The sequence below is a fragment of the Dokdonella sp. genome (assembly GCF_041395345.1).
GTDB lineage: Bacteria > Pseudomonadota > Gammaproteobacteria > Xanthomonadales > Rhodanobacteraceae > Dokdonella.
In genome coordinates this window covers 1-57,671 of sequence record NZ_JAWLAR010000014.1, presented here as the reverse complement: position 1 = coordinate 57,671, position 57,671 = coordinate 1, and the positions used below count along the sequence as shown (strand labels likewise).

General features: G+C 61.1%; 48 protein-coding genes and 4 tRNA genes (1 of these 52 running past the window's edge). 36 read left to right on the top strand and 16 right to left on the bottom strand.

Translation table 11 applies throughout. The features are described 5' to 3' along the window. From rapA to R3F00_RS13375, 3 genes are all read right to left on the bottom strand, one after another. Nucleotides 1–2,648: the 5' portion of an RNA polymerase-associated protein RapA gene (gene rapA, locus R3F00_RS13385; protein WP_371282298.1), read on the bottom strand. It extends 196 nt beyond the left edge of the window; 2,648 of the gene's 2,844 nt are visible here — the first part of the coding sequence; the start codon lies at nucleotides 2,646–2,648; the stop codon falls past the left edge of the window. A gap of 113 nt (nucleotides 2,649–2,761) precedes the next feature. Beyond that, complete coding sequence (locus R3F00_RS13380) at nucleotides 2,762–3,739, bottom strand: stealth family protein (RefSeq protein WP_371282297.1); 978 nt, start codon at nucleotides 3,737–3,739, stop codon at nucleotides 2,762–2,764. A gap of 165 nt (nucleotides 3,740–3,904) precedes the next feature. Then, complete coding sequence (locus R3F00_RS13375; protein ID WP_371282296.1) at nucleotides 3,905–6,004, bottom strand: M13 family metallopeptidase; 2,100 nt, start codon at nucleotides 6,002–6,004, stop codon at nucleotides 3,905–3,907. 317 nt (nucleotides 6,005–6,321) lie between these two features. On the opposite strand from R3F00_RS13375, the gene R3F00_RS13370 reads away from it, so the two are divergent. Next, a complete protein-coding gene (locus R3F00_RS13370) occupies nucleotides 6,322–6,903 on the top strand; it encodes a hypothetical protein (protein ID WP_371282295.1) in 582 nt (193 codons plus the stop codon). A gap of 26 nt (nucleotides 6,904–6,929) precedes the next feature. On the opposite strand, the gene R3F00_RS13365 is transcribed toward R3F00_RS13370, so the two are convergent. Continuing rightward, on the bottom strand, nucleotides 6,930–7,631 hold the full coding sequence (locus R3F00_RS13365) for a DUF502 domain-containing protein (RefSeq protein WP_371282294.1): 702 nt from the start codon (nucleotides 7,629–7,631) through the stop codon (nucleotides 6,930–6,932). A 154-nt stretch (nucleotides 7,632–7,785) separates the two neighbouring features. Between R3F00_RS13365 and R3F00_RS13360 the strand changes: the two genes are divergently transcribed. The 3 genes from R3F00_RS13360 to R3F00_RS13350 all read left to right on the top strand — a co-directional run bounded on the left by R3F00_RS13360 (nucleotide 7,786) and on the right by R3F00_RS13350 (nucleotide 10,435). Beyond that, on the top strand, nucleotides 7,786–8,415 hold the full coding sequence (locus tag R3F00_RS13360; protein ID WP_371282293.1) for an AAA family ATPase: 630 nt from the start codon (nucleotides 7,786–7,788) through the stop codon (nucleotides 8,413–8,415). Between the two features lie 50 nt (nucleotides 8,416–8,465). After that, entirely contained in the window at nucleotides 8,466–9,995 is a 1,530-nt protein-coding gene (locus R3F00_RS13355; protein WP_371282292.1) for a DUF4080 domain-containing protein, read from the top strand. 89 nt (nucleotides 9,996–10,084) lie between these two features. Beyond that, complete coding sequence (locus R3F00_RS13350; protein WP_371282291.1) at nucleotides 10,085–10,435, top strand: glutaredoxin family protein; 351 nt, start codon at nucleotides 10,085–10,087, stop codon at nucleotides 10,433–10,435. An 18-nt stretch (nucleotides 10,436–10,453) separates the two neighbouring features. Here R3F00_RS13350 and R3F00_RS13345 read toward each other — a convergent pair whose 3' ends face one another. Together R3F00_RS13345 and R3F00_RS13340 are read right to left on the bottom strand one after the other, a co-directional pair. Next, the gene (locus R3F00_RS13345) at nucleotides 10,454–12,004 is read right to left on the bottom strand and encodes a hypothetical protein (protein ID WP_371282290.1); all 1,551 of its coding nucleotides are present in this window, start codon (nucleotides 12,002–12,004) and stop codon (nucleotides 10,454–10,456) included. Then, entirely contained in the window at nucleotides 12,001–13,065 is a 1,065-nt protein-coding gene (locus tag R3F00_RS13340) for a hypothetical protein (protein ID WP_371282289.1), read from the bottom strand. The genes R3F00_RS13345 and R3F00_RS13340 overlap by 4 nt, the downstream gene beginning before the upstream one ends. Between R3F00_RS13340 and R3F00_RS13335 the strand changes: the two genes are divergently transcribed. The 6 genes from R3F00_RS13335 (at nucleotide 13,064) to R3F00_RS13310 (ending at nucleotide 21,967) form a co-directional block, all read left to right on the top strand. Continuing rightward, a complete protein-coding gene (locus tag R3F00_RS13335) occupies nucleotides 13,064–15,652 on the top strand; it encodes a winged helix-turn-helix domain-containing protein (protein ID WP_371282288.1) in 2,589 nt (862 codons plus the stop codon). The genes R3F00_RS13340 and R3F00_RS13335 overlap by 2 nt on opposite strands. 125 nt (nucleotides 15,653–15,777) lie before the next feature. Further along, the gene (locus tag R3F00_RS13330; RefSeq protein WP_371282286.1) at nucleotides 15,778–16,953 is read left to right on the top strand and encodes a phosphoglycerate kinase; all 1,176 of its coding nucleotides are present in this window, start codon (nucleotides 15,778–15,780) and stop codon (nucleotides 16,951–16,953) included. Nucleotides 16,954–17,119: 166 nt separating this feature from the next. Beyond that, entirely contained in the window at nucleotides 17,120–17,782 is a 663-nt protein-coding gene (locus R3F00_RS13325) for an HAD hydrolase-like protein (RefSeq protein ID WP_371282285.1), read from the top strand. Nucleotides 17,783–17,895: 113 nt separating this feature from the next. Then, the gene (pyk, locus tag R3F00_RS13320; RefSeq protein WP_371282284.1) at nucleotides 17,896–19,362 is read left to right on the top strand and encodes a pyruvate kinase; all 1,467 of its coding nucleotides are present in this window, start codon (nucleotides 17,896–17,898) and stop codon (nucleotides 19,360–19,362) included. Between the two features lie 967 nt (nucleotides 19,363–20,329). Further along, nucleotides 20,330–20,785 carry an energy transducer TonB gene (locus tag R3F00_RS13315; protein ID WP_371282283.1) on the top strand — a complete coding sequence of 152 codons (456 nt, stop codon included), beginning with the start codon at nucleotides 20,330–20,332 and terminating at the stop codon, nucleotides 20,783–20,785. Between the two features lie 171 nt (nucleotides 20,786–20,956). Next, nucleotides 20,957–21,967 carry a class I fructose-bisphosphate aldolase gene (locus R3F00_RS13310; protein ID WP_371282282.1) on the top strand — a complete coding sequence of 337 codons (1,011 nt, stop codon included), beginning with the start codon at nucleotides 20,957–20,959 and terminating at the stop codon, nucleotides 21,965–21,967. 99 nt (nucleotides 21,968–22,066) lie between these two features. On the opposite strand, the gene cysK is transcribed toward R3F00_RS13310, so the two are convergent. Further along, entirely contained in the window at nucleotides 22,067–23,023 is a 957-nt protein-coding gene (gene cysK / locus R3F00_RS13305; RefSeq protein ID WP_371282281.1) for a cysteine synthase A, read from the bottom strand. A 22-nt stretch (nucleotides 23,024–23,045) separates the two neighbouring features. Further along, the gene (cysG, locus tag R3F00_RS13300; RefSeq protein ID WP_371282280.1) at nucleotides 23,046–24,500 is read right to left on the bottom strand and encodes a siroheme synthase CysG; all 1,455 of its coding nucleotides are present in this window, start codon (nucleotides 24,498–24,500) and stop codon (nucleotides 23,046–23,048) included. A gap of 194 nt (nucleotides 24,501–24,694) precedes the next feature. On the opposite strand from cysG, the gene R3F00_RS13295 reads away from it, so the two are divergent. Then, nucleotides 24,695–25,693: a LysR substrate-binding domain-containing protein gene (locus tag R3F00_RS13295; protein WP_371282279.1), complete on the top strand. Its 999-nt coding sequence runs from the start codon at nucleotides 24,695–24,697 to the stop codon at nucleotides 25,691–25,693. A 40-nt stretch (nucleotides 25,694–25,733) separates the two neighbouring features. Here R3F00_RS13295 and pgi read toward each other — a convergent pair whose 3' ends face one another. The 6 genes from pgi to R3F00_RS13265 form a co-directional block, all read right to left on the bottom strand. After that, on the bottom strand, nucleotides 25,734–27,332 hold the full coding sequence (pgi, locus tag R3F00_RS13290; protein ID WP_371282278.1) for a glucose-6-phosphate isomerase: 1,599 nt from the start codon (nucleotides 27,330–27,332) through the stop codon (nucleotides 25,734–25,736). A gap of 183 nt (nucleotides 27,333–27,515) precedes the next feature. Next, complete coding sequence (locus R3F00_RS13285; RefSeq protein ID WP_371282277.1) at nucleotides 27,516–30,233, bottom strand: S8 family serine peptidase; 2,718 nt, start codon at nucleotides 30,231–30,233, stop codon at nucleotides 27,516–27,518. Between the two features lie 209 nt (nucleotides 30,234–30,442). Next, a complete protein-coding gene (locus R3F00_RS13280) occupies nucleotides 30,443–31,000 on the bottom strand; it encodes a hypothetical protein (RefSeq protein WP_371282276.1) in 558 nt (185 codons plus the stop codon). Nucleotides 31,001–31,125: 125 nt separating this feature from the next. After that, nucleotides 31,126–32,778, bottom strand: a complete 1,653-nt coding sequence (locus R3F00_RS13275; RefSeq protein WP_371282275.1) for a M28 family metallopeptidase — start codon at nucleotides 32,776–32,778, stop codon at nucleotides 31,126–31,128. A 119-nt stretch (nucleotides 32,779–32,897) separates the two neighbouring features. Next, nucleotides 32,898–33,836 (bottom strand): hypothetical protein, encoded by a 939-nt coding sequence (locus R3F00_RS13270; RefSeq protein ID WP_371282274.1) that lies wholly within the window; start codon nucleotides 33,834–33,836, stop codon nucleotides 32,898–32,900. Between the two features lie 133 nt (nucleotides 33,837–33,969). Continuing rightward, the gene (locus R3F00_RS13265) at nucleotides 33,970–34,743 is read right to left on the bottom strand and encodes a hypothetical protein (protein ID WP_371282273.1); all 774 of its coding nucleotides are present in this window, start codon (nucleotides 34,741–34,743) and stop codon (nucleotides 33,970–33,972) included. A 419-nt stretch (nucleotides 34,744–35,162) separates the two neighbouring features. Between R3F00_RS13265 and R3F00_RS13260 the strand changes: the two genes are divergently transcribed. The 6 genes from R3F00_RS13260 (at nucleotide 35,163) to R3F00_RS13235 (ending at nucleotide 41,982) form a co-directional block, all read left to right on the top strand. Further along, nucleotides 35,163–37,226, top strand: a complete 2,064-nt coding sequence (locus tag R3F00_RS13260) for a prolyl oligopeptidase family serine peptidase (protein ID WP_371282272.1) — start codon at nucleotides 35,163–35,165, stop codon at nucleotides 37,224–37,226. A 178-nt stretch (nucleotides 37,227–37,404) separates the two neighbouring features. Next, the gene (locus R3F00_RS13255; RefSeq protein WP_371282271.1) at nucleotides 37,405–37,965 is read left to right on the top strand and encodes an RNA polymerase sigma factor; all 561 of its coding nucleotides are present in this window, start codon (nucleotides 37,405–37,407) and stop codon (nucleotides 37,963–37,965) included. Between the two features lie 5 nt (nucleotides 37,966–37,970). Next, a complete protein-coding gene (locus R3F00_RS13250) occupies nucleotides 37,971–38,759 on the top strand; it encodes a hypothetical protein (RefSeq protein WP_371282270.1) in 789 nt (262 codons plus the stop codon). 22 nt (nucleotides 38,760–38,781) lie between these two features. Then, nucleotides 38,782–40,017, top strand: coding sequence for a HEAT repeat domain-containing protein (locus tag R3F00_RS13245; RefSeq protein ID WP_371282269.1), 1,236 nt, complete (start codon nucleotides 38,782–38,784; stop codon nucleotides 40,015–40,017). After that, nucleotides 40,014–41,009 (top strand): HEAT repeat domain-containing protein, encoded by a 996-nt coding sequence (locus R3F00_RS13240; protein ID WP_371282268.1) that lies wholly within the window; start codon nucleotides 40,014–40,016, stop codon nucleotides 41,007–41,009. The genes R3F00_RS13245 and R3F00_RS13240 overlap by 4 nt, the downstream gene beginning before the upstream one ends. Nucleotides 41,010–41,229: 220 nt before the next feature. Then, nucleotides 41,230–41,982 carry a hypothetical protein gene (locus R3F00_RS13235; RefSeq protein WP_371282267.1) on the top strand — a complete coding sequence of 251 codons (753 nt, stop codon included), beginning with the start codon at nucleotides 41,230–41,232 and terminating at the stop codon, nucleotides 41,980–41,982. A 320-nt stretch (nucleotides 41,983–42,302) separates the two neighbouring features. On the opposite strand, the gene prfA is transcribed toward R3F00_RS13235, so the two are convergent. Beyond that, nucleotides 42,303–43,385: a peptide chain release factor 1 gene (gene prfA / locus R3F00_RS13230; RefSeq protein ID WP_371282266.1), complete on the bottom strand. Its 1,083-nt coding sequence runs from the start codon at nucleotides 43,383–43,385 to the stop codon at nucleotides 42,303–42,305. An 83-nt stretch (nucleotides 43,386–43,468) separates the two neighbouring features. After that, on the bottom strand, nucleotides 43,469–44,758 hold the full coding sequence (hemA, locus tag R3F00_RS13225; protein ID WP_371282265.1) for a glutamyl-tRNA reductase: 1,290 nt from the start codon (nucleotides 44,756–44,758) through the stop codon (nucleotides 43,469–43,471). Nucleotides 44,759–45,051: 293 nt separating this feature from the next. Here hemA and R3F00_RS13220 point away from each other — a divergent pair, with 293 nt between their 5' ends. From R3F00_RS13220 to rpsS, 19 genes are all read left to right on the top strand, one after another. Continuing rightward, entirely contained in the window at nucleotides 45,052–46,752 is a 1,701-nt protein-coding gene (locus R3F00_RS13220; protein WP_371282264.1) for a tetratricopeptide repeat protein, read from the top strand. Then, complete coding sequence (gene lolB / locus R3F00_RS13215; RefSeq protein WP_371282263.1) at nucleotides 46,749–47,366, top strand: lipoprotein insertase outer membrane protein LolB; 618 nt, start codon at nucleotides 46,749–46,751, stop codon at nucleotides 47,364–47,366. Before R3F00_RS13220 ends, lolB begins: the two co-directional genes overlap by 4 nt. Continuing rightward, on the top strand, nucleotides 47,363–48,235 hold the full coding sequence (gene ispE, locus R3F00_RS13210) for a 4-(cytidine 5'-diphospho)-2-C-methyl-D-erythritol kinase (protein WP_371282262.1): 873 nt from the start codon (nucleotides 47,363–47,365) through the stop codon (nucleotides 48,233–48,235). Before lolB ends, ispE begins: the two co-directional genes overlap by 4 nt. A 56-nt stretch (nucleotides 48,236–48,291) precedes the next feature. Continuing rightward, a tRNA-Gln gene (locus tag R3F00_RS13205) sits at nucleotides 48,292–48,366 on the top strand. 69 nt (nucleotides 48,367–48,435) lie between these two features. Beyond that, complete coding sequence (locus R3F00_RS13200) at nucleotides 48,436–49,404, top strand: ribose-phosphate diphosphokinase (RefSeq protein WP_371282261.1); 969 nt, start codon at nucleotides 48,436–48,438, stop codon at nucleotides 49,402–49,404. A 166-nt stretch (nucleotides 49,405–49,570) separates the two neighbouring features. After that, complete coding sequence (locus R3F00_RS13195) at nucleotides 49,571–50,242, top strand: 50S ribosomal protein L25/general stress protein Ctc (protein WP_371282260.1); 672 nt, start codon at nucleotides 49,571–49,573, stop codon at nucleotides 50,240–50,242. A gap of 47 nt (nucleotides 50,243–50,289) precedes the next feature. Further along, on the top strand, nucleotides 50,290–50,892 hold the full coding sequence (gene pth / locus R3F00_RS13190; RefSeq protein WP_371282259.1) for an aminoacyl-tRNA hydrolase: 603 nt from the start codon (nucleotides 50,290–50,292) through the stop codon (nucleotides 50,890–50,892). Between the two features lie 71 nt (nucleotides 50,893–50,963). After that, on the top strand, nucleotides 50,964–52,055 hold the full coding sequence (gene ychF, locus R3F00_RS13185) for a redox-regulated ATPase YchF (protein ID WP_371282258.1): 1,092 nt from the start codon (nucleotides 50,964–50,966) through the stop codon (nucleotides 52,053–52,055). 18 nt (nucleotides 52,056–52,073) lie between these two features. Continuing rightward, nucleotides 52,074–52,574: an acyl-CoA thioesterase gene (locus tag R3F00_RS13180; protein ID WP_371282257.1), complete on the top strand. Its 501-nt coding sequence runs from the start codon at nucleotides 52,074–52,076 to the stop codon at nucleotides 52,572–52,574. Nucleotides 52,575–52,865: 291 nt separating this feature from the next. Further along, a tRNA-Tyr gene (locus R3F00_RS13175) sits at nucleotides 52,866–52,951 on the top strand. Between the two features lie 62 nt (nucleotides 52,952–53,013). Beyond that, a tRNA-Gly gene (locus R3F00_RS13170) sits at nucleotides 53,014–53,087 on the top strand. A gap of 109 nt (nucleotides 53,088–53,196) precedes the next feature. Further along, nucleotides 53,197–53,272, top strand: a tRNA-Thr gene (locus R3F00_RS13165). 95 nt (nucleotides 53,273–53,367) lie between these two features. Continuing rightward, nucleotides 53,368–54,558 carry an elongation factor Tu gene (gene tuf, locus R3F00_RS13160; RefSeq protein WP_371282256.1) on the top strand — a complete coding sequence of 397 codons (1,191 nt, stop codon included), beginning with the start codon at nucleotides 53,368–53,370 and terminating at the stop codon, nucleotides 54,556–54,558. 62 nt (nucleotides 54,559–54,620) lie between these two features. Further along, nucleotides 54,621–54,932 carry a 30S ribosomal protein S10 gene (gene rpsJ, locus R3F00_RS13155; RefSeq protein WP_092406388.1) on the top strand — a complete coding sequence of 104 codons (312 nt, stop codon included), beginning with the start codon at nucleotides 54,621–54,623 and terminating at the stop codon, nucleotides 54,930–54,932. Nucleotides 54,933–54,954: 22 nt separating this feature from the next. Beyond that, the gene (rplC, locus tag R3F00_RS13150) at nucleotides 54,955–55,596 is read left to right on the top strand and encodes a 50S ribosomal protein L3 (protein WP_371282255.1); all 642 of its coding nucleotides are present in this window, start codon (nucleotides 54,955–54,957) and stop codon (nucleotides 55,594–55,596) included. Between the two features lie 11 nt (nucleotides 55,597–55,607). After that, entirely contained in the window at nucleotides 55,608–56,210 is a 603-nt protein-coding gene (gene rplD / locus R3F00_RS13145) for a 50S ribosomal protein L4 (RefSeq protein ID WP_371282254.1), read from the top strand. Further along, nucleotides 56,207–56,497, top strand: coding sequence for a 50S ribosomal protein L23 (gene rplW / locus R3F00_RS13140; protein ID WP_371282253.1), 291 nt, complete (start codon nucleotides 56,207–56,209; stop codon nucleotides 56,495–56,497). The genes rplD and rplW overlap by 4 nt, the downstream gene beginning before the upstream one ends. A gap of 12 nt (nucleotides 56,498–56,509) precedes the next feature. Further along, nucleotides 56,510–57,337 carry a 50S ribosomal protein L2 gene (gene rplB / locus R3F00_RS13135; RefSeq protein ID WP_371282252.1) on the top strand — a complete coding sequence of 276 codons (828 nt, stop codon included), beginning with the start codon at nucleotides 56,510–56,512 and terminating at the stop codon, nucleotides 57,335–57,337. An 8-nt stretch (nucleotides 57,338–57,345) separates the two neighbouring features. Further along, complete coding sequence (gene rpsS / locus R3F00_RS13130) at nucleotides 57,346–57,630, top strand: 30S ribosomal protein S19 (protein ID WP_371282251.1); 285 nt, start codon at nucleotides 57,346–57,348, stop codon at nucleotides 57,628–57,630. The last annotated feature ends 41 nt before the right edge of the window (nucleotides 57,631–57,671 follow it).

The following is a 57,671-nucleotide window of genomic DNA, read 5'->3' as shown; positions in this document are numbered from 1 at the left end:
GTCAATGCGGCGCCGATCTCGATCTGGGCACGCTCGCGGGCCAGGGTCTCGGCATGAGCCAGCATCGGCTTGACCAGCTTGGTCAACAGCTTGCGGTAGCGCGAATATTCGATGGCGCGATCGGCCGATCGTCGCACGCATTCCGCGCTCGGTTTGTAGTCGTTGCGCGGAAGCAGTCGCGTATCGACGACGATGCGAATCGGCAACGGCGGCAAGTAGCGGTCGATGGCCAACTCCCGATCCGCAACACAGGTCAGCACAAAGACGCACTCGAGCAAGGCCGAGCGCCCGGGCAAGGCTTCATCGACCAGGAACGAGGCATTGCCGTGCTCGCCTTCCAGCAACAGATCGATGGATCCGCTGACCATGGGATGGTCCATGCGCAGCAGGGGCAGATCCTCGCGGGCCAGCGCAACCGCACGGTCGAACGTGATTTGCTGCGGGCCGTCCTTGAGGCCCGGGAAGCCATCGGTACTGAGGTATTCCGGATCCAGCACGACAACGCGCGGGGCGTGCTCTTCACTTTCGATGCCGAATTGCTCGAACAGGCGCAGGATGAATTCGTCATTGGCCAGATTCGCATCGGCGTCGGCAAGCGCCTTTCGCAGGCGATCCGCATCCGCCTGCCGAGCGCTTGCCAGTTCCAGCAGTCGATCTCGACCGCTATTGACCAGAGCGGACAGCTCCTCATGCGTCGCGCGTGTCTCGCCGATCAGGGCATCCAGCTCGGAATCGGCGTCCTCGCCACCATGCGCGTGCTGCTCGGCCAGTTGCACGAGGCGTTCCCCGTAGCGCTTGAGCAGCTCTCGGCCGTCGGACGGGCTGCTGCGGAATGCATCCAGACCCAGGTCATACCAGCGCATCAGGGCATGTTGCGCGGTTCCCGAAAACGCACACGCATGGAGGATGATGTCGTGCTTCTGACCGATACGGTCGAGACGTCCGATGCGCTGTTCGAGCAGGTCCGGATCAAGCGGCAGATCCCAGAGCACCAGATGATGGGCAAACTGGAAGTTGCGACCCTCGGAACCGATTTCGGAGCACAGCAGCAATCGGGCCCCTTCCTTGTCGGCGAAATAGGCGGCATTGCGATCGCGCTGAAGCAGGCTCATGCCTTCGTGGAATCGCGCGACTTTCACGCCACTGCGCATGCGCAGTACTTCCTCGAGCGCAAGTACCTTGGCCTGACTTCTGCAGATGAGCAGGAATTTCTCGTCACCCAGCCTGTCGATCATGTCGAGCAGCCAGGTCAGGCGCGGATCGTTGGCGTAAGGCAGCTCGATCTCCGGCGCGCTGACCTGCAGGTCGGCATGGAATTCAGCGAGAAGATGTTGGCGCTGCCCGTCGTCGAGTTCGCTGCCTTCCAGCGCGACAAGCTGGGGAACACGGCGTGGAAAGCCGCCCACTTGCGCACGCCGGTTGCGAAACATGACACGGCCGGTGCCATGCCGATCGATCAAGGCGTCGAGCAGGGTGTTGGCAGCCGCGGCATCCATGGGAGTCGCCAGCAGACCAGCCATTTGCTCGTCCTCGCCAAGGCGGCGCGACAGCTCATTGCAGTCGCCGACAGACAACGCCTCGCCGTCATTGAGCTTGTCGGCGATCCCGGAAAGCTCGGCGTAACCCTCGGCTTCCGCAATGTAGGCACCGAGATCGTGGTAGCGGGCGGGATCGAGCAGGCGCAGGCGCGCGAAATGCCCGCTGCGACCCAGTTGCTCGGGAGTCGCTGTCAGCAGGATCAGACCGGGTGCACGCAAGGCCAGCGATTCGACCAGCCGATATTCGGGGCTGGCCGATTCCGGCGCCCAGGCCAGATGGTGCGCCTCATCGACGATGATGAGGTCCCAGCCAGCCTCGGTGACCTGTTTGCTGCGTTTGGCCGAGCCACTGAGGAAGCCGATGCTGGCGATGACGAGTTGTTCATCCTGAAAGGGATTGCGCCCCGGATCACTGGTCTCGATCGATTCGCAGCGTTCCTCGTCGAACAGAGAGAATTGCAGGTTGAAACGCCGCAGCAGTTCGACGAACCACTGGTAGACCAGGCTTTCGGGCAGCAACACGAGCACGCGGCCGACACGCCCGCTGGCGAGCAGGCGGGCCAGGATCATGCCGGCTTCGATGGTCTTGCCGAGACCGACCTCGTCTGCGAGCAGGATACGCAGAGGCTGACGCGAGGCCGCAATCTCGGCAACGCGCAACTGATGTGCGATGAGGTCGATGCGCGCCGATTCGAGACCCCAGGCGGGTGAACGCAGCGCATCCGCGCGACGCAACAGCGCTTCCTGACGGAAATCGAATCGATCGGCCCGATCGACACGACCCGAAATGAGGCGCTCATCGGCCCTCGAGATCGACTGGCTATCATCAAGCTCCGCTTCGTTCAGGCTCTTGCCACCGCCGTGATAGACGAGCAGGCCTTCTTCGTCGGTGACTTTCTCGATGACCAGGCTGATGCCCTTGCCCGCAACCTTCTGGCCTGTGCGGAACTCGGCCCGGGCGATAGGTGCGCTGTGAACGGCATACTGGCGCAGGACGCCGGCCGTTGCGTACAGCAACTGCACGCTGCGGCCCTCGATACGAATCAGGGTACCCAGGCCAAGCTCGGGTTCGGCATTCGAGATGTAGCGTTGACCAGGAACCAGAGCCATCGGCATTCAGGGAATTTCAGGTGGGCCGAGGATTATCCCCTCTCTGGCTGCAGGCATAAACATGTATCGACGGTTTCGCGGCAATTTGCCGGATGGGTGGAGCGCATCAACTGTCAGCTTTCGGTCGAACCAATCCTGCGATCCAGCCATTCGACGATCTCGCGTTGCAACGGCTCTGCTGCCAGTTCCAGACTTTGCACGCATACGAATGCAGCGCTTTCGTCAAAGTCCGCCTTGCTCATCTTGCTGCGGACTCTGGCTGGCAGTTGTTCGCTGGGTTTGAGTTGGACGACATGCAGGCTGTTGTCGACGATGGCGTTGTCGTGCAGGAACTCGAGATGGGTCGCGACGGCTTCGGTCTTGAATTGCTCGTTCGAGCGCAGCCGATAGCTGCAGTTCTTCTCGAGCAAGTCGGGGTGTTCGCCGAAGAAGGTCTGCAGTGTCGATCGGCGCATCGGGAACGGGTTGTGGTACAGGCGATAGTAGCGATCGGGGAAACCGGCGATACGCGCACTCATCTGCTGGGAGTCGAGGTTGCCTACTCGATCCTTTCGTTTTCCGCGCAGGCGTTTCAATGCGTTCATCAGGCGGCCGGGTATGGTCGCGTCGGACTGCATCCGCCACGATCCGCGCTGGACCACCCTGCCTTCGCGGAAAAAGTCATCCGGAGTGACATCGCGCAGCAGGAACATGTCGTCGTTGAAGTAGACGAACTGCTCGGCCAGATCCTCGATCCGCCAAAGCATGCTGATGATCGAGCGGCTGTTGAAAGTGGGAAGGTGCTGTTCGAAATTCCTGAATATCTGACGGTGGTCGACTACACGAAAACGATCGGCGAATGGCGTGCCGGCCAATCGATCAAGGATCGCGGGCGTCTGCGCATCGGAGACGATATGTATCTTGCGGAACCAGGGGGCGAATCGGAGTATCGAGCGAATGCAGTATTCGATTTCGCCTGCATCGTTGAAGCGCGTGCTGTGCGCTTCGGGCGGTCGGGAAATGCCTGCAGCAGCCAGGTGGTTCGCAAGCCTCTCCTGATGCGCCGGATCGGATCCATCCACCCAGGTGATGACGGCGTCGACAGGCATCATCAGCGGATTTCGTAGCCTGGCTGCTCGGGGAATCGACGGGAAGTGTCTTGCTTCACGGAATCGGCTCCGAACGGTTCCCCTCTTCAGGGCTGCGATGACGAGGCCGATTGGTCACTCGTTGAAAGCCGCCACGCTCGATCGAACGTGGCGGCCTGCAGCGACTAGTTACCAGATTTTCACTTGCTTGTCGCCATCTCGGACCATGGCATCGCCCGTCTTGCATTCAAACGCTGCCGCAAACGCCGGCATGTTCGATGGGGCGCCGATGGCACGGAAATTGGCCGGTGAATGCGGGTCTGTATTGAGTAGCACTTCCAGTCGCTTCTCGCGCGCGTGTCCACGCCAGATACGTGCCCAGTTGAGGAAGAATCGCTGGTCCTGAGTGAAACCGTCGATTTTCTCCGAAGCTTCCGCAGGGTCCTTCTTCAGCGCCACTTGCAGCGCATCGTAGGCAATCGACAGGCCGCCCAGGTCGGCAATGTTCTCGCCAAGGGTCAGCTGTCCGTTGATGAACTTGCCAGGCAGCGGCTCGTAGCCGTTGAACTGTTCAACCAGCTTGCCGGTGCGTTGCTCGAAGGCGGCGCGATCTTCATCGGTCCACCAGTTGGTATTGTTGCCTTCGGCATCGAACTGGCTGCCCTGGTCATCGAAGCCGTGGCTGGCCTCGTGTCCGATCACGCCACCGATCCCGCCATAGTTGATCGCATCGTCGGCCTTGGCGTCGAAGAACGGGGGCTGCAGGATAGCGGCCGGGAAATTGATCGTGTTGTCGGTCGGGTTGTAGTAGGCGTTGACGGTCTGCGGCGTCATGCCCCAGTCCAGCCGATCAGTCGGTTTGCCGATCTTGGCAATATCGTAGTCGTAGTTGAACTTGACCGCGGCGGCCACGTCGGAAAAGTAGTTGTCGCCGCTGATGTCGAGGCCCGACCAGTCACGCCATTTTTCCGGGTAGCCGATCTTGGGCAGGAACGTCGCCCACTTTTCCAGCGCCTTTTCGCGGGTGGTGTCGCTCATCCAGTCCAGATTCTCGATGCGCGTCTTCAGGGCGGCCTGCAGATTGTCGACCAGCTCCTGCGCACGCGCCTTGGCTTCGGGCGGGAATGCCTGCGCGACATACAGCTCACCGAGGGCCATGCCGAGCTGGTCGTTGACCGTGCTCAGTGCACGCTTCCAGCGTGGCTCGTTTTCCTTCTGCCCGTTCAGCTTTTCCTTGTGGAAGGCGAAGTGTTCCTGCTGGAACGGAGTGGAAAGGTAGGGCGAGGCGCTGTCCGCGTACTGGTAGCGCAAATACGCTTGCCAGTCGGCAACCGGGACATTGGCCAGCATGCTGTCGATCTCTGCGAAGAACTTCGGCTGCGACAGCGAGAATCCGTCGGTGACATTGGCACCTTGCGCGGCGAAAAACGCCTTCCAGTCGAAGTGCGGCGTGATCTTGTTGGCTTCCTCGATGCTGACGAAGTTGTACTGATTTTCGGGAACGCGCAATTCGACCGGTGCCAGCGATGCCTTGGCCAGGCGCGTTTCGAAGGCAAGCACGGATTTTGCCTGCTTCCTGGCGGACTCGGCATCGACGCCGGTCAGCTCGAGCACGCGAGCCACATGGTCGACGTAGGCGTCGCGCAGCTCGGCATGCTCGGCGTCCTCATAGTAGTCGCGTGTCGGCAGGCCCAGGCCGCCCTGGAATGCGTAGGCGATCTTGCGCGTGGAGTTCTTGAAATCGGTTTCCGCGCCAAAAAAGAACAGAGTGCCCTGTCCGCGCGAGAAACTGTCGGCCAGATACTCGACGACATCTTCTCGTGAGGCCAGCGCATCTATCCTGGCCAGCTCCGGCTTGATCGGTTCGACGCCGGCGGCGTCAATGGCGGCTTCGTCCATGGCAGCACTGTAGAGCGCACCGATTTTCTGCTCGATGGTGCCGATCGGCGCATCGGACTTGGCCGTGGCTTCGACAATCTCGCGCTGTGTCTTGAGGCTTGCCTCGCGCAACTGATCGAACGCGCCCCAACGCGTACGGTCGTCCGGGATCGGGTTGGCGGCAACCCATTTGGAGTTGACGAAGCCGTCAAAGTCGTTGCAGGCATTGATCGCGGTATCGAGTTCGCTGATGTCGAAAGCGACATGATCAGGCGCTTCTACCGCGGCTGCCGGTGCGGGCGCCGCAGTATCCGCTTCCTGCTGGGGGGGCGGCGATTTCTGCCCGCAGCCGGCCAGGGCAACGGCAATCGCCATTGCGGTGGTCAGTGGTTTCAGTCGCTTGCTAGTCATGGGGACTCCTGTTGAACGAATGGGGTGCCTGGCCTGAAGGACCATCCAGGCACCAGGCAGAGGGTTGTTGGCTCGCGGGAAATGCCGAGCGGGACGCTGAAACGTCTCCCGAACCCCGTAATTGTAGGCCTGGACGGCCAGGAACTGCAGTGTCGAAGGTCACTGGCGGGGGCGGCCAGCGTGCATTCCGACCTAAGTATTGCCTGCAGCTGCCGTGAGGACGATACTCTTCGTGCACTGGAAACTCGGTGCTCAGCCCGGCTGTCCGGCCGATGCGCGCTGGCCAATACCTGAACCCCAGATAGAAGGAAATTGCCATGTCATCGAAAAGCTCCCTGATTTTTCTGCTCGCAATGGCCGCCTCCTCAACCGCCATCGCTCAGAACACGACTGATCTGAAAGTATTCGAGCCCGTGTTTCCTTCAGCCTATGAGGACATGCGTCGCGATGCCGCCGTTTCCTACAGCAACAAGGACTACGACAAGGCATTTGCGCAATTCCAGCGTCTGTCCTGCGCCGGCGACGTGCAAAGCCAATCGGCTCTGGGCCGCATGTATATCGACGGCAACGGCGTGCAGCAGGATGACCTGAAGGGATACGCCTGGCTCAAGATGGCAGCCCAGGTCATCTTCCCGAAGTACCAGTACGTGGTGAAGGAACTGGAAAAGGCCATGACGCCCAACCAGCGGGAGGTTTCCGATGCCATGGTTGCCGACTACATGAAGTACTACAGTTTTGCCGCCACCGGCATGAGCTGCCAGCCAGCGGCGATGAACGATGATCCGATCCCGAACGAGATCGACTGCTTGCCGATTCGCCAGGCCGAGCGCTACATGCTGCGTCGCTGCGAGGCGCCCGAGCAGGCTCTGATCAAGATGGATTCAGCCAAGTCCGAGTAGAGCCCAGCCCTGCATGAAGCGAGGATTCAGACAGTATCCCTGTCTGGATCCGCCTCCCCGGGCAGTCCCGCAGCATCATTCCAGCGAATCGTGAACGGCAGGGTATCCGCGCCGACCGCACCCGCTGAAAGCAGGAAGGCCATCGCCTGATCCACGCTCCAGTCGGTTGCAGTCAAGCGTTCGACCGGAACGATTTCGAGGTATCCCCCGGTGGGATTCGGCGTCGTCGGCACGTAGACCGCGGCCAGCTCGCGTCCGCCGGTGTCGCGGAACACCCGGGTAACGAAGCCGATCGATTTCAGGTCCGGCGACGGGAAATCTATGAGAACAACGCGCTGGGTTCCACTCGGCTTGTTCTGCAGCACCGACATGAGCTTCTTGGTGCCGCCGTAAATGGAGTGCACGATCGGAATGCGCTGGATAAGGCTCTCCATGCCTTCGATGAGTCGTCGCCCGAGCACAAAGTTGGCGGCAAAACCCACCAGGTATAGCGAAACAACGGTAATAACGAACGCGCACAGGGATATCAGCCAGGGTTGGCCCAGGAATTCCCCCGTGGCCGGCCAGCTGCTGCCTAGCACACTGATCATCCAGGCGACCAGAGGTGCGCTGACTTCTGACAGGAGTTCGAAAACGAACTTGAAGACCAGCCAGGTCAGCCACAGCGGCACGAAAGTAAGCAGGCCGGTGATCAGGTATCGCTTGATATGGAGCTGTCGCTTGGCCATGTTCAACCTGAATCCTCGAAACCCGATTATCGCGGCATTGGTGTATTCAGGCCAGCAGGCCGAGCCGGCACGCATCCGGAAATGGTCAATGGCGCACGCTCGTGGCAGTCTCTGGCACGGATGGTTGATTCGGAAGACGCAAGGGTAGGGACCCATGTCGACGCAACACAGCCCAGCTGCGGCATCGAATTCGGAACCGACGGGTGAGGCATTTCCACTGCGGGCTGAACGTGGCGTGCGGCCCATCGTGATCGCCGTGATGGGATTGCCGGGCGCAGGCAAGAGCGTGGTCGCGCGTGCAATCGAAGATCAGCTCGGCTTGCGCCGGGTCTGCCGTGATCGGATCAGGGCGGCGATGTTTCCGCGCTGCAACTACAGCTTCATCGAAAAGCGGGCAGCCTACAGGAGCCTGCTGCTCGCACTCGAGATCAATTGCATGCTCGGCGCCGGCAGCGTCATAGACGGCATGACCTTTTCACGCCGCAGCGAATTGGACCGGGTGGCGGAAGTGGCTGCCAAGCACGGCATCGTGACCATTCCGCTGCTGGTCGAGTGCCCGCCCGATCTGGCCAGGGAGCGCGTCGCCAGGGACTTGGCCAGCAACAGCCATATCGCGCAGGACCGCACGCCGGAAACCGTCAACGACGTGTTGACCCGGCGTGATCCCCCTCCCGAGGGCACGCTGGTCGTCGATGCAACCTTGCCTGCAGCGGACATGTGCCGAGCGGCGATCGCGACTATTCGGGACGGCATTGCGGCTGCCGTTTCCGGCGACAGGGCTTGAAATCCCGATCTCACCCACCTGTCTGCATGCGGAATGGCGATAATGCCTGCGTGACCAAGATAGTACTGTCCACGCTCAACGCCCGCTATGCGCACGCCTCACTGGGCTTGCGCTACCTGCGCGCGAACCTGGGCAAGTGGCGCGAGTCCTCGCTCATTCGCGAGTTCGTGACTGGCCAGAAAACCGAAGAGATCGTCGAAAGGATCCTCGAATCACAACCCCGCATCCTCGGGATCGGGGTGTACATCTGGAACGTCGAGGAAACGACCCGGCTTGTAGCGCAGCTCAAGGTTGTCGCGCCGGAGCTGATCATCGTCCTCGGTGGCCCGGAAGTCAGCTTCGAGATCGAGGAGCAGCGCATCTGCGCCCTGGCTGACTATGTCATTACCGGTTGGGGCGACGTCAGCTTCGCCAGTCTGGTGCGCCAGCTGATGTCGGGTGAGGCGCCGCCAACAAGGGTCATCGCCGGCGTGCAGGCGCCGCTACCCGCCATCGCGTCGCCGTATTCCGAATACACCGAAGAAGATGTTGACAAGCGGCACCTCTATGTCGAGGCATCGCGCGGCTGTCCGTTCAAGTGCGAGTTCTGCCTGTCAGCACTGGACAAGACCGCATGGCCGTTTCCGCTGGAGACTTTTCTGGCCGACCTTGAGTCGCTTCACGCACGTGGCGCGCGCCAGTTCAAGTTCGTCGATCGCACCTTCAATCTCAAGGTCGACACTTCCCTGGCCATTCTCGAATTCTTTCTCGCCAAGATTGCCGCAGCACCGGAAGATCCCCCATTCGTCCACTTCGAGCTGATCCCGGATCATTTGCCCGAGCGTCTGAAAGAGGCCGTTTCGCGATTTCCGGCGGGCACGATCCAGTTCGAGATCGGAATCCAGAGTTTTGATCCGGTCGTACAGGCGCGCGTGTCACGACGACAGAAGAACGAGGTGGCAGCCGCAAACATCGCCTGGCTGCGAGAACACTCCAAGGCCCACCTCCATGTGGACCTGATCGCCGGCTTGCCAGGCGAAGACATGAGCGGATTTGCCGATGGATTCAACCGGCTGGTCCAGTTGGCTCCGCACGAAATCCAGTTCGGCATACTCAAGCGCCTGCGTGGCGCACCTATCGCGCGGCATACACGGGAGTTCGGACTGCGCTTCAATCCGGATCCTCCGTACAACATCCTTTCTACCGCAGCCATCGACTTTGCCACGATGCAGCGGCTGTCGCGCTTTTCGCGCTACTGGGACATCGTGGCCAATTCGGGGCGCTATCCCAGGACCCTGCCATTGCTGCTCGAGGGCAATCCGTTTCAGCACTTTCTCGGATTCAGCGACTGGCTTTACGCGAGAACCGGGCAAACCCATGCCCTGGCCCAGGAACGTCTTGTGCATCTGCTGCACGAGTATCTCTGCAAGGTGCGCGAACTCGATGCCACCGGGATTGGCGATGCCCTGATCTCCGACTATCGCGGCACCGGAGGACGCAGCCGCTTGCGCTTTGAAGTCGGTGCAACTGCACGCGTGACACCACGCAAGAGGGATGCCGGCTCGACCCCTGTCCGCCAGGCCCGCCATTTGCGCACCTGATCCGTTTGAAACGCCGGCCATGGGAAGCCAGCAGGAACTAAATGTGCGCAAGGCACTCTTACCCTCATCGCCGAGAACGGCACAACGTGATGAGGTGGAAAATGCTGCAACGTGCGCTGCTGTCCCTGATTGTCATCTGCGCTGGAGCATTTTCCGCGTTGACCTGTTCTTCCGAGGCCCTGGCCAGCGAAGCGGCAAAGCCTGACCTCGATATCGTGATGTACTCGACCAGGACCTGCGGCTACTGCGCTCAGGCCCGAGACTGGTTTGAAAATCAGAACCTGACCTGGGAAGAACGGGACATCGAAACCTCCGAGGTAGCGCGAGCGGAATGGCAGGCCCAGGGCGGCAGGGGTACGCCGCTGATCCTGATCAATGGCAGGCGCTTTTCGGGCTTCTCGCCAGAGCAACTCTCGGAGGAACTCGCAAAGTATCGATAGTCCCCTGGCCGGGCAGGCTCAGTCGAATCCATTTGCAAAAAGGCTGGGTTCGACGGCGTCCATGTTCTGCAGGCGCGCGATGCCAAATGCGGGAATCGAGAACTGGTCGGTGCTGCGCGATTCGCCTGCAACGTACAGGAATCCTGTCGGATCGAGCACCTGCGCGACGCCCGTATCTCCGAATCCTGCTGAGGGCGCGCCTGCGTAGGTTCCGACCCCGGCTCCGCCAACACCATAGCCGGGATCGTTGTTCCCATTGGCAAGCAGGCGCATGCTGAAGAAGTAGCTGCCACCCCCGCCATCAATGCGTAGCGCCGTTGCCACCAGCAGGATCTTGCCATTTGTCTGGATCACTACATCTCCCGGCGCCTCATTGGGGCCGAGGCTAAGCTCGACTTCAGCTTCGATCACCCTGTACCCGCCACCGAAACCCGGGATGGGATAGAAGCTGATGTCCGGATTGCCATCGGGCAGGAATCGGGCGACATAGAGGTCAGTATCGCCCTGGAATGGATCTTCCGTAGTGCCCAGAACGATCGGGCGATCGCTGGCGTCGATGGCCAGCCCGCCCGCCTGTGCGTCGATCGTGGAGCCGATCGTGGTCTCTCCGCCTGAGCCGAACGTCGTATCGATAGCACCGGTTGAGGTGAAGCGATACAGCGTATTGAACGTGGCGAAAAAATCTGTTTCCCACTGGTTGCAAAGGACGAGGATTCGACCCTGACTGTCGATTTCGATGTCTGCTGCATTGCTGTTGCGGTCGACGTAGTCGACGCGCACGGAACCGTTGTTGCCAAACGTTGGATCCGGATTCAAATCTGAGTTGAATCGCATGACGAGTAGTGAATAGCGACCGTTGGTGCGACGCACCGACCCTGCCACTACGGCTCGGTTTTCGCTGTCGACGATGATGGCCTGGAATCGGCCGTTGTCCAGCTCGTTGGTGCCGGGTGCCCTTACGAACACGCCTGCAAGCACATCGCCCCGCGGACCCAGTAAAGCCAGACTTGCCCTTGAAGAGCCATTGAATATGGTTTCTGCGGCTATCAGCAGGCGACCATTGCCGTCTATAGCAGAGTCGTTCGCGTAGAAGGACTCCCCAGGCTGCTGCGGTTGCAGCTCGGTCATCGCTACTGCGCCGCCGACGGTATCCGCTGGAGGTGGACCATAGTCGGTCAATGCGCCTTCGGTGGAGAGTTCCGCGGCGCACAGTGTGGTAACAATGGAGCCATTCGTAGCGAAACCGCTGCAGGATCCGGCGAGCAGGGCGCGACGGTCCGGGCGCAAGTGCACCCCCACCAGGGAGTGATAGCCCGCAGCAGAAACCGTGCGCCTTCCGCCCAGGGCATAACCCGGGTCGTAGGCGCCATCAATCGCGGGTGCCGCATTCGAGCAAACCAGCGTGACAAGGGCAAGGGCAGGAATCAGCACCTTGTGCCATCGCCCGCCGTGACTGGGAATGTGGATTCCAGCAACGTTTACCGGGCCAGCCAGTTGCGCTCCTGCTGCCGCGCTGCACGCAGCTGGCACGCCCTCCTTTCGATGCTGATCACGATGAAGCCGGTTCATGGCTCACCCTCTTCGAATGCGCTGTGAAAGATGCGGTCTCCAGCGAAGATGGCTTGTCCGCTCAGAAATGTCAGGTCGGCAATCGGGACGGAGACGATCACGGTCTGCGGATCTGCCAGGTTCCCCGTGCTGGAGTAGTCGAGCAGGACCAATCGAGGGCTGGCGATGCAGCAGCGGGTGCCGATGGCATGACCCAAGCCATCCGGACTGAGCGAGAGATAGTTTTCGCTTGCGCTGTCATCGCGCTGGCTATGGATGACCGCTGGCGCTGCGGGATCGACCAATCTCGACCGGCCAAGGCCGGCAATCAGTATTTTCTGTGTGTAGGCGTCCCATGCCAGACCGGTAGCAAAGGCGCCGGCCTGCTGGCGCATGGTTTGTCCAGTATCCAGATCGAGGCTGCCAAAGTCACCATTGAAGGCCTCGGTGCCGGTCGAATAGAAGCTATCGCCAGTGGGAGTGAATGCCACGCCAGTAATCTCTACATCGTCGCCAGCCAGCTGCACCGCAGTGCCATTGCCGAACGGGCTGGTAGGCACGCGACTCAATGCTGAACGCCAGCCGCAATAGAGATTCTCCCCGGTTGGGTCGATGCTGCAGGTGTTGGCATTGTTGAAACTTTGCACGGTCGCGACCTGGCCGTTGCGCAAATCAATACGACTGACCTGACCTGCTCCGGTCACATATATGAGGGTCTCTGATGCAACAAGTCCGCCACCTGCAGCAGCCGTACCGACAAATTGGGGTTCGGAAACCGTCAGCGTGCCTGCGCCATCCCAATCGAGGCTGATTCTGTAGATCTGCTCGGATTGCAATTCCGCGAGATAGACGACGGCTTGTAGCGGCGTTCCAGCCCGGGCAGGCATGGCCAGGACGGACATCAATGCGATGGCCGACAGGTTCCATGGTTGAATCATCTTCAGCCTCCAATATTGGCAGTCCGAGCCTAGCCCGCGGTGGCCGACCCGGCCCGGACGGGAACTTCCTTTTTTCTTCGTTGCATCCACCGGGTGAAATGGCGAATCATCTGCCGAGGGTGTCAGCAGGCGTGGAGTGTCCATGCGCTATCGGTTTTCCGGTTTTGTTCTCGATCAGGACGAGCGTCGTCTGCTCGATCCCGAGGGTCGCGAGGTGCCTTGTGCACCAAAAACCCTTGATGCCCTGCTCCTGATGGTTGAATTGAACGGTCAACTGGTCAGCCGTGAAACTTTTCACGAGCGCTTGTGGGCGCGCTCGGTCGTGGCGGATGACACGCTCGGAAAGCTTGTCTGGCATGTTCGCAAGGCATTGGCGCCTTTTGGAGAGGATCTGATCGAGACCGTACCCAAGCACGGCTACCGCTTTCACGGTGACGTCGTGGGGGAGCGCTCGAAGCCTCTCGAACCGGCAATCTCGTGCGAAGTTGATGTCGCCGCATCTCGCGGCCGTCTTGGCTGGATCCTGGCACTCTGCATTGCTGCTTGCCTGGTGGCAGCAGTCATCCACTTTCATTCCTCGAGTACCGATGGGCAGACCGCGGCACTCAGCGGAGCAAGCGAATCTGAAGGTTACGTGGCCGTGGCAGTGGCCGAGTCCAGTCCGGAGTTGCCCCAGTGGGTGGGTGAAATGCTGGGTACCGCTATCGCCCTTGATCTTGGTATCGAGTTGGCGGGGTCTTCGTCATTCCCGGTATCAGATATCGCGATTGGCCGTAGTGGACGCCTCTTGCGGCACAAGGTCAGTTCGGACGGGTCGGGTAGATGGATCTGGTCGATAGATCCGGGGCAGGAGAGACAAATCCTGACGCTGGTCATAGACAAGGATAGCGACCTGCGAAAGCAGGTGCACAATGCTGTTGATCGTCTGCGTGCTGCCGCGTCCTTGCCGTTGATTGGGCGGTCCCAAGGGGCCGCGCGTGACCTCGTCTTGCCTCGAACCTGGACATCGCTTCGCGCCTACGTATCGGCGAGTCAGGCCCTGATGCGTCGGCAAGGTCAGTCTGCCGAATCGGCGTTGGCGCCCGTCGTCATCGGCGAGCCCGAGTTCTTGCCTGCCTGGCTGTCACTCGCTCGCGCACAGTATCTTCAGGCGCAAGATGCGGAATCGGCGAAATCTGCGCGAGAAGGCCTTGCCAGGGCCGCTCAGGCTCCAGCGATACTCAGACTTGCCCTGGAGGTCCAGCTGGATGAGGCAGAAGGTCGTTTTGACGAGGCAGCCGAGCGCTCCTATGCCATGTACTTGCTCAAGCCCGAGCGATACGACACAACGCTGACGGCTGCGAGGTTGACCGGGCATACGGGACAGGCAGATCGTTTTGATTTTCTCATTGCTCACGCACGCGAACTTCGGCCGGATTTGCCCGAGGTAGATCTTCTGGAGTCGGTAATCCGGTTGCGACGGGGACAGCTGGAACAGGCAACCGCCGCCGCGGCCTCCGCCTCAGCAAAGGCGCTTGCACTTGGCTGGAAGGAAATTGCAGCTGAGGCGATGCTCAATGAAGCTCGCGCCCTTGGTCAGCAGACCGACTATGAGCGTGCGCTCGAACAGGTTCGAAAGGCGCGCGAACTGATCGAGGCTCCCCAGCCCGATCTGCTCGCCCAGTTGGCGCTCGTCGAAGGCTCCGTGCTGACTGACCTCCAGCGCTACGACGAAGCCCTGCAAAGCCTGGCCATTGCGGAATCCTGGTTCAGGTCAAGCCAGGCCGATTTCGAGCTTTCATCGGTGCTGGACAGGCAGCGCGAGATCGCGATACGTCGGGGCGATAAGGCGCATGCGGCCGCCTTGGCCGATGAATCGTTGCGTCTTGCAGAAGCCAGTGGCGATCGCTATCTGGCAGTCGCGTTCTCCATTCGCATCGCCAACACATTTCTCGATTCAGGCGAAGCAGCCATTGCGAATGAATGGTTCAGTCAAGCTGTTGAAAGGGCCAGCCAGGTCAATAATCCGCGATTGCTGGCGAGTACTCTGATCGACTGGGCGAAAGGCGCGTGGCAGGTGGGTGCAACTGAAGTCGCGCGGTCAGCATCGACGAAAGGTCTGGATACGGCGCTTTCTTCGCAGGACTGGGGGGCGGCCAGTTCCGCGGCATTGTTGGCTGCGAAGATCGCGCTGGATCAGGAGGATGCAGAATCAGCCGAGCGACTGATGGATCAGGCGCAGGATTTCGCCCAGCGCACCGACGATCCCTTCTCTATTGCCCAGGTGCTGGTTGGCCACGCAGAGCTTTCCCTGGTTTGCTCCGATCCCGGGCGTGCGCAGGCGTACCTGGAAGATGCCCGTCGTTCGATCGTGCTTCTTGCAGAGACGCCGGGAGCGGCCGTCGACATGGCTGAAATCGAGCTGTCAGTTTCGCTCCTTGAAGCGGAGCGCGCCCTGCTGGAAGGACAGCGCGACAGTGCCGAGTCGTCTCTTTCCGAATCCGAGAGACTGATTACGCGATCGTCCACGGAAGAGAAGCGTGTCATGGCTATTCTTCTTCGCTCCATGCAACGGTCAGTAGCGGGAAACCGGACAGAGGCGAAAACCCTGCTCGATTCCCTGGATGGCCTTGCCTTGCAAGGGCAGAATCGCATGGATGGCATTCGCCAACGACTTGTCCGTGCATTGGAAAGCGGTGAGGTTCTGCGCCTGCGCAATCCGCCGCCCGCATCTTGCAAGGCTGCCAAATAGCTTCCGCCGCCGGAGGCTGATCAATTGCGATACTGGAATGCGCAGCCGGTTTTACATTGCATTCCCTGCGCGCTGTCGCTGTAATGGCGCACTGAATTCCAGGCAGCCTACACAGGGGACCATCGATGCCCATACTTCGCATGAGCGATCTCGAACTCAAGGGCAAGCGCGTGTTGATCCGGCAGGATCTCAATGTGCCGATTGAAGACGGCACGATCACTTCGGAACAGCGCATCACGGCATCCTTGCCGACCATCTCCCTCGCACTGGCGAAGGGTGCCACCGTGCTCGTGACGTCGCATCTGGGTCGACCCAGAGAGGGCGAGTGGAGCGAGGCGGACTCGCTGGCTCCGGTAGCCGTACGACTTTCAGAGTTGCTTGGCCGAAACGTGCCACTGGTTCGTGACTGGGTGGATGGTGTCAATGTGGCCCCGGGCTCGGTCACCCTGCTCGAAAACTGTCGCATGAATGTCGGCGAAGGCAAGGATGACGAGACGCTTTCGAAGAAATACGCGGCGCTCTGTGATGTGTTTGTCATGGATGCGTTCGGCACCGCGCATCGGGCCCAGGCATCGACCCACGGCGTGATCCGTTTCGCCAGGATCGCCGCCGGCGGTCCATTGCTGATGGCCGAGCTCGACGCACTGGCCAAGGCGCTCGAATACCCGTCGCGACCCTTGCTGGCCATTGTTGCGGGCTCAAAAGTCTCCACCAAGCTGACCCTGCTCGAGAATCTTGTCGACAAGGTCGACCAGCTCATCGTCGGTGGCGGGATCGCCAACACCTTTCTCGCCGCGGCCGGATTCAAGGTCGGCAAGTCGCTCTGCGAGCCGGATCTCATTGACACCGCAAACCGGATCAATGCCGCGGCCAAGGCGCGTGGCGCCAGGATTCCGATTCCGGTCGATGTCGTGGTCGCGCCGCGCTTCGCGGCCGACGCGCCGGCAACCGTCAAGCCGGTCGCCGAGGTGTCCGACGAGGACATGATTCTCGATATCGGGCCCCAGACAGCAGCCCAGTACGCGAGCATGATCGACAAGGCCGGCACGGTAGTCTGGAACGGCCCGGTCGGCGTGTTCGAGTTCGATGCATTCGGCTCGGGCACGGAAACGCTGGCTCGCGCAATCGCGAAGTCGCCCGCTTTTTCGATTGCCGGCGGGGGGGACACATTGGCGGCGGTCGACAAGTACGGCATCGCCAACCAGGTTTCCTACATCTCGACGGGGGGCGGGGCCTTCCTCGAGTTCCTCGAAGGACATGAGCTGCCGGCGGTAGCGGCATTGCGTGCGCGCGGCGCATAGCCCCTGAAAATCATGAAGTACACGCACCCTCGCTTGTCGCTTGAATCCAGGCGAAATTTCGCTCAGGCCGCCATTGTCCCCGCGATGCGTTCGATCACGAAAATTCGCGTGAATCCAATGGGCTGCGCGAACATCGCGCGCATTCATGATCCGTAGGGGATAGCCGATGGCACTGATCCTGTTCGATCTCGATGGCACCCTGATCGATTCGGAAATCGGCATCACCTCTAGCATGGTCCACGCGATGCGCAGCGTGGGGGTCGATCCACCGGATCAGGAGCGCATGCGCAGCTGGATCGGGCCGCCCCTGCACGCGTCGTTCGCGCAGGTGCTGGGTGATGATGCGAAGCGCGTGGACGAGGCCGTCTACCATTATCACGAGCGCTTTGACGCGATCGGATGGAGCGAACATACCGTTTATCCGGGCATGGAGAATCTGCTCGTCGAACTGGTCGGACGTGGCAACCGGTTGGCCATCGTGACCAGCAAGGTGGCTTCGCAGGCTCGTCGGATCGTGAAACATCTGCCGTTCGGCAAGCTGTTTGAAGCCGTTTTCGCGCCGACGCCCGATACACGCAGCTGCAGCAAGGCGGACCTCGTGGCCAGCGCCCTGCGCGAGCTGGATGGCTCCGCGCGGGATGCCATGATGATTGGCGACCGCCATTTCGACATCGAAGGCGCCCGGGCAAACGCCGTGCGTGGTATTGGTGTCCTCTGGGGGTTCGGCGGCATGCAGGAACTGCGCGAAGCCGGAGCCGACTCCATCGTGGCCAATCCCCGGGAGCTGGAAGCGTGTCTTGCCCAATGTCTCGGCGGACACGTGCACTAGGGCATTCAAGGATAGCGGGACAGGCTGCGGGACGAATCCGGAACGTGATTCTCACGCATTCAGTTGTCACCGGGCTGTGGTAGGTTCATGCGCTGAAAGCAAGGAATCGATGCATGTCTGGACAGTTGCGACGAACCCGGATCATCGCCACCCTGGGCCCGGCTACCGACGCCCCGGGAATGTTGAAGAACATCCTGATGGAAGGCGTCGATGTGGTGCGCCTGAATTTCTCCCACGGCAATCCGGATGATCATCGGGCACGTGCAGCAGCCGTGCGCGCGGTTGCGGCCGAAATGGGGCGCGAAGTGGCGGTACTCGCTGATCTGCAGGGGCCGAAGATTCGCGTCGAGCGCTTCGCCGATGGCGCCGTGCATCTGGAGGTCGGCCAGGCGTTCATCCTGGACTGTCGCGCCGATGCACCCCCCGGCGACTGCAATCGCGTAGGTGTGGGCTATCTGGACCTGTGGCGGGATGTGAAGGCGGGCGACTTGTTGTTGCTGGATGATGGGCTGATTGCCCTGGAGGTCGTCGAGGTGGTTCCCGAGCAGGTGCGTTGCCGGGTCGAAATTGGCGGGCGCCTGTCCGATCGCAAGGGCATCAATCGACAGGGCGGCGGGCTCACCGTTGCCGCATTGTCGGACAAGGATCGCCGCGACATCCAGCTTGCCGCCGAACTGCAGGTCGAGTTTCTGGCGGTCTCCTTCGTCAAGTCTGCGGAGGATGTCGAGCAGGCACGTCTGTTGCTGCGCGAGGCTGGAGGCGATGCCGCCATTGTCGCCAAGATCGAACGCACCGAGGCCATCGCGGCGCTGGGCGACATCATCAATGCCAGCGATGTGGTCATGGTCGCGCGAGGCGATCTGGGCGTCGAGATTGGTGATGCCGAATTGCCGGGGCTGCAGAAGAAGATCATTCGCGAAACACTCGAGCGAAGCCGTGTCGTCATCACGGCTACGCAGATGATGCAATCGATGGTCGACTCTCCGATCCCGACGCGCGCCGAAGTGCTCGATGTGGCCAATGCGGTTATCGACGGTACCGATGCAGTCATGCTTTCGCAGGAAACCGCCTCGGGCCGTCACCCGGACAAGGCCGTCGCCGCCATGTGCCGCGTCTGCCTGGGCGCCGAACGCCAGTTCGAGCCGCCCAATGATGTTGCGCCGGGCGCGCGCGTGCTCGATCGCACGGATCAGGCCATCGCGCTAGCGACCATGTTCCTGGCCGACCGAATCAATGTGCGTGCCATCGTGGCCCTCACTGAATCGGGCACGACAGCGCGCTGGCTTTCGCGGCACCGATCGACCGTGCCGATCTATGCGCTCTCGAGAAACGGCAGTGCACGCCGACGCATGCTGCTCTATCGCGATGTGCATCCGATCGAGTTCGATCCACACGATGTCGGGCCGACCCAGGCTGCCCGCGCGGCGATCCAGCACTTGTTTGATCTCGGTCATCTCGCCGAAAACGATCGCGTGATCCTGACCACGGGCGACCACACGGGTCAGCTGGGGGGCACCAACACGCTGAAATTGTTGCGGGTTGGGGAGGGTGGTGTGGCGGAGGGGTTGGGGGATCTTTGATCTCGAGCTGTTTCGTTGTGTTCGTTTTGACGTTGCGCCAAAGCGCTGCAAAACGGCTCGATGGACGGTCAACTTGTCCTCCCATTACCGCCGCTTCGCGGCGCGGCATCCACGCCGGTTTTTCGCCCGCCTCCCATGCGGGCGAGTCACTTTTCCTTGCTTGCTCAAAGAAAAGCAACCAAGCGAAAGAGCACCCCGATGCAGCAGTCTCCGGGCATCCTGCCCCAGGACTGCACGGTGCGGCTCCGGAAGATCACTGACAGCACCTCCGTGTGCTGGCAGCGAACGGGCTCGCATCCCTGCGAGCCACCCTGCGGGCTTTTTCGGCAACTGCGCCTGCGTTGCTCTACCTCGTGCATCCTTGCACTCGCCTACGCTGCATCGCCGCTACAAAGAGGCCCCACTTACTGCGCTTCCTGCGCAGCAAGACCCAAGCAGACTCCCGCGAATTTTCTGTTTTGCCCTGGCCCGTTGCTTTTCCTTCTCCCGCTGGGCGGGAGAAGGTCCCGAAGGGGGATGAGGGGCCTTTGCCTAGGCTCTTGCTCTGGCGCGCAGGATGCGCGCTTCCAGGGTCCCGCAAACGGTGGCAACAGGGCGCAGGAAAGGCCCGCAGGGTGGGCCCGATGAATCGTGCCCAGTTTGCTGCCAGCACAGGGAGGTACTGTCATTAAACCCCCGGTGCCCTCTTGTGGAGTTGGAGGGCAGGAGCCCGGAAACCACCGCTTTGGAGTGACCTCCTCTTTAATCCTGCCCTTCGCCCTTCGGGCCGGCTACGCCGTTCGCGCTGCTCCTGCAGCACAGTGGTTGTTCTTCTCCTGGCCAAGCAACAGAAAGTGACTCGCGCGCCGCAGGCGTGTGAAAGCTTGCCTGGAATCGAGGTCTCGCTTCACGCCGCCCCCTATCAAGGAGAAAGGAACGAGAGAGCGGTATTCGGTATCCTTTCCCCATCCCCAATCGAGGAATTCCCATGAACATGCGCAAGTTTGCACTGATCCTTGCATGCCTCGCGCTGACCCCGCACGCCCTCGCGCAGAAGGTGCCGCGCTCGGTGACGCCGGAGACTCTGGAAAAGTACTGGGTGCTGATGAAGTCCTCGGTCGAGGGCAATGCGCCTCTGGGCGGCAGAAACATGGATCAGCCCGGCTGCGCGTCGGTTTCGTTCATCGTCGAAAAGAACGGGCGTACAAGCGACATCACGGTCGAAAAGGTGGAGCCACCCGGTGGACTCGGTGAACTGGCTGCAAGCATCACCTCGAATCTCCAGTTCGAGCCGACCATTCGCAATGCGGCGCGCGACCGCGTATTCAGCTCGATGATTTTTCCGTTCAACCTTCCCGAAGATCCCGAGGCGCGTACGGCGATCATGCAGCGCTGTGTCATTCCGGCGCGTGCCTGGAAGCCGAAATCGGAAAAGAAACAGTAGTTTGCGATATCCATGCGTGGTTCTGGCCAGAACACCTCCGGGTGCGCGCAGGAGGGGAGCGGGCCTGCACCAGCGGTCAATCTGGCCTATACTCCGCGCCCCTGAAACCCCTATCCCTGCCGGCACCCCTCGTGGCGGCATCACGCGTTTGTTTCCCGGAGTTGTCCATCCATGAGTATCGAGCAGCTTGAAAGCATCGCCCAGGCCATGGTGGCCCCGGGCAAGGGCATCATCGCCATCGACGAATCCAACAAGACCATCAAGAAGCGCTTCGATGCGGTTGGCGTTCCGAATACCGAAGAAAACCGTCGCGCCTATCGCGAGATGCTGTTGACCACGCCGGGCCTGAATCAGCATATTTCCGGCGCGATCCTCTATGACGAGACGATCCGCCAGTCAACCAAGGCCGGTGTGCCGTTCACCAAGCTGATGCTGGATGCCGGCATCCTGCCGGGCATCAAGGTCGACAAGGGGCCGTTCCCTCTGGCCGGTTTCCCGGGTGAGCTGGTAACCGAGGGCCTTGATGGCCTGCGCGAACGCCTGAATGAATACGCCAGGCTCGGCGCCAAGTTCGCCAAGTGGCGCGCGGTGATCACGATCAGTGGTGATGCACCGAGTGGAACCTGCATCGAAGCCAACTGCCACGCATTGGCGCGCTATGCGGCGCTTTGCCAGGAAGCAGGCATCGTGCCGATGGTAGAGCCCGAAGTCCTCATGGATGGCGAGCACGATATCGACGAGTGCTACGAAGTCACCGAAGCCACATTGCGCAGCCTGTTTGCTTCGCTGTACGAGCAGAATGTTTTCCTCGAAGGAACGATCCTCAAGGCGAGCATGGTGCTGGCCGGAAAGGATTGTGAGGAGCAGTCCGATGTCGACGATGTGGCCGATGCCACGATCCGTTGCCTCAAGGCCTCGGTTCCTGCCTCGCTGCCCGGCATCGTGTTCCTCTCCGGCGGCCAGTCGGACGAGCGCGCCACGGCCAACCTCAATGCCATGAACCAGCAGGGTCCGCACCCCTGGCCGCTGTCGTTCTCCTACGGTCGTGCCATGCAGCAGGCGGCACTGAAGCTGTGGGGCAAGGACATGGCGGCCAACTTCGCAGACGCGCAAAAGACTGTCGCGCAACGCGCTCGCGAGAATGGTCTTGCGGCTCTCGGTCAGTGGAAAAAAGGCGCCTGATTTTCCACGCAGTCAGGTTCCAACAAAAACGGGCGCCTCTGGGCGCCCGTCTTTTTTCAGCCTGGATGATTTCTGCAAATCCGATGAAAGAGTCGACACTCAGCCAAGCGAAGCCAGCCACTCGTCATCGGAGCCCTCGTTGACGCCTTCGAACAGGAAGGTCGACAGATAGCGTTCGCCGGTGTCCGGCAGCATGGCCAGCAAGACGGATCCGGCCGCCGCATTCTTCGCGACCTCCAGCGCGGCAGCCAGGGTTGCGCCGGCCGATACACCCACGAAGATGCCTTCCTTGCTGGCCAGCAGGCGCGCGGTATCGCGTGCAGTGACGTCATCGATCGGAACAATCTGGTGGGCAACTTCGCGATTGAGCACTGCCGGGACGAAATCCGGAGTCCAGCCCTGGATCTTGTGCGGGGTCCATTCCTTTCCGGAGAGCATTGCGGCGACAGCCGGTTCGCTCGCGATGATCTGAACCTCGGGACGGGCCAGGCGCAGCACTTCGCCGACGCCGGTGAGGGTGCCGCCGGTTCCCCAGCCGGTCACGAAGTAGTCGAGCTGCTTGCCGGCGAAGTCGCTCAGGATCTCCGCCGCGGTCGTATTGCGATGCCAGGCCGGGTTGGCCGGATTCTCGAATTGCCGGGAAAGAAACCAGCCATGTTTTCTGGCCAGCTCTTCGGCCTTGCGCACCATGCCCGAGCCGCGCTCGGCAGCCGGGGTCAGGATGACCTTGCCACCGTAGGCGCGGATCAGCTTGCGTCGCTCGATCGAGAAGGATTCGGCCATGACGGCCACGAACGGATAGCCGCGCGCGGCAGCCACCATTGCAAGCGCCACGCCCGTATTGCCGGAGGTCGCTTCGACGATGGTCTGGCCGGGTTTCAGCGCGCCACTCTTTTCGGCGTCGAGGACGATGGCCAGGGCCAGTCGGTCCTTGACCGATCCTCCGGGATTGAAGGATTCGACCTTGACGTGGATCTCCACGTTTTTCGGAGCGAGACGTTGCAGCTTGACGATCGGCGTGTTGCCTATCGTGTCGAGTATCGATGCGTATGACATGGTTTCCGGGTCTCCGTGGGTTTCATGCCGCGCGCCGATCAGCTGAGGAAGCCGGGGCGCCGGTCAATGGTGCCTGCCCGTACCAGTGTAGGCGATTGGCCAAACCGGCGACTTCACCCACGATCAACAAGCTCGGCGACTGCAGCGAATGAGCCGCGGCCAGCCGGGAAAGTTCACACAGCATGCCGCAAATGACGCGTTGCTCGGGGCGCGAACCGTTCTCGATCAGGGCAACCGGAGTATTCGGGTCTCGCCCATGCGCGATCAGGAGATGCTGGGTCCTGGCGATCCCGCTGACGCCCATGTAGATGGCCAGGGTCTGGTTCTGCCGGGCCAGCGAGCTCCAGTCAGGGTCAGCGCCTGGTGTCCGGCATTGAGCCGTGGCAAAGGCGACCGCCTGGGCATGGTCTCGATGGGTCAGAGGAATGCCGGCGTAGGCCGCGCATGCTATGGCAGCGCTGATTCCCGGTACGACTTCATAGTCGATGCGGTGTTCGCGCAGGAATTCCAGCTCTTCACCGCCACGCCCGAAGACGAAGGGATCGCCGCCTTTCAGGCGCACGACGCGGTGGCCTGCCAGGACGTGTTCGCGCATCAAGGCGTGAATGTCTTCCTGTGGTGTGTGGGCACCGCCACCGCGCTTGCCGACTTCGACGAGGGTCGCATCGCGACGAACGAGTTCGAGCACTTCGGCAGACACGAGGCCGTCATGCAGGACGACATCCGCTTCATTGATCGCGCGAAGCGCGTTCAGGGTGAGCAGGCCGGGATCGCCCGGCCCGGCTCCAACCAGGACGACCGAGCCGCGCTTGCGCTGCAGGTTGGTGTCGCGAAGTGAACGTTTCAGGGTGCGCTCGGCCAGCAACGCCTGGTTGCAGCGCATCTGCTCGGCAACCTTGCCGCGAAACAGATGCTCCAGAAAGCGCCTGCGTTTTCGGCTGTCCGGAAACCTGCGTCGGATCCGCTCGCGGTAGCGCTCTGCCAGGGATGCCAGCGGGCCCAGCGACAGGTCGAACAGCGACTCGATTCGCTCGCGAACAAGCCTGGCCAGCATCGGCGCTGCACCGGACGTGGAAATCGCGATGGTCAATGGATGCCGGTCAACCACAGCGGGAACCTGAAAGGTGGAAAGACCGGCATCGTCGACCACATTGACCAGCAACTGCCGCTGCCCGGAGGCGCTAGCGATGCGCTGATTGACTGACCTGTTGCCCGTCGCAGCCACGACCAGCCAGACGCCCTGGAGCCAGGTGTCCTCGAATTCGCCGCAGCGATGGGATACCTCGGCGGCGGCCACCCATCGTGCGATTCGGGGTGTGACGCGGGGCGCTCCGACCTCGATGCGAGCGCCGGTCTTGCGCAGGGCTGCTATCTTGCGCTCGGCGACACTTCCGCCGCCGACCACGAGCACGCGGCGGCCATTCAAGTTTGCGAACATCGGATAGAGGGTCATGGCAGCCAGCGTAGAGCCAGCCATGGAATGAGTGAAATGCCGAAAAGGGTGGGGCATATGGCGCATTGTGATTAGCGGCGGATAGACGTTTAGACGTCCATAGTGGACGCAGTGCATGCAAACACCTATGCTGCACGGTGCCATGCGTGGCGCAAGCCCCGATATTTGCGTCGGCATGGCATCAGTCCTGACTTCTTCAGTTGTGCGAATCGATCGAAATGACCCTTACCCAGCTTCGCTACATCGTTGCCATTGCCGACGCCGGCCTGAACATCACTCTGGCGGCCGAACGCGTGCACGCGACGCAGCCCGGGTTATCGCGCCAGCTCAAGCAACTGGAAGACGAACTGGGGTTCCAGTTCTTCCTGCGCAAGGGCAAGAGTCTCGATTCGATCACCGCTGCCGGCGCCCAGGTCATCGCGAGGGCACGCGTGATCCTGGCGGAGGCCAGGAATATTCGCGTCCTTGCCGCCAATCTGCGTGGCGAAAACCAGGGAGAGCTGGTCATCGTCACCACACATACCCAGGCCCGCTTCGTCCTGCCCGGCGCCATTGCTTCAGTAAAGCATCGTTATCCCGATGTCGGTATTCGCCTGGAGCCGCATGGCGATACCGAGCTGATCGACTTGCTCGGCAAGGGGGCGGCCGACATGGCTATCGTCAGCACGGCCGGTGGTCCGCCGGACGCCGAGCTGGCCATTCCGATATTCTCCTGGGATCGGCAGATTCTGGTTCCGCGCTCGCATCCGCTTGCGGCGCTCGGTCGCGCGCCGCGAATTGACGAACTGGCCGCCTTCGAGCTGATCAGCTATGAATCCTCGCTGGCAGCGGAATCCTCGTTGCGCCGTGCCTTTGTCGACGCCGGATTCGAGCTGAAGCTGGCTGTCACTGCGCGCGATGCGGATCTGATCAAGACCTACGTTCGAGCAGGTCTCGGCGTGGGCGTGCTGGCGGAAATGGCGCTGGGCTCCGACGACGGCAAGGACCTGTGCGTCTTGCCGGCGGCGGGCCTGCTGCCAACCTGCACGACCTGGATCGTTCTGCAGCGGGATCGCGTGCAACGGGATTTTGCACTCGACCTGATCCACCATCTCGCGCCGCAAATCGACCGACGAGATCTGGTGCGCGTGGTACAGGGAGCCGCAACCGCAGCGTGGCCATCGCCGCCGCACTGGCGAGATCAGCCTGCGCCCGGAAATCCCGCCCGCGCTGCCTGACGATTTTGCGACGTTGCCTTGAACCGTGCTGCGGCCAGGCTCAATCACGCAGCCTTGCAAGCAGGCCGGCAGTGGATCCGTCCAGCGAATCGATTTCGCCGGATTGAATGCGCGGCAGCAGGTCCGAGCACAGCGTCTTGCCGAGCTCGACCCCCCATTGGTCGAAGCTGTTGATGTTCCACAAGGCGCCAGTGACGAATACGCGGTGCTCATGCAATGCGATCAGCGCGCCGAGCGATTCGGGCGAAAGGCGATCGAGCAGCAGGGTCGTGCTGGGCCGGTTTCCGGGAAAGCTGCGGTGTTGCGCCAGCACTTGGGCGTCGACCTCGCCTGGGCCATCCGGCGCCATTTCTTCTGCAGCTTGGGCAGGGCTCTTGCCCAGCATCAGGGCCTGGGACTGGGCGAGACCATTGGCAAGCAGCTTCCGGTGCGCTTCGAGGTGGGTGTGTCCCGGTTCGCGGACCAGGATGAACTCGACCGGTATCGTTTCGGTACCCTGATGCAGCATCTGGAAATACGCATGCTGACCGTTGGTGCCCGGTTCGCCCCAGATTACGGGGCTGGTTGCGTACGGCAATGGATCACCCGATCGGTCGACGCGTTTTCCATTGCTCTCCATCTCCAGTTGCTGCAGGAAGGGCGGGAACCTGCGCAGGCCCTGGTGATAGGGCGCGATACTGCGGCTGGCGCAGCCATGGAAGTTGCGGTACCAGACATCAAGTAGCCCCAGCAATACCGGCAGGTTGCGCGCGAGCGGAGCCTCCCTGAAATGGGTATCCATGGCGTGGGCGCCGGCAAGCAGGCTGCGGAAACTGCGTGCACCTGTCGCCAGCGCGATCGGCAAGCCGATGGCTGACCAGAGTGAGTAACGGCCGCCGACCCAATCCCAGAAACCGAATGTTGTGGTGATGCCGAATTCGGCTGCAGCGTTGATGTTGGTCGTCGTGGCGACGAAGTGGCGGTCGATATCGCGACCGCCTCTGGACAGAAACCATTCGCGCGCGATGCGCGCATTGTTCATGGTTTCCTGAGTCGTGAAGGTCTTCGAGGCGATCACGAACAGCGTTTCTGCGGGTTCGAGCTTGCGCAGTACCGCTTCGATTTCGTGGCCATCCACATTCGATACGAAATGAACCTCGATGTCGCGGCTGGCATATTCGTCCAGGGCCAGCACGACCATTTGCGGGCCGAGGTCCGAACCGCCAATGCCGATGTTGACGACATGCCGGATTCCGCTGCGTGCCGTATCCCGAACCGCCTCGGCGTATTCGAGAAAGCGGTCGAGTATGGCGTGGATCTCTTCGGAATGCGGAGCCATTCCTCGTGGCGCGCGCAGTGCCGTGTGCAGTACCGCGCGATCCTCGGTCGTGTTTATTCTTTCGCCGGCGAACATGGCATCGCGCTTTTGTTCGACACCGCAGTCACGCGCCAGTTCGACCAGGGCGGCCAGGCTGGAACCATCAATCAGATTCTTGGACAGATCTGCGAAAACCGATGGCGCTTCGAAAGACAGTCTTGCGAAGCGCTCGGGATCGTCAATGAACGCCTGACGCAGGTCGAAGCGGCCAGCCTGTCGGCGGAACATCTCCTGCAGCTTTTCCCAGGCGGGTGTGCGATCACAACGTTGAGCCGGGCTCATTTGCTTTCCGGTGCAGGGACTTCGGTAGCCTGAAGCATAGCGACTTGGGCAGGCACATGGCACGCATGGCTGATGCGCCGCACGCGCGTCCGCGTCATTTCAAGACCGGTTCGAGTCGGTGCGACATGCCGGCCGAGGCTGGCATGTCAGGTACCGGCCTCGCCATGCAGGCGACCTGCCGCATCAATCGAAATCGTGGGCGAAGATCAAATCGCTGACGGGCACGAGCAGGCTCGCTTCATTGTTGTCCGGCTGGCCGTCAATGAATTGTGAGGCGTGGATTGTGCCGTCAATGGCGAGCGGCGAGCCGTCCGCGTTGGCGGATTCGAACTGCGTCGTGATTTCGAGCATGCTGGCCACTGGCCCCACGGGCAACACTCCCTGGCTCATGTCGCAAACGACCAGTGTTCCGGTGGCCGAACAGGCCCAGGTTGCGAAGCCGATTTGCGATTGCGCGGACACGAATTCCAGGGCATCGGGCAATTGCAGGCTCAGGCTTGCGCCTTCTGCATCATCGGCGCCGGAATTCTGGATCGAGGCAAGGATCTTCAGCTGCGTCCCGGGTTCTGCAGGGTTCGGGATCGCATCCAGCGAGAGGCCAAGATCGGCGTTGCCGAGTGGTGTATCGAGACAGTTTCTGCAGACCAGGGCGAAATCCTGGGCCGGCGCGCCGGGCGTCCACGGATTGATCGCATCGGCGGCAAGGTTGGCGGCGAGCACTTCGATCTCAATCGAGGCACCGAGCTGTTCCGGGCTCAGATAGACGGCCTCCATGTTGTTCATCGTATCGGCGCTGCCGCCGGTGCCGGACCAGCCATCCGTGCCGATGACGTTGCCGAGGTAGGTATCGCCATTCGTGCTCACGGACAGGTCGAGATCATTGACCCAGGCCGGCGTGCTGCCGCCCAGGCCATGGCCCTTGGCGTCGCTCCAGGCCAGCATGATGCGCACCGGACGCGCCGGGTCCGCTGCCGTCAGGGTGCGCGACCATGCAGCGCCGGTTGCAGCGAGCAGCTCTGATTGATCAAGCGTGAAAACCACTTCGTCCGAATTGACAGCGGCATCGAGATCGATCCGGCCATAGCCCTGGAAGCGGTCCGGCCGATGGCCCATCAGGCGGCCGTCCGCATCCCGAAAGCCTTCCAGATCGCGGGCGACTACGGTCAGTCCCGCCTTGATCATGGCCGGACTCGGTGTATTGCCGGTGTGCTCGGCGCGATACTTTTCAACGAAGATGGCCGATGCCCCGCTGACAACCGGTGACGCCATGGATGTGCCGCACTTGAAGCCGAACGAGGTATCGCTGCCACTGTCTGCACTGTCCGTGCTGCAGCCAGGCGCGACGATATTCGGCACGCGACGGCCATCGCAGGCGTTGCCGTGCGCCGAGTTGCTCGATACGTCAAAAATGCCCGACAGCTGGGTGCCCGAGCCGGACTGCAGGGCGGTCGAACCTACCGCGAAGAGATTCTTGGCCTCGTCCGGTGACCCCAGCGAAGAGGGTGCGCAGGCACCGGACGAATCTCCGCCGCCATTCATGATCGACCAGACATTCAGGACTTGCTGATTTCCCGGCAGATCGGGATTGGCATCGCGAATGACCATGTCGACCTGCTGGGTCGGAATATCGTAGCCCTGCGGCGTACCGGTCGGTCCCCAGGAGTTGTTGGTCAGGATCGCTCCGCTCAGGCTCGATTCCTTGTAGATCTTGAGCATGCCGTCGGCGATCATCGATCCAGGACCGCCGCCGAGGAAGCTGTTGTACCGCTGCTGCACGATATTCGCCCCGGGCGCCACACCCTTGCCGCGCAGGAACCCGTTCAGAAGTACGCCGCTGGCGCCGGTGCCCGCGATGGCCCCGGCGACATGGGTACCGTGCGAATTGTTGGAGGTGCTGCAACTCGAGGGAGTATCACCGGACGCCACGCAGGGAAGCATGCGCGAGGCGAGATCGGCGTGTGTACTGCGCAGACCGCCATCGACCACGGCGACCACGACGCCAGTCCCGTCGTAGCCGAGCGTATCGAGCCAGCTCTGGTAGCCCGGCACGATCGTGTAGTTCGGCGCCGGGCCGTAGTTGCCGACGATGGACTGGCCACTCATTTCGCCTCGCGGGCCGGTTTCCGCGGGAATGTCCTGCACGGCAAAAACACCGGGAATCGAAGCAAGGTCGAGATAGCGATTGCCGGGGGCGTCGAGCTGGACCACATCGAAATGGGTATCCAGTCGGGTACGGGATTGAATTGCTACGCCGAGCGCATTCACGCTCGCCGCCAGTGCCTCCGGATCACGATGGCGACTGAACAGTGCCATCGTCGGACGTCGGCCCGAATCCAGGTTCCGTTGCTGCGGTTGCACGCGATAGGTGATCTGGAACTCGCCCTTCCAGCGCACTTCCTCGTGCGCCGCTGCCCGGTCCAGGGCGCTGCCATCAGCCCAGACGACATAGGCGAAGGGATGGATGTACTGCACGGGTATGACGCCCGACTCGCGCAGACGAGTCAGCCATTCGGACTTGACCGGACCCTGGAACTGAATCAGCCGCCAGTCCTCGCCAACCATGCCTGGAGTATGCGTCGTCTGCGGCAGTCCCAGGGGGTCGAAGCGCTGCCCGCCCAGGTCGAGGACGAACGGGTCGACGTAAGTCGTGGCTTTCACGCCTGCGTGGCGAACCCGCTGCGCCTCGCTCGCATCCAGGGAGATCCACTGGAAACGGCCGTAGTCGATGCCCTGCCTGCTGGAACCGAGGATCTGCTGTAGCGTTTCGCGCGAGGCTTCAACGCGCAGCCAGCTGGTTTGGCCGGCGGCAGCCGGCTGGTCCTGCCCGGCCAGCACGCATGCCGGATGGGCAGCGAGTGCCACGACGAACAGCAACCCGATTGCGGACAGTCTAAGATTCAAGGTGGTTTCCCCTGACGGCAAAGCCCTTGATGGTAGTGCCTGGGGGATGGCTTGTCAGTAGACCGGGCAGTTCTGGCATGCGCTGCACGTGCGGGGACTGCCCAGCAACCTGAACAGGAAGTGCCGACCTGGGCTGGTCGCGCCACTTGGGCTGTTCGTGAATCTGGCGTGCCGACACGGAGATGCGCCGGCACGCCAGGAGGCTCCGATCAGCGGTAAATGACCGCGCGCCGATACGTGCGGCGTGCGACGCCTGCATACGACAGCGGCGTCAGCGGCATGCCGATCACGTCGATGAATACCGAGACATCACTGCCTTCCGCCGGCATCGTGCCCTCGACCAGCTTGACCGTGTAGGTCAGGTCATTGCCGGAAAGCACGGGTGATTCGAGAACGACGACGACCTGGCTCAGCTTGTCGCCCTCGAGAATCGAGATGTCGGCATTCGGTGGGTCGGACAGAAAGCTGTCCGTGCCTTCGCTCCAGAATGGGATGAACGAGGTGGTCTTCATGTTGCCGGCGATACGCTCGGGGCGATCGGCAAAAAACAGCGTTATCGGGCTCACGTCACGCAAGGTGAGCTTGTTCGTCGCCTTGTCGTAGCTCATCTTCCTTGCGCTCTGCACGAACAGGAAGTCGGCGCTAGCCGCCTTCTCCTTGGTCATGGCCTTGTCGGGTTCAGCCTTGTTTTCTGCTTGCGCGTAAGGGACGGCCACTACCAGGCACAGCACGGCGGCGGCGCCGAGAAGGGATTGCTTGAGGCTCATTGCGAGTACTCCGTTGGGGGGGGATTTTCGAACACGTCAAACAGGAGGAACGATACGCCCAGCCGCGGTCACGGGCAATTCGTCAGCCTCCGAATCAGGCCTGCCGCCGACCCCGGCTTTCTCCGCTATTTGCGTTGCGCTGCGGTTTCGTCGCGAATGCCACGGAATTCCGAATCTTCGGACCAGCTCGGCCATTGCGTCGAATTGGCCAGCGCATTGCCGAGCCTGTACAGGATCGGCAGGTCGTGGACCATGCCCGCGAATGTCCAGCTTGCCTCCCATTCATCGGCTGGCTGGTGATAGCGCTTTTCGCGGTAGTCCATGTCGGCAGCTTCTCCCGCTGCGGTGCCGCCGACAACGAGATCATTGCCCGAGCCCCATGACAAGGCAGGCACGCCCCGCTTGGCGAACGGAAAGTGATCGGAACGGAAAAAATATCCGGCTTCCGGATGCGGGTCGGTGACATAGCTCATGCCGGCCGCTTCGCCCTGCGCGACCAGTGCATCGAGCAGTTCCGATTTCGCACTGCCCGAAGTCGTGAAATTGCGCGATTCGATGGTCGGGTCCAGGCCGTCCATGTTGATGACGGCAACGGTGGTGGCCAGCGGGTAGAGTGGCTTGGACGAATAGTATTCGGAACCGAGCAGGCCCTTTTCCTCGGCGGTGACATTGAGGAAAACGATCGATCGTTCAGGTTTAGGCCCGTTCGCAAAGGCACGCCCCATTTCGATCAGGGCAGCCGTGCCGGTCGCATTGTCGACGGCGCCGTTGTAGATCGTGTCGCCTTCCGCATCCGGTCGACCCACGCCGAGGTGATCCCAATGCGCGCTGTAGATGACGGTTTCGTCCGGACGCTTGCTGCCTTCGACGCGTCCGACGATGTTGTGTGAAGTGATCACCTGGGAATCGACGGTATACTCTGCCGAAAAAGTCGTGTCCGTGAGCGGGACTGCCTTGAACCCGCGCTTTTGCGCCTTCTTCTTGAGCGCTTCGAAGTCGAGTCCGGCTTGCCTGAACAGGTCGACGGCCACGTCACGCTGGATCCAGCCTTCGACTTGGGGATGCACGCTGCCGGGCTGGTCGCGCACGACATCGAACATGGTGTTGGTATTCGAGTTCTTGACCGTGGCCCAGCCGTACGAGGCCGGTTCGGTCTCGTGCACGATGAGCAGACCTGCGGCTCCCTGGCGCGCGGCTTCCTCGTACTTGTAGGTCCAGCGGCCGTAGTAGGTCATGGCCTTGCCGCCGAAATCCCCTTCACCGGATTCGAAATCGGGATCATTGACCAGGGCAATGGCAATCTTTCCCTTCAGATCGGTTCCGGCGAAATCGTTCCAGTTCCGCTCGGGTGCGCGTGTGCCGTAGCCAACGAAGATCAGCGGGGCGTCCTTGATGGCCACCGATGTGGAGCCATCCATGGCGGCGCGAACGGCGATCTGCTCACCCTGTGTCAGCGCCATGGGTTTGCCGGCATGCGAAAATCCGAGCTTGGGCGTGCCCTTGATCTCGGCGCGCAGCAGAGGCACTGCCTGCGTCCACAGACGCTTGCCGTCCTTGAGGTCGCCGCCGGGCTGGAGGCCGGCGCCCTTCATCTGTTCGACCACGTAGTCGATAGTTTTTTTCTCGGCCGCCGTTGCAGGCCCGCGCCCTTCGAATGCGTCGGAGGACAGCATCTTGACCTCCTCCGAAAGGCGCTTGGCGTCAAATTCAGGTGAATCCGCCGCCGCAGCGATCAAGGGGAGGGTGAGCGCCAGTGCGCTTGCGAGTGTGCGTTTCATCACAGGACTCTCTGGAAAGACAGTCCGGCGATGTTAGCAGGATGCAGTTTGCGCTGACCGGTATCGGTTGGCTGCGTGCTCGGCGCGTATTTCGAATTCGCGGCTGGCCTCGTGCGTGCTCAGTCGAAGTCGGCGCGGAAGATGTTATCCGACGGCAACGGCACAACGTAGAAACCTGAAGGGAATCCTCCGTGCTCGACGTCGAGAAGAACCTGAGAAGCAGTAGCGAAATTCGAATCGATCCGGATCAGATCGTCGTTTGATGTACCGAGCAACAACATTCCATCATCGTCTATGGCTATGTTTCGCGCGCCTCCGCAAGCCGTCGAAGGATTTCCAGAAACGATACAGTCGGTTTGCGCGAGCAGTTGGCCCGCGCTGCCGAGTTTTACCAGCGGCGCCAATGAACTGTCTGCCAGGAATATGTTTCCGTCCACGTCGGCGGCAATGGCTGTTGCGCCTGTCAAACCGGCGGTCTGCATCGTATTGAAACCCGCCATCTCGCTCAGAGTCGCAGGGTCGAATCGACGCACCACGGACCCCGTACCATTAGCCGGGCCGAGCACGTAGACGATGCCGTTCTTGCCCACGGAAAGGTCGGATACGAAGGATCCACTCGCAAGTTCTCCGATGACAGAGCCGTTCTCGAACACGAGCACGCCACTGGATGGCGAACCGGCTGTTGCGTTGTTTGCGACAAACCATCGCGAACCATGGTGCCCGATGGCACCGCGGCTGTTGTTGACCGTACTCCAGCCAGAAGCGACCGCGAACGACCAGCCGTCTGTTCCGATCCGGTATTGCCCCATGGCAGGCGAGAACACGCCGAGGAACACGCGGAAAGCGTCGAGATTTTCCGCATCGACGCCGAGCATGCCGGAATCGCTGGGCGACAAATGTGGAAACCAGATGTCCTGGATCCAGTCTCCCTGCAAGCTGAATTCGGAAACCCGGTTGCCGAGGCTTACAAGCACATTTCCGGCGCCAAATTGCCGGGCCGGCCCGCTGTGGTCGACCCCATCAAACTCATAGGCGCCGGCATCACATCCGCCTGCCATGCCGGATGGACGCGGTTGTCCACCGACCGGTTTGCTACCTGATGCGTTGACCTTCCCGATCGGGGGAGGTCTGGCAAGAAAAAGGGCCTGGCAGAAGCCAAGCCCTTGCTCAAACCATCCAGAAGCGCTGAGCCTATTTTCTGGCGAAGGTGCGGCGGCCGATGAACACCAATCCCAGCGCGAGCAGGAGCAGGGCCCACAGACTCGATACAGGCAGTTCGCGTGCGGGCGCAAGAGGCGTGCCGCCGCCACTGACGTTGCCATTCACGACCATGATGATCTGCATGCCCGCGAATCCGATTGAAGCTGTGTCGGTTGGTTCGGTTGCACCGCATACCGCCGACCTCAGGTAGGAAGGTGCAGTCTGGCCGTTTGGATTGCTGCCAATGAAGAACGTGGCGCCATCGGTGAAATCGTTGGAGAAGACCTCAACGACCAGGTCATCCGTGGTTCCGTTTACCGTGCCTGTGACTGCCACGTTCTGCATGAACGCGGCACCGTCGGCGATGCTGACAGTCGCGGTTCCGACCAGCGTAAGGTTCGCGTAAACAAACGCGTCAGCATTGGCGATCGAGTAGAGGTTGATGACGATATCCTGTGCGCCGCCAGGTCCGGCCGCAGATTCCACGCCGAAATCGAAATCGGTGACGTTGAAGTCATCGACTATGCTGAATTCCCCATCGAGGTCAAAGCGGCGCAGATAGCTGTCGTTGTCGCCTGGACAGGCAACCGAATTGCCAGGGGTAATTGTTGCCGTGTCCGTGCTTTGCGTGATGCTGGTAGCACCGCCGCGGATCGTATAGCCCGTATTGACATCGGGGCCGGATGCACCTGACGTCGTAAATGCGTGCGCCGAAGATGCGCAACAAACCAGCAACAAGGCATGCATGACTGAGTAGCGATTCATGTTTCCAGCTCCTTTTCAGTATCTGAACGATTTTTAAACGAACGCAGATTGGACCCATTTGGGTGCCCTGCGCAAGTCTCCAGGCAACCTTTCGACAGGCAGCCGGCGCCGGATTCCCATAGTTCGTGTTGTTCGGGGCCGCTTCGGGGCACGGACGGCAAGCGCCTGCGGCATCGGCAGCCGCTCCATGACTCACGGATCCGGTCAGTAAAGATATTTCAAATCAACACCTTGCAGGGCAGTCGACGGGACAGAGCGAGTTGGGACAAGCATGCCTGCACCTCTACTGTGTGGATTCCCTCTCGAAGGAGTCCGGGCCCCCCTGTCGGAAGCCGGAATTCCGGATCGGCTGACTGGTGCGCTTTGCCGCGGCGAGCCGGTCGACTTACCATCGATCCGTTCACCATGGGGAGTCGCCAATGAAAGTGCTTGTTGCTTCGCTAGTGTTTCTGCTTGCCGGGTCGGCCAGTGCCGCATCGAAGCCTTTCGATGTGATGGACCTGGTCATGATGGATCGGGTCAGCGATCAGTCCTTGTCCCCGGATGAAAGAACCGTGGCCCTGCACCTGCGCGAAACCGACTATGCGGCCAATGCAGGCCGCAACAGCATCTGGACGGTGCCGATGGCGGGCGGCAAGCCGACCCGGCTGACCGACGCCGCGCTCAACGCAACCACTCCGCGCTGGTCGGCCGATGGATCGCATGTGTATTTCCTTGCAGCCGGCGACGGAGTCAACCAGCTCTGGCGCGTTCCCGCGCGCGGAGGCGATGCGGAAGCTGTCGGAACGCTTTCACTCGATATCGGCAGCTACAAACTGTCGCCGGACGGGAAATCGGTCGTGTTTTCCGTTGATCTCTTCGTCGAGTGCGCAGAGGATGCCGCCCCGATTGCCTGCACCAGGAAACGCCTCGACAAGCCCGCCGACGACAAGTCCACAGGCCTTCTGTTTACCGAAGGATTCGTTCGGCATTGGGATACCTGGTCGGATGGCCGCCGCTCGCAGTTGCTGATCGCGAGTTTCGGCGCCGACGGCAAACTGGGTGAACCGCGCCTGCTGACGGGCAGCATCGACGGCGACATCCCGTCCAAGCCCTTTGGCGATGACAGCGAGTATGCCTTCTCGCCGGATGGCAAGACCGTCTACTTCAATGTACGCAACCAGCGTGCGGGCGAACCTTGGTCGACCAATTTCGACATCTACTCCGTGCCCGCGGATGGATCGGCCAAGCCGACCAACCATACGGTGGACAACAAAGCCTGGGACGCCTATCCGCTGCCTTCCCGCGACGGCAAGACGCTTTACTATCTGGCCATGACGCGGCCCGGATTCGAAGCCGACCGCTTCGCGATCCAGGCCCTGGACCTGGCTACCGGCCAGCGTCGCGAGATCGCGCCGGACTGGGATCGCTCGGCCAGCGCGCTGAAGGAATCCCTGGACGGCAAGACCCTCTATACGACCACCGATGATCTCGGCGAGCACCCCCTGTTCGCGATCGACGTGTCGACTGGCAAGGTCGACAAACTGGTGGGTGACGGTCAGGTGCGCGGATTCGAGATTGGAAAAAAATCACTGCTTGTCGCGCGCAACGACCTGCGTCATCCGACCGACCTCTATACCGCGAATCTGCGTGGCCGCAATCTCAAGCAGATCACGCGGTTCAATGCTGCACGCCTGAAAGGACTGGAAACCGGTACGTTCGAGTTCTTTACGTTCAAGGGTGCCGACGACGTGACGGTGCAGGGCTACGTGGTCAAGCCGGTCGGCTTCAAGGCGAACAGGAAATATCCGGTCGCCTTCATCATTCATGGTGGTCCGCAGGGTGCCATGACGAACGACTTCCACTACCGCTGGAATCCGCAGACGTATGCGGGGCAGGGCTTCGCTGTCGTAACGATCAATTTCCACGGTTCGACCGGTTATGGGCAAGCCTTTACCGACTCGATCTCGGGCGACTGGGGCGGCAAGCCGCTCGAAGACCTCAAGCTTGGCTGGGCTGCCGCGCTGAAGAAGTATCCATTCCTCGATGCCGATCGTGCCTGTGCGCTTGGCGCATCCTACGGTGGATACATGGTCAACTGGATCGCCGGGAACTGGAACGAGCCCTGGAAATGCCTGGTCAATCACGATGGCATATTCGATACGCGCGCCATGGGCTATGAGACCGAAGAACTGTGGTTCTCCGAATGGGAGAACGGAGGCACGGTCTACGACAATCCGGAAGGCTACGAGAAATTCAATCCGCTCAACCACGTCAAGAACTGGCGTGTGCCCATGCTGGTCGTACAGGGCGAGAACGATTTCCGCATCCCGACCACGCAGGGCCTGGCCACCTTCACAGCCTTGCAGCGTCGCGGCATTCCAAGCGAATTGCTGATTTTCCCCGACGAGAACCACTGGGTACTCAAGCCGCAGAACAGCGTGCAGTGGCACAATACGGTGAACAACTGGCTCAAGCGCTGGACATCAACCGAAACTCCCTAGCTTGCAGATGACGCGCCGACTACGGCCGGCGCGGTCCTGGCCAATTCGGGATCTTGCGAGGATTCCACTCGCGTCGCGGCATGCCCGCGGCCATTTCCAGTGAGTTCTCGGGCTGACTCCCGCCTGCCAGAAATCGCCGGTTGCTAACCAAACCCGTTCCACCATCATCCATGGTGCGATGAACGAATCCAAAGAGCACTGGCTGGCGCAGGCCCGCGAAGGGAATGCCGCGGCGTTTCGACGCCTGGTGGAGCCGCATACGCGCCCGCTATACGGACTGTGCGCCCGAATAACGCGCGATTCGGCACTGGCCGAAGATGCGGTGCAAGAGGCGTTGTTCAACGCCTGGCGGCACTTGCCAGGTTTCGATGGCCGGGCCGGGTTTCGTACCTGGCTGCATCGCATCGCCGTCAATGCGGCGCTCGAGCAACTGCGCAAGCGCGGACGCCACAGGCAGGAATCCGATACCGCGGATTGCGACGATGACTTCCTTGAAGCCCATGTTGATGAGTCGTCCGGACCCGACCGTCGGGCCATCGGTGCGGAGATCCACCAGCAGACCGAGCGCCAGCTCGAACGCATGAGCGCGATCGAACGGACAGCCTTCGTCATGCGCCACAACGAAGGGCAATCCCTCGAGGAAATTGCCCACGTCCTTTCGATGAATACGAATGCCTGCAAACAGGCGATTTTCCGGGCGGTGCGCAAGCTGCGCATCGCCCTTGAGCCACTGAGGTGATCGACATGAATCCGATCAATGACAACGACCTGATCCTGTACTACTACAAGGATGGGCTGGATGCAGGGCGACTGGCAGAAATCGATGCGGCGCTTGAAGCGTCCGGCAAATTGCAGGCCCGCTATCGGCGGCTCTGCGAGATGCTTGATCGTGCGACCGAGGCGCCGCCTGCGCCCGCTGCAGATCTTGAACAACGGGTCTGGTCGCGCTTCGAACAGCGTGTCGGCGCAGCTGCGGGCTCGCGGAGTTCTGCAGGATTGATCGATTGGCTGCGCGGCATCCTTGCATCAGCGCGCGGGTCGCGCCTGATTGTGGCCGGCGGTTTCGCCTGCGCCCTGCTGATCGCTGTCGGCGTGGGATACCAGGTCGGCCGGGTGACGCCTCCGTCCACCGTCCTTGAAACACCGCTGGAAGCCCGGGCCAGCGACCGCAACATGGCCAACCGGGTTCTCGACGGCTATGTATCCGGGCATTTGCGCGCCACCGAAGGATTGCTGCTCACGGCTGTCAATGAAGACAGCGGTGAAATCTTAGACGGCAATCGTGAGCTGGCCAGGTCGCTGGTGGAATCCAATCGCCTGTATGCCGTGGCTGCTGCGCGAGCGGGCAATGTGCGTCTGGCGGATTTTCTGCGCCAGCTCGAACCGGTCCTGCTTGAAGTGGCTAACCAGTCTGCCACTTCAAACGTCGAAGACAGGCAAGGACTGCGTGACTACCTGCAACGATCGGATCTGCTCTTCCAGGTGCGAGCCACCGAGTCGCGAATCGATGTCGCAAACAAGCGCAGCCTTTGAATTCCACTGGAGCAGCAATTCGATGACCAAGAAAATCCTCATGATGATGTTCTGCCTTTGCTTGGTGGCAGGTGTCGACGCACAGGCCGCATCCGACCGGGCCATGGCGCCGAGTGACAAGCAGCTCGCTGCCCTCTACTGGCAGGGCCACGATGCGCTGAAAAATGCGGACTGGAGCACCGCGCTTGCACGTTTCAGCCGGCTCGAAAGCGACTTGCAGAAGCAGGAGCCTGCCAGTGCCGATGCGGCGGTGTATTGGCAGGCGTATGCCCTGTTCCAGGCGCGGCGCACTGCCGAAGCCAGGTCAACCGTGGAACGGCTGCAGCGCAACTATCCGGACAGCCGCTGGTTGGGCGATGCACAGGACCTGTTGCGACAGTCGCAGGCTGGTAGCGCCATGGCTGCAGTCGGTGAAGACGACGAGGAACTGGCCGAAATCGCGGTGGCAGGTTTGATGCAGGCGCCGGCGGAGCGCGCACTTCCGATACTGCGCAAGGTTCTGAATGGATCACAGCCCACCCAGGTCAAGAAGCGCGCCTTGTTCGTGCTGAGTCAGCTCGACGAAGACGTCGCCCTCGATACCCTGACCGAATTCGCAAAGACTTCCCGTGATGAGGAGCTGCGTGCCGACGCTATCCGGATGCTGGGCGTGAGTGGCGAGGATCGGGCAATCGAGAATCTGCGTAGCATCTATTCCAGCGCCAGCGATGCCGAGGACAAGCGCAGCATCATCCAGGCCTGGCTGATCGCCGATCGGGCTGACCTGGTCATGCAGTCGGCAAGCCATGAATCCGATGAAGAATTGCGCAAGGAAGCCATTCAGGCTCTGGGCGCAATGGACGCGACCGCAGAACTGCGCAGCCTGTTCGAGAGTGAGAAATCAGCAGAGAACCGCAAGGCGATCCTGCAATCGCTGGGCGTCGCGGGAGATTCCGACACGTTGGCCCGGATTGCCACGTCGAATCAGCCCGAGGACATTCGCGTCGAGGCCATTCGGGCGATAGGCATTGCCGACGAGGGCGACGCGGGCACTACCCTGGCGGGTATCTACAAATCGGCCAGCTCCGAAGGAATCCGTCAGGCAGCACTGCAGGGAATGCTGATTGCCGGAGACGGCGACGTCATGCTCGGTCTGTATCGCGAAGCCGGGACCCGCGAGGAAAAGAAAGCCCTGCTGCGCATGATCACGCTGACGGACGGCGATGCCGCGCTGGACCTCATCGAAGCCGAACTTGACAAGGGGAGTGACCAGCCGTGATCAAATCAGGAAGCTTCATTGTTCTCGCAGTCTTGTGTTTCAGCGGTTTCACCCGGGCAGACGCATCGGATCTGCAAAAGCGGGTTGAACAGCAGGACGGGTGGGTGGGTTACCGCGTGCCGCAGGTGGCGGGTTCCGGATCATCCTGTTGCTATTCGAGTTTCGACAACGGCGAATTTCGCAAGACGGGCTGTGACCTGGATTCGAAAAAGGGCTCGTTCGTTTCCGTACGGGAAGAGGCGGCTGGCCCTGACGAACTCAGCATCTACTGGCACGTCGACAACGGCAAGGCCGACCGAATCCTGGCCTACTCGGCCAACTGTCCGGTCACCAGCGCCACTTCCCTTCGATGGATCGACCCGGTCGAGCCGGTCGACAGCATCAAGACCCTCCTCAAGTGGGTCGAGGCCCATCCGGGCGTTGAGGAAAAGAAGTCCACGGTATTGCCAGCCATCGCCTTGCACGCCGACGAAGAAGCGACTCGGGTTCTGATTGACCTGGCCTCCGCTCCAAGAGCGAAAAAGATTCGCGAGGAGTCGGTGTTCTGGCTCGGCCACGCGCGTGGTGCTCGCGGAGCCGACTTCGTCGAGCGTGTGGCGAACAGCGATCCTGCAGAGGAGATGCGCGAACACGCGGTGTTCTCGCTCTCTCAATCCAGTGAAAAGGATGCTTACGATCGCGTCCTGCGCATCTCGAAGCAGGATGCGTCTGCCGAGGTGCGAGGCAAGGCCCTGTTCTGGATGGCGCAGATGGAAGATCCACGCGCACAGACCGACATTCTTGCTGCCCTGGACAGCGAAGCTTCCGACGATGTTCGTGAAGAGGCCGTGTTCGCCCTGTCCCAACTGGATGAAGAAGACGCAACCCGGGCCCTGATTGCCGTCATTCGCGGCAACTACCCGAGACCGGTCAAGGAAAAGGCCCTGTTCTGGCTTGGCGAATCCGGAACCGACGAAGCCATGGCCTTTCTCGACGACATGCTGACACGGTGATCGGCGGTTGTGACTCTGTTTGCGCGAGCAGCAAGCCAGCCGAGGAGCTGAACGGGTCCCATCGTGCAGGCGTTCCCGAACACCTGCGCGATCAGAGGTTCAAGCCCGCAGAATGACAACCATATCGGATTGTGAAGTTTGATTTCTGAAAGATTGACCCTTGCAACGCTCCTAAGTAGTCTGGAGGAGAGGAACCGCAATGTAGCCAAGGGAGATTCTCGTGCTCAGGAAGCTGATCGTGTTGTTTGCCGTGACTTTCGTGCCGGCATTTGCCCTGGCTGCCGCCAGCGGCGATGAATTGACAACTACCGTTCAATGGAAAATGCACCTTGATCCGGAGGGGCGTATCACGGCACTGGAACCAAAGGGCAGCACGATCGATGCCGTGCGCCAGAAACTTGAGCCTGTAGTTCGCAGTTGGAGTTTCGTCCCGGGCACGGTTAACGGAGAGCCAGCCGGCACCGACACGCTGCTTTCCGTCCAGGTCACTCTGGCCCCGCTACCGGACGGCGAGCAGTTTTCGCTTCGTATCGACGATGCCCGGACCGGCGGATTTGTCGCTGACGCATCGACGCCACCTCGATTTCCGGCGAAGGAAGTTCGCAAATTGTTGGACGGTGATGGCTACGCAAGCTTTTTCTATGAAGTCGGCTTTGACCACGACGGCGTGCCTACAAGCGTAGTCCTGGCGCATCGCTCGGGTGCGACCAAAGGGAGCCTCGGAAAACTGGCCGAGGAAGCCGTTCGATCCTGGACCTATGAGCCGGAACGGGTGGCTGGAGTTGGCGTTCCTGGATCAGTCGTCGTACCGGTCTGCTTTTCAGTTGGCAGCTCACCTCGATCGGCTCAGCGGAATAGCAGCCATTGCCGCTGGAACCAACCAGGCAGCAAGGCAGCGGTCGAAGAAGGCCAAAGCCTCGCTCTGGAATCGAGCGCAAGCCTGAAGTCCGACGTTGTCGGACGCGTGCTCTAGAATCCGGCGGTTCCGCCACGGTAACAGATTCGACTGCCGCGAACGCCTCTCAGCTTTTGGTGTTCGTTGGTCAGCAAGGCAGGCAGTCCGGGTAGCCGGCCACGGTATTAGCGCGCGAGCATATCAATCGTTCTGTTTCGCGGCCGAACCCGGTCAATCCTGCAGCTGGACGCCACCTGGAAGCGATTCCCCTTCTGGTAGCAGCGGAGAAAGCTTGGCCCTGAATTCACAGCTGCAGTTGAAATCTGACGTCATCGGCAAGACGATCTGATCAGTCAGCAACCGGCTTTGCATCGCCCCGGTTAATCAACCACGCTCTATCAATGTTGCCCCGCCAGCAGCTGCAACTGGTCGGTCTGGTCTTCGCGGGTCAGCGTCTCGATCAACTCGCCTAGGTCACCCTGCATGATCTCGGGCAGCCGATAGAGGGTGAGATTGACGCGGTGGTCGGTGACCCGGCCTTGCGGGAAGTTGTAAGTGCGAATGCGCTGGCTGCGGTCGCCGGAGCCTACTTGCAGGCGCCGCGATTCGGCCTGGGCCGCGGTCTGCTGGCTGCGCTGTTCGTCGAGCAGCTTGGCTTTCAACAAGGACAAGGCGCGGGCACGGTTCTTGTGCTGCGAGCGCTCGTCCTGACACTCGACGATGATCCCGCTGGGCAGGTGGGTAATGCGAATCGCCGAATCGGTCTTGTTGACGTGCTGGCCGCCGGCACCGGAAGCGCGAAACGTATCGGTTTTCAGGTCCGCCGGGTTGATCTCGATGTCATCGATTTCGTCGAGCTCTGGCAGGATCGCCACGGTAGCGGCCGAAGTATGGATACGGCCCTGCGACTCGGTTTCCGGGACTCGCTGGACGCGGTGCGTTCCTGACTCGAATTTCAATTTCGAGTAGGCGCCCTTGCCCTCGATGCGCGCAATCACTTCCTTGTAGCCACCATGCTCGCCCTCGCTTTCGGTCAGGATTTCGACCTGCCAGCGGCGTTGTTCGGCATAGCGCAGGTACATGCGCAGCAGGTCGCCGGCGAAGATTGCCGCTTCGTCGCCGCCGGTTCCGGCACGAATTTCCAGAAACAGATTGCCTTCGTCACGGGGGTCGCTCGGTAGCAGAAGGAGATTGAGTTGATCGTCCAGCTCGGTTTCGCGAGCTTCAAGCGCGGCAATTTCTTCCGTTGCCAGTTCGGCCATTTCAGGATCGGTCAACATGGCCCGAGCGGCCTTCAGTGCGGCCTGGTTGGCGTCGTAGTCGGCCAGCGCTTCGCTGAGCGGACCCAGCTGCGCATGCTCGCGAGACACTTCACGCAGACGTTTGACATCTCCCAGCACTTCAGCGCTGGAGAGCAGATGTTCAAGTTCCTGATGGCGTTCGGCGAGTTGCTCGAGCTTGCGACGAATCGACGGTGTCATGGGTTTCCTGGCGGCCAGTCAGCCGCGCGCATGATACGCCAAGGCGGCCTCAGGGCAGGGATGTGATCGTACGTGAGCGGACATCAATTGCGCGGTTTTTTCGGCAGCCGGGCATTGCTGCCGGACTGGGCGTCGAACAGTTTCTCTGCCGCATGCAGCAACTCGGAATCACCCCTGAGAGCGGCCGCGCGAAGATTGGCGCTGGGCGCATGCAGCAACTTGTTGGTCAGCGTGTGGGCCAGATAGTCCAGTGCTTCTTCGGGGCTACGGCCTCGGGCCAGCAGCTGGCGGGCCTTGTTCAGGATCTCGTCGCGGCTGGCCTCGGCATCCCGACGCACCATGCTGACCGGATTGCGCAAATCGAGCGCGCGCCACCAGTCCATGAAGTGCTCCACCGAAAGTTCGATCATCGCCTCGGCTTCGCGCGCCGCTTGCTGGCGTGAGCGCAGGTTTTCGTCGATGACCTCGCGCAGGTCGTCGATCGTGTACAGGAACACGTCATCCAGTTTGCCTACGTCGGGCGCGATATCGCGGGGAACGGCTATGTCGACCAGGAACATCGGTCGCCGCCTTCGCGCAGCGATTGCGGCGGCAACCATGGGGCGGGTTAGAACGGGTTCGCGGGAAGCCGTCGAGGAAATCACGATATCCGCTTCAGCCAGATGTTTTTCCAGATCGTCCAGTGGAATCGCGTAGCCGCCGAAACGGCCGGCCAGAGCCTGGGCGTTGTCGAGCGTGCGATTCGCGACGATCAGTCGACGCACCCTGGCCTCGGTCAGGTGCCTGGCGGTCAGTTCGATCGTTTCGCCTGCGCCGATGAGCAGGACGCAGGCTTCGTTGAGATCGGTAAAGACCTGCTCGGCCAGCCGAACCGCCGTAAACGCGACCGATACCGTGTTCGCGCCGATGCGGGTATCCGATCGCACCCGCTTGGCAACTGAAAAGGTGTTCTGGAACAGGCGCTCCAGCGGCGCTTCCAGACCGCGCGCCTGACGCGCGAAGGAATATGCATCCTTGACCTGTCCGAGGATCTGCGGTTCGCCCAGGACCATGGATTCAAGACCGGTAGCGACGCGAAAAAGGTGGCGCACCGCGTCGGCATCATGGTGCCGATAGACAAACTCCTCGATGTTCTCGCCATGCAGTTGCCGATGCTGGTGCAGCCAGACAAAGGGCGAGGATTCTGCGCCGGGCTCGACATTGCAATACAGCTCGGTGCGATTGCAGGTGGAGAGAATGGCGGCCTCGCGAACACCCGGCTGGGCAATCAGCTCGGCGACTGCGTCCGGCGTGGAATCGGGAGCAAACGCTGCCCGCTCACGCAGTGCAATGGGTGCGCAGAGGTGGTTGAGTCCAAGTGTAATCAGGGCCATGCGTGCAACAATCCGGGAAAATAGCGCCGTAGAGCCCGATCCTCGGACAGGCGAACAGGTGTCTGCGTAGAATCAAGCCTGGTTCCGACGGGCACGGCCATGAACAAAAGGCCGTCCATGCTGGTCATAGTGCATTGAAATCCTGGGCGCTTGCGCAACATCCATCAGATCTCCATGGCGCAAAGGATTGTGCGGGCAGCATCGACCAGGTTCAAGCAAATACACGGTTTCGAGGGTTTTTCTGCGTGAGAATGAAAATCAACAACAGGCAGAGGCAACACTGTCGAAACCAGATGTTCTTTCGCCTGGCGGCGATGGGATTTGCCGGTCTGGTCGTCCTGGCCGGTTGCTCCAGTTCCGTACAAACCCGACCCGATCGGGTGTCCGCCGTGACCCAAAGCGTGTCGCCGGTGCCTCCCGAACGCGACTTGCCGCTGAAGCTGATAGCGGCCGAATACGCCTTGCAGAAGAATGACCTCGAGTCTGCGGCCGAAGGCTATGCGGAAGCAGCGGAGCTGTCGCCGAATCCCGCCATTGCCGAACAGGCCACGCGTCTCGCCCTTGCGATCCGTCAGACGCCGCTGGCACGGAAGGCCCTGCAGCGCTGGAAGGCACTGGCGCCGGATTCTCCCGGTGTACTTCAGGCCAGCGCCTGGATTGCCCTGTCTGAAGGCGAGACCGAGCGCGCGTTCACTGAGCTCGAGGCTATTGCGAAGTCGGATGCGGATGGGGGCTGGCGATCGATTGCGCAGGTTCTCATCGGCACCGAAGACAAGGGTCAGGCAACGGCCCTGCTGAACCGCCTGGCCACCCCCGAACGCCTCGGCGAAAACGACCAGAACTGGATCGCAATGAGCCAGCTGGCCTTCAAGTTGGGCGACAAGAAACTGGCCAATCAGCTGTCCGAGAATGCTCTGGCGCGCTTCGAGAGTGCCGATACCTATGCGTGGAGTGCACAGCTCGCCCTCGACAGCGAGGACAAGCCACTCGCCCGGAAGCGGTTTGGCGAGGCCCTCAAGCGCGATCCGGAGAGCCTCAGGCTGCGCACGGGTTATGCTGCGTTGATCGCCGAGACGGGCGACTACGCTGGCGCCGCAAAGGCTCTGTCCAGGGGCAAGCAGACCGATGTCGTTTACGCAGCGCGCGCTGCCTATGCTGCGCGATCGGACGACAAGACCCTGCTGCCTGCGCTCTACCTTGAGATCGAGTCGGACGATGGGGACCGCAGTGGCAAGCGCCTCTTTCTGCTTGGCCAGATAGCGGAGCTGATCGAGAAAAATGCTGCCGCAGCGCGATGGTATCGGCAAGTTCCGGAGGACGACGAAAACTGGCTCGATGCAGGCATGCGCGTTGTCGTACTGAGTGACCAGCAAGGCGACACCAAGGCCGCCCAGGCCAAGATCAACGAGCTGCGCCTTGCCGTGGGTACCGATACGCGTGAAACGGTCGACCTGTATCTGCTGGAAGCGGACCTGCTGATCCGGAAGTCGCGCAAGCGTGATGCCCTGGCCGTGTATTCACGCGGCCTGGACCTGCTTCCGGGCGAACAGAGGCTGCTCTACGCACGTGCCATGTTGTCGATCGAACTTGACGACATTGCCGCCGGCGAGCGCGATCTGCGCAGCGTGCTTGCCGAAGATCCGGACAGCGCCGATGCCCTGAATGCACTGGGCTACACCCTGGCGGATCGCACCGATCGCATTGTCGAAGCCAACGAGCTGATCGAAAGGGCCATCAGCATCAAGCCTGATGAGCCGGCCATCATCGACAGTTACGGCTGGGCGCAGTACCGCCTCGGCAACCTGGATAAGGCGATCAAGTTGCTGCGCAGAGCCTATGCAAAGCAGCCGGATGGGGAGGTCGCCGCGCATCTGGGCGAAGTGCTCTGGGTCAAGGGAGAACGCGACGAAGCGCGTCGAATCTGGGCCGAGGGGCGCGAAAAGGATGCCGAGAACAAGGTGCTTCTGGAGACCATGAAGCGGCTGGCTTCGTGATCGCAAAGCCGTTCCCGATGCGCCAGTGGCGACTGCTGCCGGTGGGCCTGCTGGCTTTGCTTCTGGTCGCCTGCGCTGCTCCGCGAGTCCGCCCGGATGCCGCCCTGCTTGCGGCGCAGCAGCAGCGTGAGCAGCAGTTGACGGCAATGAGCGACTGGTCCCTGAAGGGCAGACTCGCGCTTTCCGGGCCCGAAGATTCGGGTAGCGGCTCACTGGATTGGCAGCAGAAGGGCGTCGAGTTTCGTTTCACCATGCATGCGCCGGTCACGGGCAAGACCTGGACCCTGAGCGGAAATGATCACGGTGCCGAACTGACCGGTCTGCAGCCCGGACCGGTCGCTGCACGCGATGCCTCAAGCCTGCTCGAGCGCGAGCTGGGCTGGAACGTGCCGGTGACCGAGCTGGCGCACTGGGTACGAGGACTGCGTGCCGCCGGACCTGCCGAGATTGTCTTTCGAGCCGATGGCCTGCCCGCCGAGTTCCGCCAGGCTGGCTGGCTTGTTGAGTTCAAGGAGTACGACGAGGCGCGCGAACCTGCGTTGCCACGGCGCATTTTCGCCAGCAATGGCGAGTACAAGGTTCGCCTGGCGATCCAGCGGTGGGACCTGCCGTGACCGAAACGAGTGGCGAATGGACTTCCTGGCCGGCTCCGGCCAAATTGAATCTGTTCCTGCATGTCACCGGTCGCAGGGCCGACGGCTACCACCTGCTGCAGACCGTATTCCAGCTGCTGAACTGGGGCGACACCATCCACCTGCGCATTCGCCGGGACGGACAGGTCCGGCGGGAAGGTACGCTGAAGGGAGTGGCCGAGCAGGATGATCTGACTGTCCGTGCTGCCCGCCTGCTGCAGAAATCCAGCTCATGCCCGCTCGGCGCGGATGTTCGCGTGGAAAAGCGGATTCCCATGGGCGGCGGACTCGGTGGCGGCAGTTCGGACGCGGCTTCCACGCTGGTTGCGCTCAACCATCTGTGGAACGCTGGCCTGGACCGCGCCGGCCTGTCCGAACTCGGGGCCCGACTTGGCGCTGACGTTCCCGTTTTCGTTCAAGGGCGCAGCGCTTTTGCCGAAGGGGTCGGCGAGCAGCTCACGCCACTGGATTTGCCAGACCGCCATTTCGTGGTCGTGGACCCTGGCGTGGAGGTGCCGACAGCACGGCTTTTTCAGGCTCCCGAATTGACACGCGATAGCGCACCCTTGACAATTGCGGGCTTCGTTTCCGGGGTGAGTACGCATAATGCGTTCGAGCCGGTCGTGCGGGCGCGATATCCCGAGGTGGCAAAGGCGCTTGACTGGCTGGGTCAATGGGGAAATTCGCGACTGAGTGGCACCGGATCAGCGGTATTCGTGGCGGTGGATGCAGAAAGGGCGCAAGCAATTGCCGACCAGTGTCCCCCCGGCATGCGCGCCCGGGTAGTGCGCGGGATCAACCGATCACCCTTGCTGGCCGCATTGCCGGCGGATGTCGGGCCCGCTTCATGAGCAAGGGCGTGATTCATCCGCATTCAGGCTGAAGATCGCGTTTTCCAGTTTCTTGGTGGGGCGTCGCCAAGTGGTAAGGCACCAGGTTTTGATCCTGGCATTCGCAGGTTCGAATCCTGCCGCCCCAGCCACGTCCGGAAGTCCGGGTGCGGTTGTGTCCATGCTGCCTGTTGGCAGCCAGCAGCGTAACGGAGTGGCCATTGAACACCGCAGCAAGTTCCTCGAGCATCCTGGTGTTCAGCGGCAATGCGAACCGCCCGTTGACCCAGGCGATCTGCACGGAACTGGGCGTACCGCTGGGCAAGGCCCAGGTAGGACGTTTCAGCGACGGTGAAGTACAGATAGAAATCGAGGAGAATGTTCGCCGCCAGGAGGTCTTTGTCGTGCAGCCGACTTCGGCGCCGACAGCGGACAATTTCATGGAGTTGCTGGTGCTGGTGGATGCGCTGAAGCGCGCTTCTGCCGCCAGTGTGACTGCCGTGCTGCCGTATTTCGGGTATGCGCGGCAGGATCGTCGCCCGCGTTCGGCGCGCGTGGCGATCACGGCCAAGGTTGCAGCCAAGATGATAGGCGCCGTGGGCACGGATCGGGTGCTGACGGTCGACTTGCATGCCGACCAGATTCAGGGCTTTTTCGACATTCCCCTGGACAACGTTTATGCATCACCGGTGTTGCTGGCCGATATCTGGCGCTATTACGCCCGGGACAACCTGATCGTGGTCAGTCCCGACGTGGGTGGCGTGGTTCGCGCCAGGGCGATTGCCAAGCGACTGGATGATGCCGATCTGGCCATCATCGACAAGCGTCGGCCGCGACCGAACGAAGCGACCGTGATGAATATCATCGGTGAGGTCAACGACAAGGTCTGCGTACTGGTCGATGACATCGTCGATACCGCCGGCACCCTGTGTGCGGCTGCCGCGGCGCTCAAGCGCCAGGGCGCCCGCAAGGTAGTGGCCTACTGTACGCATGCGGTGCTGTCCGGCCCGGCGATCAGGAATCTTGAAGGGTCGCAGCTCGATGAGCTGGTCGTGACCGATTCGATTCCCTTGTCGCAGGAAGCGCAGGCATGCACGCGAATTCGCCAGCTTTCGGTCGCCGAATTGCTGGCAGAAACGATCCGTCGAATCGCCTTTGGCGAATCGGTGAGTTCGTTGTACGTGGACTAGGAGCCGAGATTCGGGATTCGGGATTGGAGCTTTGGCAAGGCGGTTTCCCGCTTCTTGCGAATCCCCAATCCCGAATCCCTATTCCCGGTTCAAGACAACTCTCCTGGTCGCGGGGGAGTTATTAAATCGCCGCGAGGCGAATCACTGAAGAAAAGGCAACACGAAAATGGCAAAGACACATGAACTTTCGGTAGAGCTGCGCAAGGACGAGGGGAAGGGTGCGAGCCGCCGCCTGCGTCGTGCGGGCAGCGTACCGGCCATCGTTTACGGTGGCGGAGAACTGGGGCCAGTGAGCATCCAGATGGCGCACAAGGATGTCTACATGGCAGCGCAGAACGAGTGGTTCTATTCCTCGGTTCTGGACTTGAGCCTCGACGGTGACGTGCAGAAGGTGCTGTTGCGGGACATGCAGCGCCATCCGTTCAAGCAGCAGATCCTGCATCTGGATTTCCTGCGCATCAACGAGAACGAGGAAATCCGCGTTCGCGTACCGCTGCACTTCCTCAACCAGGATACTTCGCCTGCCGGCAAGGCATCCGGCGTGATCATCATGCACGAAGTGACCGAGGTTGAAGTCGCCTGCTTGCCGAAGGACCTGCCCGAGTACATCGAGGTGGATCTGGCTGACCTGAAGGTTGACGACATCATCCATCTTTCGTCACTGAAGCTGCCCGCTGGTACCGAAATTCCCGAGCTCAAGCTTGGCAAGGAGCACGACATTACCGTGGTCAGCGCCAAGCTCGGCCGCGAAGAAGTGGACGTCGTGGACGAAGATGCGGCCGAAGGCGCGGAAGCCGAAGCCGAGAAGAAGGAAGCGGACGGCGACGACGACAAGTAGGTCGCAATGTCCCCTGCTGCCCGCCGGCAGGGGGCAATTTGACTGTGATGAATCGTTTGCGCCTGATCGTAGGCCTCGGCAACCCCGGGGCCGAACATCTCAGGACCCGGCACAACGCCGGGTTCTGGTTTGTCGATTCGCTGGCCCAGCGTGAGGGGGTGCGTTTCGGCATCGAGTCGAAATTGCATGCCGAAACGGCAAAGATTTCCCTGGGTGGCGAATCTTTGCTGTTGCTCAAGCCGATCACATTCATGAACAAGAGCGGCATCGCCATCGCTTCGGCGCTGCGCTACTACAAGATCGAGCCCGACGAAATGCTGGTCGCCCACGATGATCTTGATTTGCCGCCTGGTGCGGCAAGGTTCAAGTTCGATGGCGGGCACGGCGGGCAGAACGGGCTGCGCGATACGTTTGCGCATCTGGGGCATGGAAGATTTCATCGCCTGCGAATCGGAATCGGCCATCCTGGCCACAAGGATCGTGTGACCTCATGGGTGCTCGGCCGGCCGGGTTCCAACGACGAGCAAGCCATACTTGGCAGCATAGGCAATGCCATCGACGTGCTTCCGCTGACTGTGGCCGGAAACTTCAACGAGGCCATGAAGAGGTTGCATACAGGCAGGGAACCGGGAATGGGGAATGGGGAATAGGAAAGCAGGTCTTGCGAGATGCCGGCTTTTTCCATTCCCCATTCCCGATTCTCCATTCCCGGTAAACAATCATGGGTATCAAATGCGGTATCGTCGGTTTGCCAAATGTCGGCAAATCGACCCTGTTCAATGCGCTGACCAAGGCCGGTATCGCGGCTGCGAACTTTCCGTTCTGCACGATCGAACCCAACGTAGGTGTCGTGCCGGTGCCGGATCCGCGTCTCGGCGAACTCTCCGACATCGTCAAACCACAGAAAACGATACCGACCTCCATGGAGTTCGTGGATATCGCCGGTCTGGTTGCCGGTGCATCGAAGGGTGAAGGTCTCGGCAACAAGTTTCTTGCCCATATCCGCGAAGTCGACGCCATCGCGCACGTGGTCCGCTGCTTCGAGCACCCGGATATCGTCCATGTGGCAAACAAGGTCGATCCGATTTCCGACATCGAGACCATCGATACCGAGCTCGCGCTCGCCGATCTGGAGTCCGTGGACAAGGCGTTGAACAAGGCAGAGCGTGCGGCCAAGGCGAATGACAAGGAAGCACTGGCAAAACGCCCGGTGCTGCAGAAACTGGCGGCCTGCCTCAACGAGGGACGGCCGGCTCGTGCGGCCGGTCTGGATCAGGACGAACTGGCCCTGGTCCGCGACCTGTTTCTGCTTACGCTCAAGCCATTGATGTATATAGCAAATGTCCTCGAAGACGGGTTCAACGACAACCCGCTGCTGGAAAAAGTGCGCGAGCGAGCCGCAATCGAAGGTGCCGAGGTCGTACCGGTTTGTGCCGCGATCGAGGAAGAGCTTTCCCAGCTTGAGGAGCAGGATCGGGATGCGTTTCTCGCCGACATGGGTTTCGACGAGCCAGGCCTGAATCGCGTCATTCGGGCCGGCTACCGATTGCTTGGCTTGCAGACCTACTTCACCGCCGGGGTCAAGGAAGTGCGGGCCTGGCAGGTCAGGATCGGCGCCACGGCGCCCCAGGCCGCCGCAGTCATTCATACCGATTTCGAGCGCGGCTTCATCCGCGCGGAAACAATCGCCTACGACGATTTCATCAAGTATCGTGGTGAATCCGGGGCCAAGGAGGCGGGCCGTCTGCGTCTGGAGGGCAAGGACTACATCGTCAAGGAAGGCGACGTCCTGCATTTCCGTTTCAACGTCTGAAAATCGAGAGGTGGCGCCATGTCCGGTCAGCAACACGTCCTTGAATTCCGCTTTCTGGCAGAGCCGACCGATGTGAATTTTGGCGGCAAGGTGCATGGCGGAGCCGTCCTGAAGTGGATTGACCAGGCCGCCTACGCCTGCGCTGTGGCCTGGAGCGGCAAATACTGCGTTACCGCGGCCATGGGCGGCATCCAGTTCGTTGCACCGATCCTGATCGGTGATTTTGTTCATGTCCGCTGTCGGCTGGTGCATACGGGACGGTCCAGCATGAATCTGGTTGTCGATGTCCGCGCCCGTGATCTCAGATTGACGGAGGACCGCCTGGCAACCCAGTGCGTACTGACCTTTGTGGCTCTGGATGCCCCGGATGGGAAGCCGACTCCAGTACCCGCCTGGACGCCAAAAACCGATGAGGATCGCGCCCTGGCGCGGTATGCGGAGAAAGTCATGGAAGCGCATCGACGAATCGATGAGGAAGTCTCCGACCTGCGTGAATCGCCTTCCGGAGCCAGTTCCTGAGCCAGGTCCGGCACCGAAGCGAGTCTGAGTGAGCGCAGAGGGCGCTTCGGGACCCCGATATCGGGGTCTGGCACTGCTTTTGCTGTTGACACCCCGGTCCCGCTCCGCGAAAATGCGCGGCTCCGCGTATGGATGCAATTCGAACCAAAAGGCAAAACCGACCCTCGGCCGGTTGGTTTGCGTGTCTGGCGACTGTGGAAATTGGCGGCGATCTGGGCGAACGCGACGAAGATTCGGCGCGAACCCAATCGGCAAGGAAAAGTGGCTCTACATAAAGGCAGGAAAGATTCTGGAGGGATACCCAAGCGGCCAACGGGGGCAGACTGTAAATCTGCTGGCTTACGCCTTCGGTGGTTCGAATCCACCTCCCTCCACCAGTCAAGCAAGACCCGATGGCGTGCACCACCATTGGCGCAACACCAGGAGAGTTCAACCATAGGCGGGAGTAGTTCAATGGTAGAACATCAGTTTTCCAAACTGATTACGAGGGTTCGATTCCCTTCTCCCGCTCCAAAAGCTCCAAGGTCGAATTGAAGCAAGCGAAAGAGAATGCCTTGAGTTGAAGAGTCCAGCATGGATGCTGGTCAGCAGTTGCCATCAAGGAAGATGGCTGAGAGTCACCGCTCACGTAGCTCAGTCGGTAGAGCACTTCCTTGGTAAGGAAGAGGTCGATGGTTCGATTCCATTCGTGAGCACCATTGTCAGTGCGATTGTCCCTGATCGGGAGAATCAAGAAGCGGCCATCGCTGGCCGCACCGTTTAGAGAAGATTCTTTCTCCAGAGGCCTCTAGAAATGTCCAAGGAAAAGTTCGAGCGCAAGAAGCCCCACGTCAACGTAGGCACGATTGGTCACGTTGACCACGGCAAGACGACCTTGACGGCGGCGCTGACGAAGATCGGTGCAGAGCGTTTTGGTGGCGAGTTCAAGGCCTACGACGCGATCGATGCGGCGCCGGAAGAGAAGGCGCGCGGCATCACGATCTCGACTGCGCACGTGGAATACGAGTCACCGAACCGCCACTACGCGCACGTTGACTGCCCGGGCCATGCGGATTACGTGAAGAACATGATCACGGGTGCCGCGCAGATGGACGGCGCGATCCTGGTCTGTTCGGCAGCTGACGGCCCGATGCCGCAGACGCGCGAGCACATCCTGTTGGCACGCCAGGTGGGCGTTCCGTACGTGGTGGTGTTCCTGAACAAGGCGGACATGGTCGACGACGCCGAGCTACTCGAGCTGGTCGAAATGGAAGTCCGCGAACTGCTGTCGAAGTACGAGTTCCCGGGCGACGACACCCCGATCATCCACGGCTCGGCGCTGAAGGCGCTGGAAGGCGACCAGTCCGAGATTGGCGTGCCGGCGATCATCAAGCTGGTCGACGCACTGGACAGCTGGATTCCGGAGCCGCAGCGTGACGTGGAGAAGTCCTTCCTGATGCCGGTCGAGGATGTCTTCTCGATCTCGGGTCGCGGCACGGTGGTTACGGGTCGTATCGAGCGCGGCATCATCAAGGTGGGTGACGAAATCGAAATCGTGGGCATTCGCCCGACGGTGAAGACGACGGTCACGGGCGTGGAGATGTTCCGCAAGCTGCTCGACCAGGGTCAGGCAGGCGACAACGCCGGCCTGCTGCTGCGCGGCACCAAGCGCGACGACGTGGAGCGCGGACAGGTACTGGCGAAGCCGGGATCGATCACGCCGCACACGAAGTTCGAAGCCGAGGTGTATGTGCTGTCGAAGGAAGAGGGCGGTCGTCATACGCCGTTCTTCAAGGGCTACCGTCCGCAGTTCTACTTCCGCACGACGGACGTAACGGGTGCGTGCGAGCTGCCGGAAGGCGTCGAGATGGTGATGCCGGGTGACAACGTGAAGATGGTGGTGACCCTGATTGCACCGATCGCGATGGACGATGGCCTGCGCTTCGCGATTCGCGAAGGCGGCCGTACCGTCGGCGCCGGTGTCGTTGCCAAGATCCTCGAGTAACTTAGAAACACAACCGAGCGGCATGGGGTGTGCGCGCCCCTTGCCCCAACCAGGAAACGGCAATGGCAGACCAGAAGATTCGCATCAGGCTCAAGGCATTTGATCACCGCCTGATCGACCGTTCGGCAAGCGAGATCGTGGAAACGGCCAAGCGCACGGGTGCGCAGGTTCGTGGACCGATTCCGCTTCCGACAAAGATTGAGCGCTACACCATTCTGGTGTCGCCTCATGCAGACAAGGATGCACGTGACCAGTACGAAACACGCATTCACAAGCGCGTTCTGGATATCGTTGATCCCAACGACAAGACCGTGGATGCCCTGATGAAGCTCGACTTGGCGGCCGGTGTGGACGTCCAGATCAAGCTCTACTGATAGCGGCATATAGGACACGATGATGAGTATCGGATTGGTAGGCCGCAAATGCGGCATGAGCCGAATCTTCACAGAAGATGGCCGCTCGATTCCGGTGACGCTGATTGAAGCGACGCCGAACCGTGTGACCCAGGTGAAGACGACGGAAATCGATGGCTACAACGCCATCCAGGTAACGGCTGGAAGCAAGCGCGCGGCGCTCGTCAACAAGCCGTTGTCCGGTCACTACGCCAAGGCCAAGGTCGAGGCGGGTCGCGGGCTTTGGGAGTTCCGTCTGGAAGCAGACGAGCTGGCCAAGTTCAGCGTCGGCGGTGAGGTCAAGGCAGACGAGATCTTCACGGTCGGACAGATCGTGGACGTCGCCGGCATCACCAAGGGCAAGGGCTTCCAGGGCACGATCAAGAAGTTCAACTTCAAGATGGGTGACGCGACGCACGGCAACTCGCTGTCGCATCGTGCTCCGGGCTCGATCGGCCAGCGTCAGACTCCGGGCCGCGTGTTTCCGGGCAAGAAAATGGCCGGTCACATGGGTGCAGTTCGTCGCTCGTCGATGAATCTCGAGGTCGTCAAGATCGACAGCGAGCGTCATCTGATCGCGATCAAGGGTTCGGTCCCGGGCGCCAAGGGTGGCAACCTGATCATCCGTCCTGCGGTCAAGGCATAAGGAGCGTAGTGATGGAACTCAATGTCATAGGCTCCAAGCCAGTCACTGTGTCCGATGCCGTCTTCGGCAAGGAATTCCGTGAGGACCTGGTGCACCAGGTGGTCGTTGCGTACCGCAATGCCGGTCGTTCCGGTACCAAGGCGCAGCTGACTCGTTCGGAAGTCAACGGTACGACCAAGAAGTCGAAGAACCAGAAGGGTGGCGGTGCACGTCATGGCGCCCTGAAGGCTCCGATCTTCATCGGTGGTGGTGTCACTTTTGCGGCGAAGCCACGCAGCTTTGCGCAGAAGATCAACCGCAAGATGTTCCGCGGTGCGCTGGTCTCGATTCTTTCGGAACTCAATCGCACGGGTCGCCTTCGCATCATCGACGGATTCGGCATCAATACTCCGAAGACGCAGACTCTGGTCGCCAAGCTGGCAGAGCTCGAAGCGACAGGGCGCTGTGTCCTGGTTGCCGAGAATGCTCCGGAAGCCCTGTACCTGGCGGCTCGCAATATTCCGTATGTGCATGTGGTTGATGCAGCGGCAATCGATCCAGTCAGTCTGGTCGGTGCGGATCACGTACTGATGACTGTGGATTCGATCAAGAAGATCGAGGAGTGGCTGGCATGAAAGAAGCTCTCTACAACGTTCTGCGCGCTCCGCTGATCTCCGAGAAGACGGCGCGTCTGCAGGAATCCAACCAGTATGTTTTCGAGGTTGCGCAGGGTGCGACCAAGGCCGACGTAAAGGCGGCCGTCGAGCAGCTGTTCAATGTGCAGGTCGAGGCGGTGAATGTGGTCAACCTCAAGGGCAAGACCAAGGCATTCCGTCAGCGGACCGGTACCCGCGGAACCAAGCGCAAGGCCTATGTACGTCTTGGCGAAGGTCAATCCATCGACGTGATGGCCAAGGCCTAAGGTGAATTATCCATGGCACTGATTACACTCAAGCCCACATCTCCTGGACGTCGTTCCGCGGTTCGCGTATCGACACCGGGGCTGCACAAGGGCGCTCCCTATGCTCCGTTGACCGAGTCAAAGAGCAAGACGGGTGGTCGCAACCACTACGGTCGCATCACCACGCGTCACAAGGGCGGCGGCTCCAAGCAGCACTACCGCATCATCGACTTCAAGCGCGACAAGGAAGGTATTGCCTGCCGCATCGAGCGCCTGGAGTACGATCCGAACCGTACTTCGCATATTGCCTTGCTGCTTTATGCAGACGGTGAGCGTCGTTACATCATTGCGCCGAAGGGTGCAAAGGTTGACGACCAGCTGATGGCGGGTCGCGAAGCCCCGATCAAGGTTGGCAATTCGCTGCCGCTGCGCAACATCCCGATCGGCTCGACGGTGCATTGCATCGAAATGAAGCCGGGCAAGGGGGCGCAGATCGCGCGCGCTGCCGGCGCCTCGGCCCAGCTGGTAGCACGCGAACAGGGGCATGCGACTTTGCGACTTCGCTCTGGCGAAATGCGCAAGGTGCCGGCTGAATGCCGCGCGACCATCGGCGAAGTGGGCAACTCGGAGCACAGCCTCGAGAAGCTCGGCAAGGCCGGAGCCAGTCGCTGGCGTGGCATTCGCCCGACTGTTCGTGGTGCTGCCATGAACCCGGTTGACCATCCGCACGGTGGTGGTGAAGCGAAGGCAGGCCAGGGTAATCCGCATCCGGTGTCCCCGTGGGGCATGCCGACCAAGGGTTACAAGACGCGCAAGAACAAGCGCACCAACAAGTTCATCGTGCGCGATCGCAGAGGTTGAGATAGATCATGGCTCGTTCATTGAAGAAAGGCCCGTTCATCGACCATCACCTTCTGAAGAAGGTGGAGGCGATTTCAACTGGCAGCAACAAGCGCCCGATCAAGACCTGGTCGCGCCGTTCCATGGTCTCGCCGGAAATGGTCGGACTGACGTTGGCCATTCACAATGGCCGCCAACACGTCCCGGTTCTGGTCAACGAGAACATGGTCGGACACAAGCTCGGCGAGTTCGCCGTGACCCGCACGTTCAAGGGTCACTCCGGCGACAAGAAATCCGCCGAAAAGAAGCGATAAGGAGATAGCATCGTGGAAGCCAAAGCGATATTGCGCAGTGC

Coding starts and splice junctions, on each gene's coding strand:
- hemA (WP_371282265.1), bottom strand. CDS start 44,758: ATGGCCCTGATTACACTTGGACTCAACCACCTCTGCGCACCCATTGCA.
- R3F00_RS13345 (WP_371282290.1), bottom strand. CDS start 12,004: ATGAACCGGCTTCATCGTGATCAGCATCGAAAGGAGGGCGTGCCAGCT.
- rpsJ (WP_092406388.1), top strand. CDS start 54,621: ATGGCAGACCAGAAGATTCGCATCAGGCTCAAGGCATTTGATCACCGC.
- R3F00_RS13265 (WP_371282273.1), bottom strand. CDS start 34,743: ATGAATCGCTACTCAGTCATGCATGCCTTGTTGCTGGTTTGTTGCGCA.
- R3F00_RS13295 (WP_371282279.1), top strand. CDS start 24,695: ATGACCCTTACCCAGCTTCGCTACATCGTTGCCATTGCCGACGCCGGC.
- R3F00_RS13365 (WP_371282294.1), bottom strand. CDS start 7,631: ATGGCCAAGCGACAGCTCCATATCAAGCGATACCTGATCACCGGCCTG.
- rplC (WP_371282255.1), top strand. CDS start 54,955: ATGAGTATCGGATTGGTAGGCCGCAAATGCGGCATGAGCCGAATCTTC.
- R3F00_RS13360 (WP_371282293.1), top strand. CDS start 7,786: ATGTCGACGCAACACAGCCCAGCTGCGGCATCGAATTCGGAACCGACG.
- rplW (WP_371282253.1), top strand. CDS start 56,207: ATGAAAGAAGCTCTCTACAACGTTCTGCGCGCTCCGCTGATCTCCGAG.
- R3F00_RS13275 (WP_371282275.1), bottom strand. CDS start 32,778: ATGAAACGCACACTCGCAAGCGCACTGGCGCTCACCCTCCCCTTGATC.
- R3F00_RS13220 (WP_371282264.1), top strand. CDS start 45,052: ATGTTCTTTCGCCTGGCGGCGATGGGATTTGCCGGTCTGGTCGTCCTG.
- pgi (WP_371282278.1), bottom strand. CDS start 27,332: ATGAGCCCGGCTCAACGTTGTGATCGCACACCCGCCTGGGAAAAGCTG.
- R3F00_RS13310 (WP_371282282.1), top strand. CDS start 20,957: ATGAGTATCGAGCAGCTTGAAAGCATCGCCCAGGCCATGGTGGCCCCG.
- R3F00_RS13380 (WP_371282297.1), bottom strand. CDS start 3,739: ATGATGCCTGTCGACGCCGTCATCACCTGGGTGGATGGATCCGATCCG.
- tuf (WP_371282256.1), top strand. CDS start 53,368: ATGTCCAAGGAAAAGTTCGAGCGCAAGAAGCCCCACGTCAACGTAGGC.
- prfA (WP_371282266.1), bottom strand. CDS start 43,385: ATGACACCGTCGATTCGTCGCAAGCTCGAGCAACTCGCCGAACGCCAT.
- R3F00_RS13325 (WP_371282285.1), top strand. CDS start 17,120: ATGGCACTGATCCTGTTCGATCTCGATGGCACCCTGATCGATTCGGAA.
- R3F00_RS13370 (WP_371282295.1), top strand. CDS start 6,322: ATGTCATCGAAAAGCTCCCTGATTTTTCTGCTCGCAATGGCCGCCTCC.
- pth (WP_371282259.1), top strand. CDS start 50,290: ATGAATCGTTTGCGCCTGATCGTAGGCCTCGGCAACCCCGGGGCCGAA.
- R3F00_RS13315 (WP_371282283.1), top strand. CDS start 20,330: ATGAACATGCGCAAGTTTGCACTGATCCTTGCATGCCTCGCGCTGACC.
- R3F00_RS13335 (WP_371282288.1), top strand. CDS start 13,064: ATGCGCTATCGGTTTTCCGGTTTTGTTCTCGATCAGGACGAGCGTCGT.
- rplB (WP_371282252.1), top strand. CDS start 56,510: ATGGCACTGATTACACTCAAGCCCACATCTCCTGGACGTCGTTCCGCG.
- R3F00_RS13255 (WP_371282271.1), top strand. CDS start 37,405: ATGAACGAATCCAAAGAGCACTGGCTGGCGCAGGCCCGCGAAGGGAAT.
- R3F00_RS13260 (WP_371282272.1), top strand. CDS start 35,163: ATGAAAGTGCTTGTTGCTTCGCTAGTGTTTCTGCTTGCCGGGTCGGCC.
- rplD (WP_371282254.1), top strand. CDS start 55,608: ATGGAACTCAATGTCATAGGCTCCAAGCCAGTCACTGTGTCCGATGCC.
- R3F00_RS13350 (WP_371282291.1), top strand. CDS start 10,085: ATGAGGTGGAAAATGCTGCAACGTGCGCTGCTGTCCCTGATTGTCATC.
- R3F00_RS13330 (WP_371282286.1), top strand. CDS start 15,778: ATGCCCATACTTCGCATGAGCGATCTCGAACTCAAGGGCAAGCGCGTG.
- cysG (WP_371282280.1), bottom strand. CDS start 24,500: ATGGCTGGCTCTACGCTGGCTGCCATGACCCTCTATCCGATGTTCGCA.
- pyk (WP_371282284.1), top strand. CDS start 17,896: ATGTCTGGACAGTTGCGACGAACCCGGATCATCGCCACCCTGGGCCCG.
- R3F00_RS13245 (WP_371282269.1), top strand. CDS start 38,782: ATGACCAAGAAAATCCTCATGATGATGTTCTGCCTTTGCTTGGTGGCA.
- rpsS (WP_371282251.1), top strand. CDS start 57,346: ATGGCTCGTTCATTGAAGAAAGGCCCGTTCATCGACCATCACCTTCTG.
- R3F00_RS13340 (WP_371282289.1), bottom strand. CDS start 13,065: ATGGACACTCCACGCCTGCTGACACCCTCGGCAGATGATTCGCCATTT.
- R3F00_RS13280 (WP_371282276.1), bottom strand. CDS start 31,000: ATGAGCCTCAAGCAATCCCTTCTCGGCGCCGCCGCCGTGCTGTGCCTG.
- ychF (WP_371282258.1), top strand. CDS start 50,964: ATGGGTATCAAATGCGGTATCGTCGGTTTGCCAAATGTCGGCAAATCG.
- R3F00_RS13375 (WP_371282296.1), bottom strand. CDS start 6,004: ATGACTAGCAAGCGACTGAAACCACTGACCACCGCAATGGCGATTGCC.
- cysK (WP_371282281.1), bottom strand. CDS start 23,023: ATGTCATACGCATCGATACTCGACACGATAGGCAACACGCCGATCGTC.
- R3F00_RS13270 (WP_371282274.1), bottom strand. CDS start 33,836: ATGGCAGGCGGATGTGATGCCGGCGCCTATGAGTTTGATGGGGTCGAC.
- R3F00_RS13180 (WP_371282257.1), top strand. CDS start 52,074: ATGTCCGGTCAGCAACACGTCCTTGAATTCCGCTTTCTGGCAGAGCCG.
- R3F00_RS13195 (WP_371282260.1), top strand. CDS start 49,571: ATGGCAAAGACACATGAACTTTCGGTAGAGCTGCGCAAGGACGAGGGG.
- R3F00_RS13250 (WP_371282270.1), top strand. CDS start 37,971: ATGAATCCGATCAATGACAACGACCTGATCCTGTACTACTACAAGGAT.